At 69.3% G+C, this 55,721-nt stretch carries 53 protein-coding genes (2 of these 53 running past the window's edge); 36 read left to right on the top strand and 17 right to left on the bottom strand.

The window, feature by feature from the left end:
* From AC1RL8_RS26685 to AC1RL8_RS26715, 7 genes are all read left to right on the top strand, one after another.
* Positions 1-48, top strand: partial view of an MHYT domain-containing protein gene (locus AC1RL8_RS26685; RefSeq protein WP_062472795.1) — the 3' portion only. Its footprint begins 729 nt before the window's first position; only the last 48 of its 777 coding nucleotides appear in the window; its start codon lies off the left edge, out of view; its stop codon occupies positions 46-48.
* Between the two features lie 73 nt (positions 49-121).
* Positions 122-1,732, top strand: a complete 1,611-nt coding sequence (locus tag AC1RL8_RS26690; protein WP_492686637.1) for an acyl-CoA carboxylase subunit beta — start codon at positions 122-124, stop codon at positions 1,730-1,732.
* Positions 1,729-3,687 carry an acetyl/propionyl/methylcrotonyl-CoA carboxylase subunit alpha gene (locus tag AC1RL8_RS26695; protein WP_492686636.1) on the top strand — a complete coding sequence of 653 codons (1,959 nt, stop codon included), beginning with the start codon at positions 1,729-1,731 and terminating at the stop codon, positions 3,685-3,687. The genes AC1RL8_RS26690 and AC1RL8_RS26695 overlap by 4 nt, the downstream gene beginning before the upstream one ends.
* Before the next feature lie 31 nt (positions 3,688-3,718).
* On the top strand, positions 3,719-4,615 hold the full coding sequence (locus AC1RL8_RS26700; RefSeq protein WP_492686635.1) for an SDR family NAD(P)-dependent oxidoreductase: 897 nt from the start codon (positions 3,719-3,721) through the stop codon (positions 4,613-4,615).
* 24 nt (positions 4,616-4,639) lie between these two features.
* The gene (locus tag AC1RL8_RS26705; protein WP_492686634.1) at positions 4,640-5,800 is read left to right on the top strand and encodes an acyl-CoA dehydrogenase family protein; all 1,161 of its coding nucleotides are present in this window, start codon (positions 4,640-4,642) and stop codon (positions 5,798-5,800) included.
* A gap of 5 nt (positions 5,801-5,805) precedes the next feature.
* Positions 5,806-6,972 carry an acyl-CoA dehydrogenase family protein gene (locus tag AC1RL8_RS26710; RefSeq protein ID WP_492686633.1) on the top strand — a complete coding sequence of 389 codons (1,167 nt, stop codon included), beginning with the start codon at positions 5,806-5,808 and terminating at the stop codon, positions 6,970-6,972.
* 86 nt (positions 6,973-7,058) lie between these two features.
* Complete coding sequence (locus AC1RL8_RS26715) at positions 7,059-7,820, top strand: slipin family protein (RefSeq protein ID WP_492686632.1); 762 nt, start codon at positions 7,059-7,061, stop codon at positions 7,818-7,820.
* 50 nt (positions 7,821-7,870) lie between these two features.
* On the opposite strand, the gene AC1RL8_RS26720 is transcribed toward AC1RL8_RS26715, so the two are convergent.
* Positions 7,871-8,809 (bottom strand): LysR family transcriptional regulator, encoded by a 939-nt coding sequence (locus tag AC1RL8_RS26720; RefSeq protein WP_492686631.1) that lies wholly within the window; start codon positions 8,807-8,809, stop codon positions 7,871-7,873.
* Between the two features lie 125 nt (positions 8,810-8,934).
* Here AC1RL8_RS26720 and AC1RL8_RS26725 point away from each other — a divergent pair, with 125 nt between their 5' ends.
* Genes AC1RL8_RS26725 through AC1RL8_RS26735 form a run of 3 tightly spaced genes read left to right on the top strand, consistent with a single transcriptional unit; the run spans position 8,935 to position 13,067 of the window.
* A complete protein-coding gene (locus AC1RL8_RS26725) occupies positions 8,935-9,933 on the top strand; it encodes a Bug family tripartite tricarboxylate transporter substrate binding protein (RefSeq protein ID WP_492686630.1) in 999 nt (332 codons plus the stop codon).
* Between the two features lie 34 nt (positions 9,934-9,967).
* Positions 9,968-11,641: a carboxylesterase/lipase family protein gene (locus tag AC1RL8_RS26730; protein ID WP_492686629.1), complete on the top strand. Its 1,674-nt coding sequence runs from the start codon at positions 9,968-9,970 to the stop codon at positions 11,639-11,641.
* Positions 11,642-11,669: 28 nt separating this feature from the next.
* Entirely contained in the window at positions 11,670-13,067 is a 1,398-nt protein-coding gene (locus AC1RL8_RS26735; protein WP_492686628.1) for a dipeptidase, read from the top strand.
* Positions 13,068-13,080: 13 nt separating this feature from the next.
* Here AC1RL8_RS26735 and AC1RL8_RS26740 read toward each other — a convergent pair whose 3' ends face one another.
* Positions 13,081-14,358 (bottom strand): DEAD/DEAH box helicase, encoded by a 1,278-nt coding sequence (locus AC1RL8_RS26740; RefSeq protein WP_492686627.1) that lies wholly within the window; start codon positions 14,356-14,358, stop codon positions 13,081-13,083.
* A gap of 48 nt (positions 14,359-14,406) precedes the next feature.
* Between AC1RL8_RS26740 and AC1RL8_RS26745 the strand changes: the two genes are divergently transcribed.
* From AC1RL8_RS26745 to AC1RL8_RS26765, 5 genes are all read left to right on the top strand, one after another.
* Positions 14,407-14,787 carry a translation initiation factor Sui1 gene (locus AC1RL8_RS26745; protein WP_062472780.1) on the top strand — a complete coding sequence of 127 codons (381 nt, stop codon included), beginning with the start codon at positions 14,407-14,409 and terminating at the stop codon, positions 14,785-14,787.
* 8 nt (positions 14,788-14,795) lie between these two features.
* Entirely contained in the window at positions 14,796-15,032 is a 237-nt protein-coding gene (locus AC1RL8_RS26750; RefSeq protein ID WP_056584018.1) for a DUF3820 family protein, read from the top strand.
* A 182-nt stretch (positions 15,033-15,214) separates the two neighbouring features.
* The gene (gene rbp / locus AC1RL8_RS26755) at positions 15,215-15,622 is read left to right on the top strand and encodes an RNA-binding regulator (protein WP_095950733.1); all 408 of its coding nucleotides are present in this window, start codon (positions 15,215-15,217) and stop codon (positions 15,620-15,622) included.
* 249 nt (positions 15,623-15,871) lie between these two features.
* The gene (locus AC1RL8_RS26760; protein WP_070063464.1) at positions 15,872-16,360 is read left to right on the top strand and encodes a tripartite tricarboxylate transporter TctB family protein; all 489 of its coding nucleotides are present in this window, start codon (positions 15,872-15,874) and stop codon (positions 16,358-16,360) included.
* A gap of 13 nt (positions 16,361-16,373) precedes the next feature.
* On the top strand, positions 16,374-17,885 hold the full coding sequence (locus tag AC1RL8_RS26765; RefSeq protein ID WP_062472774.1) for a tripartite tricarboxylate transporter permease: 1,512 nt from the start codon (positions 16,374-16,376) through the stop codon (positions 17,883-17,885).
* Positions 17,886-17,934: 49 nt separating this feature from the next.
* Here the strand turns inward: AC1RL8_RS26765 and AC1RL8_RS26770 are convergent, their stop codons facing one another.
* Complete coding sequence (locus AC1RL8_RS26770) at positions 17,935-18,693, bottom strand: sulfite exporter TauE/SafE family protein (RefSeq protein WP_070063465.1); 759 nt, start codon at positions 18,691-18,693, stop codon at positions 17,935-17,937.
* Between the two features lie 419 nt (positions 18,694-19,112).
* Between AC1RL8_RS26770 and AC1RL8_RS26775 the strand changes: the two genes are divergently transcribed.
* The gene (locus AC1RL8_RS26775) at positions 19,113-20,351 is read left to right on the top strand and encodes an ammonium transporter (RefSeq protein WP_307589442.1); all 1,239 of its coding nucleotides are present in this window, start codon (positions 19,113-19,115) and stop codon (positions 20,349-20,351) included.
* An 18-nt stretch (positions 20,352-20,369) separates the two neighbouring features.
* Positions 20,370-20,672: a hypothetical protein gene (locus AC1RL8_RS26780; RefSeq protein WP_082818034.1), complete on the top strand. Its 303-nt coding sequence runs from the start codon at positions 20,370-20,372 to the stop codon at positions 20,670-20,672.
* 7 nt (positions 20,673-20,679) lie between these two features.
* On the opposite strand, the gene AC1RL8_RS26785 is transcribed toward AC1RL8_RS26780, so the two are convergent.
* The 4 genes from AC1RL8_RS26785 to amaB all read right to left on the bottom strand — a co-directional run bounded on the left by AC1RL8_RS26785 (position 20,680) and on the right by amaB (position 26,144).
* Positions 20,680-22,353: a thiamine pyrophosphate-binding protein gene (locus AC1RL8_RS26785; RefSeq protein ID WP_492686626.1), complete on the bottom strand. Its 1,674-nt coding sequence runs from the start codon at positions 22,351-22,353 to the stop codon at positions 20,680-20,682.
* Positions 22,354-22,383: 30 nt separating this feature from the next.
* Entirely contained in the window at positions 22,384-23,601 is a 1,218-nt protein-coding gene (locus AC1RL8_RS26790; protein WP_492686625.1) for a pyridoxal phosphate-dependent aminotransferase, read from the bottom strand.
* Positions 23,598-24,506, bottom strand: coding sequence for an amino acid ABC transporter substrate-binding protein (locus AC1RL8_RS26795; protein WP_062472764.1), 909 nt, complete (start codon positions 24,504-24,506; stop codon positions 23,598-23,600). Before AC1RL8_RS26795 ends, AC1RL8_RS26790 begins: the two co-directional genes overlap by 4 nt.
* A gap of 99 nt (positions 24,507-24,605) precedes the next feature.
* Positions 24,606-26,144, bottom strand: coding sequence for an L-piperidine-6-carboxylate dehydrogenase (amaB, locus tag AC1RL8_RS26800; RefSeq protein WP_492686624.1), 1,539 nt, complete (start codon positions 26,142-26,144; stop codon positions 24,606-24,608).
* A gap of 181 nt (positions 26,145-26,325) precedes the next feature.
* Between amaB and AC1RL8_RS26805 the strand changes: the two genes are divergently transcribed.
* Positions 26,326-26,601 (top strand): GIY-YIG nuclease family protein, encoded by a 276-nt coding sequence (locus AC1RL8_RS26805; protein WP_062472759.1) that lies wholly within the window; start codon positions 26,326-26,328, stop codon positions 26,599-26,601.
* 300 nt (positions 26,602-26,901) lie between these two features.
* Here AC1RL8_RS26805 and AC1RL8_RS26810 read toward each other — a convergent pair whose 3' ends face one another.
* Both AC1RL8_RS26810 and AC1RL8_RS26815 read right to left on the bottom strand, forming a co-directional pair.
* Positions 26,902-28,536: a GMC family oxidoreductase gene (locus AC1RL8_RS26810; protein WP_492686623.1), complete on the bottom strand. Its 1,635-nt coding sequence runs from the start codon at positions 28,534-28,536 to the stop codon at positions 26,902-26,904.
* Positions 28,537-28,607: 71 nt separating this feature from the next.
* On the bottom strand, positions 28,608-30,125 hold the full coding sequence (locus tag AC1RL8_RS26815; RefSeq protein ID WP_492686622.1) for a CoA-acylating methylmalonate-semialdehyde dehydrogenase: 1,518 nt from the start codon (positions 30,123-30,125) through the stop codon (positions 28,608-28,610).
* A gap of 86 nt (positions 30,126-30,211) precedes the next feature.
* On the opposite strand from AC1RL8_RS26815, the gene AC1RL8_RS26820 reads away from it, so the two are divergent.
* The 7 genes from AC1RL8_RS26820 (at position 30,212) to AC1RL8_RS26850 (ending at position 35,743) form a co-directional block, all read left to right on the top strand.
* Positions 30,212-31,120, top strand: a complete 909-nt coding sequence (locus AC1RL8_RS26820) for a LysR family transcriptional regulator (RefSeq protein WP_070063473.1) — start codon at positions 30,212-30,214, stop codon at positions 31,118-31,120.
* Positions 31,121-31,253: 133 nt separating this feature from the next.
* Complete coding sequence (locus tag AC1RL8_RS26825) at positions 31,254-32,426, top strand: MlaE family ABC transporter permease (RefSeq protein WP_070063474.1); 1,173 nt, start codon at positions 31,254-31,256, stop codon at positions 32,424-32,426.
* Positions 32,423-33,277, top strand: a complete 855-nt coding sequence (locus AC1RL8_RS26830; RefSeq protein WP_492686621.1) for an ABC transporter ATP-binding protein — start codon at positions 32,423-32,425, stop codon at positions 33,275-33,277. The genes AC1RL8_RS26825 and AC1RL8_RS26830 overlap by 4 nt, the downstream gene beginning before the upstream one ends.
* An 8-nt stretch (positions 33,278-33,285) precedes the next feature.
* Positions 33,286-34,242 (top strand): MlaD family protein, encoded by a 957-nt coding sequence (locus AC1RL8_RS26835; RefSeq protein WP_095743232.1) that lies wholly within the window; start codon positions 33,286-33,288, stop codon positions 34,240-34,242.
* Between the two features lie 23 nt (positions 34,243-34,265).
* A complete protein-coding gene (locus AC1RL8_RS26840) occupies positions 34,266-34,955 on the top strand; it encodes an ABC-type transport auxiliary lipoprotein family protein (protein ID WP_492686620.1) in 690 nt (229 codons plus the stop codon).
* Between the two features lie 55 nt (positions 34,956-35,010).
* Positions 35,011-35,232 carry a hypothetical protein gene (locus AC1RL8_RS26845; protein WP_070063477.1) on the top strand — a complete coding sequence of 74 codons (222 nt, stop codon included), beginning with the start codon at positions 35,011-35,013 and terminating at the stop codon, positions 35,230-35,232.
* Positions 35,233-35,248: 16 nt separating this feature from the next.
* Positions 35,249-35,743 (top strand): GFA family protein, encoded by a 495-nt coding sequence (locus AC1RL8_RS26850; RefSeq protein ID WP_492686619.1) that lies wholly within the window; start codon positions 35,249-35,251, stop codon positions 35,741-35,743.
* A 4-nt stretch (positions 35,744-35,747) separates the two neighbouring features.
* Here the strand turns inward: AC1RL8_RS26850 and AC1RL8_RS26855 are convergent, their stop codons facing one another.
* Entirely contained in the window at positions 35,748-36,530 is a 783-nt protein-coding gene (locus AC1RL8_RS26855; RefSeq protein WP_492686618.1) for an SIR2 family NAD-dependent protein deacylase, read from the bottom strand.
* On the bottom strand, positions 36,527-37,390 hold the full coding sequence (locus AC1RL8_RS26860) for an IclR family transcriptional regulator (protein WP_062472735.1): 864 nt from the start codon (positions 37,388-37,390) through the stop codon (positions 36,527-36,529). Before AC1RL8_RS26860 ends, AC1RL8_RS26855 begins: the two co-directional genes overlap by 4 nt.
* A gap of 149 nt (positions 37,391-37,539) precedes the next feature.
* On the opposite strand from AC1RL8_RS26860, the gene AC1RL8_RS26865 reads away from it, so the two are divergent.
* From AC1RL8_RS26865 to fahA, 6 genes are all read left to right on the top strand, one after another.
* The gene (locus tag AC1RL8_RS26865; RefSeq protein ID WP_062472733.1) at positions 37,540-38,499 is read left to right on the top strand and encodes an MBL fold metallo-hydrolase; all 960 of its coding nucleotides are present in this window, start codon (positions 37,540-37,542) and stop codon (positions 38,497-38,499) included.
* Between the two features lie 64 nt (positions 38,500-38,563).
* Positions 38,564-40,201 (top strand): FAD-dependent oxidoreductase, encoded by a 1,638-nt coding sequence (locus AC1RL8_RS26870; protein WP_492686617.1) that lies wholly within the window; start codon positions 38,564-38,566, stop codon positions 40,199-40,201.
* 5 nt (positions 40,202-40,206) lie between these two features.
* Positions 40,207-40,401 (top strand): DUF2783 domain-containing protein, encoded by a 195-nt coding sequence (locus tag AC1RL8_RS26875; RefSeq protein WP_062472729.1) that lies wholly within the window; start codon positions 40,207-40,209, stop codon positions 40,399-40,401.
* Positions 40,402-40,447: 46 nt separating this feature from the next.
* Complete coding sequence (hmgA, locus tag AC1RL8_RS26880) at positions 40,448-41,758, top strand: homogentisate 1,2-dioxygenase (RefSeq protein WP_492686616.1); 1,311 nt, start codon at positions 40,448-40,450, stop codon at positions 41,756-41,758.
* The gene (locus AC1RL8_RS26885) at positions 41,755-42,738 is read left to right on the top strand and encodes a Bug family tripartite tricarboxylate transporter substrate binding protein (protein WP_492686615.1); all 984 of its coding nucleotides are present in this window, start codon (positions 41,755-41,757) and stop codon (positions 42,736-42,738) included. Before hmgA ends, AC1RL8_RS26885 begins: the two co-directional genes overlap by 4 nt.
* Positions 42,739-42,760: 22 nt before the next feature.
* Complete coding sequence (fahA, locus tag AC1RL8_RS26890) at positions 42,761-44,026, top strand: fumarylacetoacetase (protein WP_492686614.1); 1,266 nt, start codon at positions 42,761-42,763, stop codon at positions 44,024-44,026.
* Positions 44,027-44,066: 40 nt separating this feature from the next.
* Here fahA and mrdA read toward each other — a convergent pair whose 3' ends face one another.
* The 4 genes from mrdA to AC1RL8_RS26910 form a co-directional block, all read right to left on the bottom strand.
* Entirely contained in the window at positions 44,067-46,064 is a 1,998-nt protein-coding gene (mrdA, locus tag AC1RL8_RS26895) for a penicillin-binding protein 2 (RefSeq protein WP_062472723.1), read from the bottom strand.
* A gap of 147 nt (positions 46,065-46,211) precedes the next feature.
* Complete coding sequence (gene mreD, locus AC1RL8_RS26900; RefSeq protein ID WP_062472721.1) at positions 46,212-46,733, bottom strand: rod shape-determining protein MreD; 522 nt, start codon at positions 46,731-46,733, stop codon at positions 46,212-46,214.
* The gene (gene mreC, locus AC1RL8_RS26905; RefSeq protein ID WP_095743224.1) at positions 46,730-47,692 is read right to left on the bottom strand and encodes a rod shape-determining protein MreC; all 963 of its coding nucleotides are present in this window, start codon (positions 47,690-47,692) and stop codon (positions 46,730-46,732) included. The genes mreD and mreC overlap by 4 nt, the downstream gene beginning before the upstream one ends.
* Positions 47,693-47,778: 86 nt before the next feature.
* Positions 47,779-48,822: a rod shape-determining protein gene (locus tag AC1RL8_RS26910; RefSeq protein WP_056583929.1), complete on the bottom strand. Its 1,044-nt coding sequence runs from the start codon at positions 48,820-48,822 to the stop codon at positions 47,779-47,781.
* A 216-nt stretch (positions 48,823-49,038) separates the two neighbouring features.
* Between AC1RL8_RS26910 and gatC the strand changes: the two genes are divergently transcribed.
* From gatC to gatB, 3 genes are read left to right on the top strand one after another with little or no spacing between them, the layout of a single operon-like run.
* Positions 49,039-49,338: an Asp-tRNA(Asn)/Glu-tRNA(Gln) amidotransferase subunit GatC gene (gatC, locus tag AC1RL8_RS26915; RefSeq protein ID WP_056583926.1), complete on the top strand. Its 300-nt coding sequence runs from the start codon at positions 49,039-49,041 to the stop codon at positions 49,336-49,338.
* Positions 49,338-50,828 (top strand): Asp-tRNA(Asn)/Glu-tRNA(Gln) amidotransferase subunit GatA, encoded by a 1,491-nt coding sequence (gene gatA, locus AC1RL8_RS26920; protein WP_492686613.1) that lies wholly within the window; start codon positions 49,338-49,340, stop codon positions 50,826-50,828. The genes gatC and gatA overlap by 1 nt, the downstream gene beginning before the upstream one ends.
* A gap of 1 nt (position 50,829) precedes the next feature.
* Positions 50,830-52,320 (top strand): Asp-tRNA(Asn)/Glu-tRNA(Gln) amidotransferase subunit GatB, encoded by a 1,491-nt coding sequence (gene gatB, locus AC1RL8_RS26925; protein WP_307696485.1) that lies wholly within the window; start codon positions 50,830-50,832, stop codon positions 52,318-52,320.
* A 46-nt stretch (positions 52,321-52,366) separates the two neighbouring features.
* Here gatB and AC1RL8_RS26930 read toward each other — a convergent pair whose 3' ends face one another.
* Together AC1RL8_RS26930 and pyrE are read right to left on the bottom strand one after the other, a co-directional pair.
* Positions 52,367-53,059, bottom strand: a complete 693-nt coding sequence (locus AC1RL8_RS26930; RefSeq protein WP_492686612.1) for a DUF4124 domain-containing protein — start codon at positions 53,057-53,059, stop codon at positions 52,367-52,369.
* 12 nt (positions 53,060-53,071) lie between these two features.
* On the bottom strand, positions 53,072-53,752 hold the full coding sequence (gene pyrE / locus AC1RL8_RS26935) for an orotate phosphoribosyltransferase (protein WP_056583914.1): 681 nt from the start codon (positions 53,750-53,752) through the stop codon (positions 53,072-53,074).
* A 12-nt stretch (positions 53,753-53,764) separates the two neighbouring features.
* Here pyrE and AC1RL8_RS26940 point away from each other — a divergent pair, with 12 nt between their 5' ends.
* Both AC1RL8_RS26940 and AC1RL8_RS26945 read left to right on the top strand, forming a co-directional pair.
* The gene (locus AC1RL8_RS26940) at positions 53,765-54,568 is read left to right on the top strand and encodes an exodeoxyribonuclease III (RefSeq protein WP_062472711.1); all 804 of its coding nucleotides are present in this window, start codon (positions 53,765-53,767) and stop codon (positions 54,566-54,568) included.
* Between the two features lie 15 nt (positions 54,569-54,583).
* A protein-coding gene (locus tag AC1RL8_RS26945) for a hypothetical protein (RefSeq protein ID WP_492686611.1) crosses the window boundary here: on the top strand, positions 54,584-55,721 show its 5' portion. It continues 227 nt past the right edge of the window; 1,138 of the gene's 1,365 nt are visible here — the first part of the coding sequence; the start codon lies at positions 54,584-54,586; the stop codon falls past the right edge of the window.

Below are 55,721 nucleotides of genomic sequence, written 5' to 3' on the forward strand. Positions count from 1 at the left end.
AGCCTGGACGCCGCCCCCGCCGCACAACGGCGCGTGCGCCCCAGCTAGTTGGCGCAAGCGGGCCGGGGGCCCGCCTCCTAAAGTCTGTGCGAAACGACACGCGCGCACCGCACAGACCCCCATGCCCTTCCTCGAATCCCGGCTGCACACCGCCGGAGACGCCTACCAGGCCAACCGCGCCAGCATGCTCTCGCTGCTGGACCAGGTCCGGTCCCACGAAGCCCGCGCCGTGGCCGCCTCCAGCGCCTCGGCCGAGCGCTTCGCCAAGCGCGGCCAGCTGCTGCCGCGCGAACGCCTCGCGCTGCTGCTGGACACCGGCGCGCCCTTCCTGCCGCTGGCCACGCTGGCGGGCCTGGGCCAGGACAACTCCGACCTTTCGAAAAGCGTGCCCGGCGGCGGCCTGATCGCCGGCATCGGGCGCGTGGCGGGCGTGCGCTGCATGATCAGCGCCTCCGACTCCGGCATCGACGCCGGCGCGCTGCAGCCCATGGGCCTGGACAAGCAGCTGCGCCTGCACGAGATCGCGCTGGAGAACAAGCTGCCCTTCATCCAGCTGGTGGAAAGCGCCGGCGCCAACCTCATGCAGTACCGCGTGCAGGACTTCGTGCGCGGCGGCAACATCTTCCGCAACCTCGCGCGGCTCTCGGCCGCGGGGCTGCCGGTGGTGACGGTGACGCACGGCTCGTCGACCGCGGGCGGCGCCTACCAGACGGGCCTGTCGGACTACATCGTGATGGTGCGCGACCGCACGCGGGCCTTCCTGGCCGGGCCGCCGCTGCTGAAGGCCGCCACCGGCGAGATCGCCACCGAGGAAGAACTGGGCGGCGCCGTCATGCACACCCACATCTCGGGCCTGGGCGACTACCTGGCCGAGGACGACCGCGACGCGCTGCGCATCGCGCGCGCCATCCTCGGCGGCATCGACTGGGCGCGCGACGAAACGCCGCGCACCTTCGCACCGCCGCGCCACGACGCCGAAGAGCTGATGGGCCTCATGCCCGCCGACGGCCGACGGCCGGTGGACATGCGCGAGGTCATCGCGCGCATCGCCGACGGCTCGGAGTTCCTGGCCTTCAGCGAGCACTACGGCAGCGCCACGGTCTGCGGCCACATCCGCCTGGAAGGCCACGCGGTGGGCATCATCACCAACAACGGCCCCATCGATTCCGACGGCGCCACCAAGGCTACGCACTTCATCCAGGCTTGCTGCCAGTCGCGCACGCCGATCGTCTACCTGCAGAACATCACGGGCTACATGGTGGGCCGCGCGCACGAGGAGGCCGGCATCATCAAGCACGGCGCCAAGATGATCCAGGCCGTGACCAGCGCCAACGTACCGCAGATCACGCTGCACTGCGGCGCCTCGTACGGCGCGGGCAACTACGGCATGTGCGGTCGCGGCTTCGCGCCGCGCTTCTGCTTCAGCTGGCCCAACGCACGCACCGCCGTGATGGGCGGCGAGCAGGCGGCGCAGACCATGGCCATCGTGATGGAGGCCGGCATGGCGCGCAAGGGTGCTGTCGATCGCGACAAGATCGACGCGATGCAACGCCAGATCGTCGAGCGCTTCGAGCGCCAGATGAGCGTCTTCACCACCAGCGCGCTGCTGCTGGACGACGGCGTGATCGACCCGCGCGACACGCGCGCCGTGCTGGCCGAGGCGCTGTCGATCTGCCGCGACGCCGAGGCGCGTGCGCCGCAACCCATGCAGTTTTCGGTGGCACGGCCATGAGCACCTTTCACAAGATCCTGATCGCCAACCGCGGCGAGATCGCCGTGCGCGTGATGCGCACCGCGCGCGCCATGGGCTACCGCACGGTCGCCGTGTACTCCTGCGCCGACGCAGACGCCGAGCACGTGCGCCAGGCCGACGAGGCCGTGTGCATCGGCGAGCCGCTGCCCGCGCAGAGCTACCTGAACATCGACGCGATCATTGCCGCGGCCCGCGCCAGCGGCGCCGACGCGGTGCACCCGGGCTACGGCTTCCTCGCCGAGAACGCCGCGTTCGCACAGGCCTGCCGCGACGCGGGGCTGGTCTTCATCGGGCCATCGCCCGAAGCCATCGTCGCGATGGGCGACAAGGCCGGCGCCAAGCGGCTCATGCAGGCGGCCGGCGTGCCGTGCATTCCAGGCTACCAGGGCGACGATCAAAGCACCGCCACGCTGGCCGCCGAGGCCGAGCGCATCGGCTGGCCCGTGATGATCAAGGCCACGGCCGGCGGCGGCGGGCGCGGCATGCGGCTCGTGACCGCGGCCGGCGCCTTCGCCGAGCAACTGCAGAGCGCGCAGTCCGAGGCGCTGCATGCCTTCGGCGACGCCACCGTGATTTTGGAGCGCGCCATCGTCGCGCCGCGCCACATCGAGATCCAGGTGTTTGCCGACCGCCACGGCCACGCGATCCACCTCGGCGAGCGCGACTGCTCGGTGCAGCGGCGCCACCAGAAGGTGATCGAGGAAGCGCCCTCCCCGGCCGTCGATGCCGCGCTGCGCGCGCGCATGGGCGCCACCGCCGTGGCCGCCGCCAAGGCCATCGCCTACGAAGGCGCGGGCACGCTCGAGTTTCTGCTCGACGCGCAGGGCCGGTACTGGTTCATGGAAATGAACACGCGGCTGCAGGTGGAGCATCCGGTGACCGAAGCGGTGACGGGGCTGGACCTCGTCGAGCTGCAGCTGCGCGTGGCGGCCGGCGAGCCGCTGCCGCTCACGCAGGACGACGTGCGCATCACCGGCCATGCGATCGAGGTGCGGCTGTGTGCTGAAGACCCGCAGCAGGGCTTCCTGCCACAGAGCGGCGCGCTCACGGCGTGGCGCCCGTCGCCCGCGCTGCGCACCGAACACGCATTGCGCGACGGCGCCGAAGTGCCGCCCTTCTACGACTCGATGATCGCCAAGCTCATCGCGTCAGGCCGCACGCGCGACGAGGCGCGACAGCGGCTGCTCGCCGGCCTGCGCGACACGGTGGCGCTCGGCCTGCCGACCAACCAGGCGCTGCTGCAGCGCGCGCTCGCGCACCCGGTGTTCGCGAGCGGCGGAGCGACCACCGCCTTCATCGGCGACCACCTCGACGCGCTGCTCGCCGCCGACGCGGCAGCCGACACGCGCGCCGCCCTGCTCGCGGCCCTGCTGCTGCAGACCGGCGCACGCGGCTGGCCCTCGCCGCTGGCACACACGCTGCCCAACGCCCTGCGCTTTGCGCTCGACGGTGCCGTGCACACGGCGCGCGTGACGCCGCGCGGCGCCGCGCACTTCGAGGTCGTGCTGGACGACACCGCACCGGCCACGCTGGCGCTGCTGGCGCTGCTGGCGCTGCCGGACGACGGGCCGGTGCGCTTCGCCTGCAACGGCGTGGCCGCACAGGCATGGGTGGTGCGGCGCGGCCAACGCACGGACCTCCACTTCGACGGCCGCGCCCACCGCCTCGACGACCTCACGCACGTGGCCGTTCCGCGCGCCGACGCGGGCGGCGGCGACGGCCTGCTGCGCGCGTCGATGAACGGCCGCGTGGTCGCGCTGCTCGCTGCCGAGGGCGACACCGTCTCGGCAGGCCAGCCGCTGGTCACGCTCGAAGCCATGAAGATGGAACACGTGCACTGCGCACCGCGCGCGGGCCGCGTCGCGGCGCTGCACGTGGCCGTGGGCACGCAGGTGGCCGCGCGCCACATCGTGGCCGAGATCGCCGAGGCCTGAAGGCCCCTCCCCTTTTTCGAGAACCTGTCGAATGAACGCATCCCACTACCGCTCCGTCTTCGCGCCCGGCCTGTTCGCCGGGCAATGCATCGTCGTCACCGGCGGCGGCTCGGGCATCGGCCGCTGCACCGCGCACGAGCTGGCCTCGCTCGGCGCCCACGTGGTGCTGGTCGGGCGCAAGCCCGAGAAGCTCGACGCGGTGCGCGCCGAGATCGAGGCCGCAGGCGGCCAGGCCAGCACGCAGGCCTTCGACATCCGCCAGGAAGACGCCGTGCGCGAGGCCGTGAAAGCCATCGTCGCGGCGCACGGGCGCATCGACGGGCTGGTCAACAACGCGGGCGGCCAGTACATCACGCCGCTGGCCGCCATCTCGGCCAAGGGCTGGGAGGCGGTGATCCACACCAACCTCACGGGCGGCTTCCTGGTGGCGCGCGAGTGCTACCTGCAGAGCATGCAGGCGAACGGCGGCGCCATCGTCAACATCGTGGCCGACATCTGGGGGTCGATGCCGAACATGGGCCACAGCGGCGCCGCGCGCGCCGGCATGGTGAGCTTCACCGAGACCGCCGCCGCCGAATGGGCCGTGAGCGGCGTGCGCGTGAACGCCGTGGCGCCGGGCTACATCGCCTCCAGCGGCATGGACCACTACCCGCCCGAGGCCGGCGACATGCTGCGCGCCATGCGCAAGACCGTGCCGGCCGGCCGCTTCGGCAACGAGGCCGAGACCTCCGCCGCCATCGCCTTCCTGCTGGGCCCGGCCGCCGCCTTCATCAGCGGCACCGTGCTGCGCGTGGACGGCGCGCGCCCGCAGGCGCGCATGGGCTGGCCGATGGCGCTGCCCGACGCGCAGGCGCAGCAGCGCCCCGCGGTGCGGCCCTACGACGGCTTTCACCTCGCGCAGACACCGCGCGTGTTCCAGGACAAGTAACGAGCGAACGAACGGAGACCAGTGATGCAGTACACCCATGAACACCTCGAGATGCAGAACACCCTGCGCCGGTTCATCGACGAGGAGATCAACCCCCGCGTCGACGAATGGGAAGAGGCCGAGATCTTTCCCGCGCACGAGGTCTTCAAGAAGCTCGGCAACCTCGGCCTGCTGGGCCTGAACAAGCCCGAAGCCTTTGGCGGCGCCGGGCTCGACTACTCGTTCGCGATGGCCTTCGCCGAAGGGCTGGGCCACATCAGCTGCGGCGGCGTGCCGATGGCCATCGGCGTGCAGACCGATATGTGCACGCCCGCGCTCGCGCGCTTCGGCAGCGACGAACTGCGCCGCGAGTTCCTGGTGCCCGCCATCGCAGGCGACACGGTCGGCTGCATCGGCGTGAGCGAGCCCGGCGCGGGCAGCGACGTGGCGGGCCTGAAGACCTATGCGAAGAAGGACGGCGACGACTACCTCATCACCGGCCAGAAGATGTGGATCACCAACAGCCTGCAGGCCGACTGGATGTGCATGCTGGTCAACACCAGCGAGGGCCCGGTGCATCGCAACAAGTCGCTCGTGATGGTGCCGATGAACCTGCCCGGCATCGAGAAGGCCAAGAAGATCCGCAAGATCGGCATGGACTCGAGCGACACCGGCCTCATCTACTTCGACAACGTGCGCGTGCCGCAGCGCTACCGCATCGGCGAAGAGGGCCAGGGCTTCGTCTACCAGATGCAGCAGTTCCAGGAAGAGCGCCTGTGGTGCGCGGCCAGCTCGCTCGCGCCGATGGACGACTGCATCTCGCAGACCATCGAATGGGCGCAGCAGCGCCAGATGTTCGGCGCCACGCTGGCCGACCAGCAGTGGGTGCAGTTCAAGCTGGCCGAACTGAAGACCGAGGTGGAGGCGCTGCGCGCCCTCACCTACCGCGCCTGCGACCTGCACGTGAAGGGCGAGGACGTGCTCGAGCTCGCGTCGATGGCCAAGCTCAAGACCGGCCGCCTCACGCGCCAGGTGGCCGACACCTGCCTGCAGTTCTGGGGCGGCATGGGCTTCACGCTGGAGAACCGCGTGGCGCGCCTGTACCGCGACGGCCGCCTGGGCTCGATCGGCGGCGGCGCCGACGAGGTGATGCTCGGCATCCTCGCCAAGACCATGGGCATCGCCAAGCGCCCGCCGCGCGGCTGACCGGCATGGACGCTGAACTGCAGGCCGACCGTGCGGCGCTCGCCGACACGGTGCGCCGCTTCGCCCAGACCGAGATCGCACCGAACGTGCAGGCCTGGGACGAGGCCGGCGAATTTCCGCGCGCGCTGTACACCCGCGCGGCCGAGCTGGGCCTGCTGGGCCTGGGCTACCCGGAAGCACTCGGCGGCACGCCCGCCTCGTATGCGCTCAAGCTGCCGGCCTGGGTCGCGCTCGCGCGCCACGGCCAGAGCGGCGGCGTGCTCGCGAGCCTGTTCTCGCACAATATCGGCCTGCCGCCCGTGGTGCTGCATGCGAGCGACGCGGTACAGCGAGAGGTCGTGCCGGGCGTGCTGCGCGGCGAGCAAATCGCCGCGCTTGCGATCACCGAACCCGGTGGCGGCTCCGACGTGGCCGCAGTGCGCACGACGGCGAAGCGTGATGGCGATCACTACGTGCTCAACGGCGAGAAGACCTTCATCACCTCGGGCATGCGCGCCGACTGGATCACCGTGGCCGTGCGCACCGGCGAAGGCCGCGGCGCGGGCGGGCTCTCGATGCTGCTGGTGCCGGGCGACGCGCCCGGCCTTTCGCACACGCGGCTCGCGAAGATGGGCTGGCTGTGCTCCGACACCGCCACGCTGCACTTCGACAACGTGCGCGTGCCCGCGCGCTACCTGCTGGGCGAAGAAGGCGGCGGGTTCCGCATGGTCATGGGCAACTTCAACGGCGAGCGCGTCGGGCTCGCGGCCGGCGCGCTGGGCTTCGCGCAGGCCTGCCTCGACGAGGCGCTGGCCTGGTCGCGCGAGCGCAAGACCTTCGGCGCCGCGCTCATCGAACACCAGGCCGTGCGCCACAAGCTGGTCGACATGCAGATGCGCATCGCCTCGACCGAGGCCTGGCTCGAGGCCGTGTCCGCCGAGGGCGACGCGCACGAGGCGGCGGGCCGCATCAACGCGCCCGAGTGGGTGGCGCAGGTCTGCCTGCTCAAGAACCACGCCACGCAGACCATGCAGTTCTGCGCCGACCAGGCGGTGCAGATCCTCGGCGGCATGGGCTTCATGCGCGGCACCGTGAGCGAGCGCGTCTACCGCGAGGTCAAGGTGATGATGATCGGCGGCGGGGCCGAGGAGATCATGAAGGAGCTGGCGGCGCGGCAGCTGGGGTGGGTGTAGCGACCTTCATTTCGGCCCGGCAGGAACGCTGCTGCGCAGCGGGGGTCCAACCGTCCAGCACCTTTGCTGGGTCGCGGGAGATCACCATGCTCTCTTTCACTTATGGCATCGGCGCCGTCGCCCTGGTCCTGCTGGCGGCGCTGCTCTTTTCGGCGATTTGGATCTTCCGGGAGTACGAGCGCGGCATCGTGTTCACCCTGGGGCGCTTCTCGAAGGTGGCAGGGCCCGGACTGGTGTTCGTGATCCCGGCCATCCAGCAGGTGGTGCGCGTCGACCTGCGCACCGTGGTGCTCGAAGTGCCGACGCAGGATGTGATCTCGCGCGACAACGTGTCGGTGAAGGTCAGCGCGGTCGTCTACTTCCGCATCGTCGATGCGGCCAAGGCCATCATCGAGGTCAAGGACTTCTTCAACGCGACCAGCCAGCTGGCCCAGACCACGCTGCGCTCGGTGCTCGGCAAGCACCAGCTGGACGACATGCTGGCCGAGCGCGAAAAGCTCAACCTGGATGTGCGCGAATCGCTGGACGTGCAGACGGCCTCATGGGGCATCAAGGTGTCGAACGTCGAGATCAAGCAGATCGACCTCACCGAATCCATGATCCGCGCCATCGCACGGCAGGCCGAGGCGGAACGCGAACGCCGCGCCAAGGTGATCCATGCCGAGGGCGAACTGCAGGCGTCCGAGAAGCTGTTCCAGGCCGCGCGCGTGCTGGCGCAGGAGCCGCAGGCGATCCAGTTGCGCTACCTGGAAACGCTCACGGTGATCGGCGCGGACAAGAACACGACCATCGTGTTTCCGCTGCCGGTGGACCTGATGGCGAACTTGCTCGGCAAGCAGCACGCATAGCCTGCAACGGCGGTGGTCCCGGCGCCGGTTCGAATCGCTGCGCGGGCAGATCAGGTCGATGGCGCCGCGGATGGATCGGCACCGGCCTGCGCGAGCCCGACGCAGAAATCGCGCACCAACCGCAGCGCAGGGGCCTCGGTGCGGCCTTCGAGTGTGACGAAGGCGAGCTGCGCACTGAGCCCCGCCGCGGGCGCCACCTTCAACTCGGCCAGTTCGCCGCTCTCCTGCAGCGCGCGGGTGGCCGCGAGCACGCCCAGGAAGATCGCGTCGGTGTTGCGCACGGCATCGATCAGCGCGCCGATGTCTTCCGACGACACATGCAGCCAGCGCTGCGGGCTCGCGTCGCTGCCGTAACGCTCGACCAGAATGCGCGCCACGTCGTCGCTGACCATCGTCGAGACCACCGGGTAGCGCACGAGGTCGTCGAAGCCCACCGGCGTGCCGCGGCCCTTCGCAAGCAGCGGATGGCCGCGTCGGCAGACGAAGCCGGAGCGCAGCGTGGGCAGCACGTCGATGTGCAGGTCTTCCCGCGGTGACACCGCGCGGTAGGTGAGCACCAGCGCATCGAGCGTGCGCGCGCGCAGTGCCGCCAGTTGCAGGTCGGGCCCGCCGCCGTGCAGCTGCAGGCCCACACGTGGGTGGTGGCGCAGCATGTGGATCAGCAACGGCGATGAGAACAGGGCGCCCGGTGCGGCACCGAGCCCCAGCCGCACCGAACCGGCCTGCCCGTCGGCCAGCAGCGCGGCGGCGCGCTTGAGCTCATGCGTCTCCATCGAGATGCGCTTGGCGCGCGCCAGCACCATGGCGCCGAACGGCGTGAGCTCGTTGCGCTTGCCGATGCGGTCGACGAGCTGCATGCCGAGCTCCTGCTCGAGCATCTGGATGCTGCGGCTGAGCGCCGGCTGCGTCAGGTGCACCTTCTCGGACGCGCGGCTGAAGGAGCCGGTTTCGGCGAGCGCGAGCAGGTGGTCGAGTTGCTGGAGGTTCATGGCGGGCCGCTCTTTGTCATACGCATGAGGCGAGCTCATGGTAATGACAAAAACAATGCATTGGACAGATATTCATGCGATTCCTAGCATCCATCGCGTACTACTTTGGACCAAGGAATTTCCCCATGAAGCGGTTCGGTCAATGGCTTTGCGCGCTGGCTTTTCTAGGCTGCGGCACGGCGGCGATGGCGCAGCCACAAGCGCAGGGGCCCTACCCCTCGAAGGTCGTCACGATGATGGTTCCCTACCCGGCGGGCGCCGCCAGCGACTTCACCGCGCGGGTCCTGAACGACCTGGTCGGCAAGGCGCTCGGCGGGCAGGTGATCGTCGAGAACCTCGGTGGCGCGAGCGGCGCCATCGCCGCGGGCAAGGTGCTGGCGGCGCCGGCCGACGGCCACTTTCTGTTCCAGGGCTCGCCCAACGAGCTGATCCTGTCGGGGCTGGTGAACAAGAGCACGCGCTACAAGCCCGAGGACTTCCAGTGGATCGCGCCGGTGGCCACCTCGCCGCTGGTGCTGATGGTCAACAACCAGCTGCCGGCGCACTCGCTCGATGAGTTCGTGGCGCTGGCGCGCTCGCGCAAGGACGCACCGCTGAGCTACGGCACGCCGGGCGCCGGCACGCTGTATCACCTGCTCGGCGAGCTCTTCACGAAACGCACCGGCGCGCCTGCCACGCACGTGCCCTACAAGGGCGGCGCACCCCTCCTGCAGGACCTGATCGGCGGGCAGATCGACTTCGCGTTCATGCCCTACCAGGCCTTCTATGCCGACTACGTGAAGCAGGGCCGCCTGCGCGTGATCGGTTCGCTGTCGCCCGGCAAGCGGCTGCCCGCGCCGTTCGACACGGTGCAGACCAGCGCGCAGAGCAAAGACATGAAGGACTTCGACTTCAGCATCTGGACCTCGTACGTGGTGCGCAAGGGCACGCCGCGGCCGGTGGCCGAACGGCTCAACGCCGCGATCGCCGCCGCGCTGAAGAACCCGCAGGCGCGCGCACAGCTGGAGTCACAGGCCAAGACCGTCTTCGAGCCGATGAGCCTGGAGGCCGGAGAGCAGTTCTACGCCGCCGAGATCGCGCGCTACCGCGACCTCGTCAAGGCCATCGGCTACGAGTCGCCCTGAGCGCCCGCTCTACGCAAGAACAAGAGGTGCATTCATGAAGACGAGACACATCAACGGCCTGGCGCTGACGATCGCGCTGTCGCTCTCGGCGTGCGGCGGCGGTGGCGGCAGCACCGGTTTCGGCGGCATCGCGCTGCCACCGGCCGCAAGCCCCGCACCGGTGGCACCCGCGCCGGCACCGGACGACCTCACGGTCGCGGTCACCACCGAGGGCAAGGTCGCGGGCAGCGCCGGCGCGGACACGGTGTCGTTCCTCGGCATTCCCTACGCGCAGCCGCCGGTGGGCGCGTTGCGCTGGGCACCGCCGCAACCGCCGGCCGCACACGCGGCCACGCTGCAGGCCAGGGCCTTCGGCAATGCGTGCCCGCAAGCCCCCGGCGCGGTGTCGTCATCGATCGCCGAAGACTGCCTCTATCTCAACGTGTGGAAGCCCGCAGGCACGAAGCCCGGCGACAAGCTGCCGGTGATCTTCTACATCCACGGCGGCGCGTTCACGCTGGGTTCGGGCGAGATGGGCCCGAGCCCGCTGGCGAGCCGCGGCGTGGTCGTCGTCAGCCTCAACTACCGGCTCGGCGCGCTCGGCTACCTCGCGAACAAGGCACTGCGCGCGGCCAACAAGGACGGCAGCCTCGGCAACTTCGCGGTGATGGACCAGCTGGCCGCGCTCGGCTGGGTGCAGAAGAACATCGCGGCCTTCGGCGGCGATGCAGGCAACGTCACGCTATGGGGCACCTCGGCAGGCGCGACGCAGAGCTTCTCGCTGCTGCAGTCGCCGAAGGCCAAGGGGCTGTTCCAGCGCGCGGTGATGCAAAGCGGCGGCGCGGCCGAGTACTCGAACCCGAGCATGGACACCTCGCTCGCTGTCGGCGACACCGCCGTGCAGAACCTCGGATGCAGCGGCGCCGCCGACGTGGTCGCTTGCCTGCGCGCGCTGCCGGTGTCGGCGCTGCTGGCCCAGGGCGGGCTCAAGTGGCGGCCCACCGTGGACGCGCAGGTCCTCACGCAGGTGCCCGCACGCGCCTTCGCGACCGGCAACTTCAACCAGGTGCCCGTGATGATCGGCGGCGTGCACGACGAGGGCACGCTGTTCGTCGACACGAAGCTGAGCGCCACCTACTACCCACTGTACCTGCGCGGGCTCGCGCCGGCCGGCTACGACACCACGGCCATCGAGGCGGCCTACCCGATCGGCAACTACGCCGTGCCGGCGCAAGGCATCGCGCGCGCCATGGGCGACGCGATGTACGCCTGCGGCAACAGCGCGCGGCGCGATGCGCTCGCCGCGTGGGTGCCGGTGTACGGCTGGGAAATGACCGATCCGCAGCTGTCGTTTCCAACGAGCCCCACGGCCTTCTTCTACGGCACCGCGCACGGCATGGACAGCTACTACCTGACCGGCACGGTCGACGCGCTGCCCACGTACCCGTACTTCGACCCGGGCAGCGCCACGCCCGACGCAACCACCACCGCACAGCGCAAGGCGCTGTCGGCGCAGATGGTGGCGTACCTCCTCAACTTCGCGAAGCACGGCGACCCGAACGGCGACGGCCGCAACGTCACGACGCGCTGGCCGCGCTCCATGGGGCCGTCGGGCCGCGCGCTGATGGAGTTCACCTACCCCGCCGTCAAGACATCGAGCAACGCGTTCGAGCACACGCACAAGTGCGACACGCTGTGGGGGCCGGACGTGTTCCCGCCGCTGTACTGACGAACCCACCGCATTCACTCCTCCCTCCATGAACGAACAACACGTCATCGACCACCTCGACGCCCGCCAGCCGCAGATCGTGGCCTGGCTCAAGGACTTCCTGCGCATCCCGAGCGTGAGCGCCGACCCGGCCTTCGCGCCCGGCATGCACGAGGCGCGGCGCTTCCTCGTCGAGCGGCTGCAGCAGATCGGCCTGGCCGGCGTGCGCCTGCTCGACGGCGACGGCGAGCCCGCCGTGTACGGCGAATGGAACGGCGCGCCCGGCCAACCCACGCTGATGGTCTACGGCCACTACGACGTACAGCCGGCCGATCCCGTCGAGCAGTGGCGCACGCCGCCGTTCGAGCCCACGGAAGTGGACGGCCGGCTCTACGGCCGAGGCACCTCCGACGTGAAGGGCTCGACCACCATCGCACTCGAGGTGATCGCCTCGTTCCTCGCGGTGCAGGGCCGGTGCCCGGTGAACATCAAGGTGTTCCTCGAGGGCGAGGAGGAAACAGGCAGCCCCTCGCTGCGAACCCTCGTCGAGCGCCACCGGGCGCTGCTGCAGGCCGATGCGGTGCTGTCAGCCGACGGCGGGCGCGCGAGCGCGCAGGTGCCGACGATCAACACCGGTGCGCGCGGCAACTCGCAGCTCGAGGTGCGGTTACGCACCGCGCACAAGGACTTGCATTCAGGCCGCTACGGCGGCGGCGTGCGCAACGCGCTGCACGAGATGGCGCGGCTGGTCGCATCGCTGCACCACGCGGATGGCGGCGTGGCGGTCGAAGGCTTCTACGAGGGCGTGCTGCCACTCAGCGCCAGGCAGCGTGCCGATACCGCGGCGTTCCCTTACGACGAAGCCGCGTTCTTTTCTGATGTCGGCGCCGGCGCGCACGGCGAGCCCGAATACACCGCCCGCGAGCGCATCACGCTGCGGCCCGCGCTCGACGTGAACGGCCTGTGGGGCGGCTACACGGGCGGCGGCGGCAAGACCATCGTGCCCTGCGAGGCGCAGGCCAAGCTCACCACGCGCGTGGTCGCGGGGCAGGACCCGCGCGCCGTGATCCACGCGGTGCTGCGCCACCTGCAGCGGCACTGCCCGCCCGGCTGCACGCTCGACGTGGTGGCCCTGAACGACGGCTCGCCCGCCTCCACCCTCGCGCCGGACCACCCGCTGGTGCGCGCAGCCGAAGCGGTGCTCGAACGCGAGAGCGGCCGGCGCCCCGTTCACGTGCGGCTCGGCGCGAGCGTGCCGGTCACATCGATCTTCAAGGAGATGCTGGGCATCGACACGCTGATGTTCGGCTTCAACCTGCCCGATGAAGACGTGCATGCGCCGAACGAGTTCTTCCGGCTGGCGTCGATCCAGCAAGGGACACGGGCCTGGACCTTGCTGCTTGCAGAACTGGCAAAGCACCCGCCGGCATCCTTTCATGCCGGCTGACGCCTGACGCGCGTCAGTCCGCGTCCTCCCCACCGCCCGCCTGCGCGGCCAGCGCCGCGGCCGCGCGCAGCTTGTCCTTCTTGCTCGGCCGCGCGCCCTTGATCCCGCCGTTGCCCGAGGTGTCGACCACCACCGGTGCCGCCTCGGTCGGCTCGAAGCCCGCGATGCGCTCGCGCGGCACGCGCTGGCCCTGGCGCTTCTCGATCAGGCGGAAGTGCGCCTCGGTGGCCGGGCTCACGAAGCTGATCGCCAGCCCGCTCGCGCCCGCGCGGCCGGTGCGGCCGATGCGGTGGATGTAGTCGGTGGGCGAACGCGGCAGGTCGTAGTTGATGACCACGGGCAGCTGCGCGATGTCCAGGCCGCGCGCCGCCAGGTCGGTGGCGATCACCACGTCCCAGCGGCTCTGCTTGAACTGCGCCAGGATGTCGCGGCGCGTGCCCTGCGCGATGTCGCCGTGGAAGGGCACGGCGTAGATGCCGTTGCGGTACAGCTTCTCGGCCACGGTCTGCGCGGCGTGCTGCGTGGCGACGAACACCAGCACGCGGTCCCAGGTGCCTTCGTTGTCCTTCAGCAGCTGGCGCAGCAGCTGGGTGCGGCGGGCGGCGTCGACCTCGATGGCGCGCTGCACGATGTCGGGGCGGGTGCCGGGCTCGCCCTGCACGTCGACCAGCGCCGGGTCGTGCAGCATGTCGTCGGCCAGCGCCTGGATGGCGATCGGGAAGGTGGCCGAAAAGAGCAGGTTCTGGCGCCGCGCGGGCAACAGCGCCAGGATGCGCTGGAGCTCCTCGGCAAAGCCCAGGTCGAACAGGCGATCGGCCTCGTCGAGCACGAGCGTCGACACGGCGTCGAGCGCGAGCGCGTTGTGCTCGACCAGGTCGAGCAGCCGGCCGGGCGTGGCGACCACGATGTCGGCGCCGCCGCGCAGCCGCATCATCTGCGGGTTGATCGAGACGCCGCCGACCGCGACGACGATCTTCAGGCGCTCGGGCAGGTGCCGCGCGAAGTCTTCCAGCGTCTCGCCCACTTGGGCCGCGAGTTCGCGCGTGGGCACGAGCACCAGCGCGCGCAGCCGGCGCGACGCCGACGAGGCGGGCTCCGCGGCCAGGCGCTGCAGCAGCGGCAGGGAAAATGCGGCCGTCTTGCCGGAGCCGGTCTGTGCCGAGCCCCGCAGGTCGCGGCCCTGCAAAATGGCAGGGATGGCCGCCGCCTGGATGGCGGTCGGCGCGGCAAAGCCGCTCGCGGCGGCCGCTTGCGCGAGCGCGGGGGTCAGGCCCAGGGTATCGAATGGCATGGAACGGGCACCGGGAAAAAGAGAGAGATCGAAAGAAAGACGGATCGAATGGGAACGATGAAGAACAGCCGCACCGGCAGCACGCTGGTGTACTCCACCGAGGCGGGCGGGCGCATGTGCCCCGACTGCGGCGCCCCGATGGCGCAATGCCGCTGCAAGGAACTCGCGAAGGCCCGCACGGCGGCCACGGACGGCATTGTCCGCGTATCGCACGAGACCAAGGGCCGAAAGGGCAAGGGCGTGACCGTGGTCAAGGGCCTGCCGCTCGACGCGGCGGCGCTGGCGGCCGTGGGCAAGCAGCTGAAAGCGGCCTGCGGCACGGGCGGCACGGTGAAGGATGGCACCGTGGAGATCCAGGGCGATCACCGCGAGGTGGTCATCGCCGCCCTCGTGAAGCAGGGCCACACGGTCAAGCGCGCAGGCGGCTGAAAGCGCGCATGAACCCCGAAGACCTGCAGCGCCTGGTGACGCTCGAAATGCCTTTTGGCAAGCACAAGGGCACGCTGATTGCCGATTTGCCCGGAAATTACCTGACCTGGTTTGCGCGCGAGGGTTTTCCCGCGGGAGAAATTGGCCGGCTGCTCGCTTTGATGCATGAAATAGACCACAACGGCCTGTCCGACCTCCTGAAACCGTTGCGAAACCGCCCGTCGGGTCGGAATGTTTCTCGATAACACAAGATTTCCCCCCTTTTTTCGGAAATCGGGCCGGATAATCCGGCTCACGTGTCTGCGAGCTTCGGCTCCCGTGCACGTAATTTGGTGATCGGTCAGTTTCGCGCCACAGCGCATTAGTTTGTTGTGATTCTGGGACTCCATCGCTTTGTGTTTTTTTGGTTTGAATTAGGAGTCCCTCCATGGGCAAGAAACTTTACGTGGGCAACCTCGCCTACTCCGTGCGTGACAACGACCTGGAACAAGCTTTCGGCGAATTCGGTTCGATCGTCAGCGCCAAGGTCATGATGGAACGTGACACCGGCCGTTCGAAGGGCTTCGGCTTCGTCGAAATGGGCACCGACGCTGAAGCACTCGCTGCAGTCGAAGGCATGAACGGCGCATCGCTGCAGGGCCGCGCCCTGACGGTGAACGAAGCCCGTCCGATGGAAGCACGTCCCCCCCGCACCGGCGGTGGTGGCGGCTACGGCGGTGGTGGCGGCGGCGGCTACGGTGGTGGCGGCGGCGGCGGTTACGGCGGCGGCGGTGGCGGCCGTAGCGGTGGCGGCGGTGGTTACGGCGGCGGCGGCGGTGGCCGCGGCGGCTACTAAGCCCTCCCCCACACACTCATGAGCGCCTCGGCGCTCTGAATGAATGAAAAGCTCCTTCGGGAGCTTTTTTCGTTTCTGGCCCCACAACCCGCCCGCCCCCTTCGGGGAACAGCGACACGAAGCGCGCGAAGCCTGGGGGAGAGCCAGTTCCGTACTTTCCCTGTAAGCATTTGTCCGTACCGCGCTGGTCAGCCGACGGTCAGCCGCTGGCGACGACCCTCGTCCCTTCGAAAACAGAGGGTCGAGACAATGAAAATCAAGAGACAGGCGGACTTCTTCTCAGGAGTCATGTTCGCCGCCGTCGGTGGCGCGTTCGCCATCGGCGCCACCACCTACACCATCGGCGACGGCGCCCGCATGGGGCCGGGGTACTTCCCGCTGATGCTGGGCATCCTGCTGGCGCTGCTGGGCGCGCTGATCATGTTCCAGGCCATGGTGGTCGAGAGCGCCGACGGCGACAAGATCGGCAAATGGGCCTGGAAGCCGCTGGCCTTCGTGCTCGGCGCCAACCTGGCCTTCGGCGTGCTGCTGGGCGGCCTGCCCAGCGTCGGGCTGCCGGCGATGGGCATGATCATCGCGATCTACGCGCTGACGATCATCTCGAGCATGGCCGGCGAGCACTTCAAGCTGCGCGACGTGCTGGTGCTCTCCACCATCCTGGCGGCCGGCAGCTATGTGGCCTTCATCTGGGCGCTCAAGCTCCAGATCCAGGTCTGGCCCACCTTCATTTCGGGCTGAGGAGCACACCGCCATGGAACTGTTCCACAACCTGGCGACCGGCTTCGGCGTCGCCTTCACCTTCACCAACCTGCTGTACTGCCTGGTCGGCTGCATCCTGGGCACGCTGATCGGCGTGCTGCCAGGCATCGGCCCCGTCGCGACCATCGCGATGCTGCTGCCCGCCACCTACGCGCTGCCGCCCGTGTCGGCGCTGATCATGCTGGCCGGCATCTACTACGGCGCCCAGTACGGCGGCTCGACCACGGCCATCCTGGTGAACCTGCCCGGGGAGTCGTCCTCGGTGGTCACCTGCATCGACGGCTACCAGATGGCAAGGCAGGGCCGCGCAGGCCCTGCGCTCGCTGCCGCGGGCCTGGGCTCGTTCTTCGCGGGCTGCGTCGGCACGCTGATCCTGGCGGCCTTCGCGCCCCCGCTGACCGAGCTCGCCTTCAAGTTCGGCCCGGCCGAGTACTTCTCGCTGATGGTGCTGGGCCTGATCGGCGCGGTGGTGCTGGCCTCGGGCTCGCTGCTCAAGGCGGTGGCGATGATCGTGCTGGGCCTGCTGCTGGGCATCGTGGGCACCGACGTGAATTCGGGCGTCGCACGATTCAGCTTCGACATTCCCGAGCTCACCGACGGCATCGGCTTCGTGGTGATCGCCATGGGCGTGTTCGGCTACGGCGAAATCATCGGCAACCTCTCGCAGCCCGATGACGAGCGCGAGGTGTTCACGCACAAGGTCAAGGGCCTGTGGCCCACCAAGGACGACTTCAAGCGCATGACGCCCGCCGTGCTGCGCGGTACGGCGCTGGGTTCGGCGCTGGGCATCCTGCCGGGCGGCGGTGCACTGCTGGCGGCCTTCGCGGCCTACGCGCTGGAGAAGAAGATCAAGATGCGCCCCGGCGAAGTGCCCTTCGGCAAGGGCAACATCCGCGGCGTGGCCTCGCCCGAGTCGGCCAACAACGCCGGCGCGCAGACCTCCTTCATTCCGCTGTTGACGCTGGGCATTCCGCCCAACGCCGTGATGGCGCTGATGGTGGGCGCGATGACGATCCACAACATCCAGCCCGGCCCGCAGGTGATGACCAGCAACCCCGAGCTGTTCTGGGGCCTGATCGCCTCGATGTGGATCGGCAACGCGATGCTGATCATCCTGAACCTGCCGCTGATCGGCATGTGGATCAAGCTGCTGACGGTGCCCTACAAGTTCCTGTTCCCGGCGATCGTGCTGTTCTGCGCGATCGGCGTGTACTCGACCAACAACAACACCTTCGACGTGTGGATGGTGGCGATCTTCGGCTTCATCGGCTACCTGTTCCTGAAGCTGCGCACCGAGCCGGCCCCGCTGCTGCTGGGCTTCATCCTCGGGCCGATGATGGAAGAGAACCTGCGGCGCGCGCTGCTGCTGTCGCGCGGCGCGTGGAGCGTGTTCGTCACGCGGCCGCTGTCGGCGGGCCTGCTGATCGCTGCAGCCTTGCTGCTGGCCATCGTGCTGCTGCCGGCGATCAAGGCGAAGCGCGAAGAGGCCTTTGTCGAGGACTGACCTCGGCGCCCCGAAAAAAAGCCCCTGGCCAGACGCCAGGGGCTTTTTTTTATTTCAGGAACGCGTCGTAAGCCGTCTTCAGGATCAGCGCACTCACCACCACGATGAACACGATCCGCACGAAGCCCGCCCCGTGCTTCAGCGCCACGCGCGTGCCGACCAGGCTGCCGGCCACGTTGGCCACGGCCATCACCAGCCCGTAGTGCCACCAGACGTGGCCCTTGGCGGCCAGCAGGATCAGCGCGGCGGCGTTGGTCAGCGTGTTGATGACCTTGGCCGAGGCCGAGGCGTTGAGGAAGTCGTAGCCCATCCAGCGCACGAACAGGAACACCAGGAAGCTGCCCGTGCCCGGCCCGAAGAAGCCGTCGTAGAAACCGATGGTCAGGCCGATGGTGCTGGCCGCCAGCGTCTCGGCGCGGCCGCTGAAGCGCGGCGCGTGCAGCCGGCCCATGTCCTTGCGCGCCAGCGTGTAGACCAGCACGCCCAGCAGGATGACGGGCAGCGCCCGGCGCAGGAAATCGCCCGGGAAGACCGTGACGGTCCAGGCGCCGAGCATCGAGCCGCCGAAGCCCAGCAGCGCGGCCGGCCACATCGCGCCCCAGCGCATCTGCACCCGCTGGCTGAACTGGGCCGCCGACGCCGCCGTGCCCCAGATGGACGCGCTCTTGTTGGTGCCCAGCAGCGTGGCGGGCGGCGCGCCCGGAAACACCGCAAAGAGGGCCGGCACCAGGATCAACCCGCCGCCGCCCACGATCGCATCGATAAAACCCGCGAGCAGTGAGGCGCCCGTGACCACCAGCATTTCCATGCGCGCGATTGTCTCACCGGAATCGCTATCAAAACGATAGCTGTGGTGACCGGTACCGGCTGGCCAGGAGGCTTGTTTGGCTTGGAGGAAAGCGCCTGCATTCGCGCTGCGAACAGGCAAAAAAAAGCGCCGACCAGCGGCGCTTTTCAAATATCAGACAGGCATCTCGTACGGAGCCTTTGAAGAATGTTCTTGTTGATCGATCGGAAGCTTGTCTCCTCGGACCCTCGGCAGTACGAGCAGGGCCCGTCGCGAGTGCGCAGATTGTGCAAGCGCGCACCCGCCCGGTGCATTAGGAATTACCCGCTTCGTGTTACTTCGACCTCCCGGTTGGGAAACCAAAGTGTTTCAGTCAGTTAACAAGATGGCATGACTCGTGCACACAGGCCTCTTGTCCACCACTCCAAGAAGAAACGGTCATGGCCCTGCTGGCACCCCAAGCCTCCCTGAACGCGGCCGACACCGCCTGGATGATGACCTCGACCGCGCTGGTGCTGCTGATGACGCTGCCCGGCATCGCGCTCTTCTATGCCGGCATGGTGCGGCGCAAGAACGTGCTGGCCACCATGGCCGGGGTGGTGGCGATCGCCGCCGTGGTCTCTCTGACCTGGTTCGCGCTCGGCTACTCGCTGGCCTTCACGCCCGGCTGGCCCTGGCTGGGCAAGCTCTCGCGCATCGGTTTTTCGGGCTTCGAGTACCTGAAGGAGGCCGGCCAGGTGGCCGTGAGCCACGTGGCGCCGAACGTGCCGGAATCGGTCTACGCGATGTTCCAGCTGAGCTTCGCGATCATCACGACCGCGCTGGTGCTCGGCGCCTTTGTCGAGCGCATGCGCTTCTCGGCGCTGCTGTGGTTCGCGCTGCTGTGGAGCGTGCTCGTGTACGCCCCCGTGGCGCACTGGGTGTGGGAGCCGGGCGGCTGGCTCGCGCAGATGGGTGCGCTCGACTTCGCGGGCGGCTCGGTGGTGCACGTCAACGCGGGCATCGCGGGGCTGGTGTGCGCCTATGCGCTCGGGCCGCGCCGGGGCTACGGGCGCGAGGCCTTCGAGCCCTACAGCCTGGCGCTCACCATGACCGGCGCGGGCCTGCTGTGGGTGGGCTGGTTCGGCTTCAATGCCGGCTCGGCGGTGGCGGCCGACGGGCGCGCCGGCCTGGCCATGCTGGTGACGCACATCGCGGCGGCGGCCGGCGCCATGAGCTGGATGGTCGGCGAATGGATCGTGCGCCGCAGCCCCTCGCTCTTGGGCCTGTGCTCCGGCCTCGTGGCCGGGCTGGTGGCGATCACGCCGGCGGCCGGCTTCGTCACGCCGCTGTCGGCGCTGGCCATCGGCGCCATCGCCGGGCTGGCCTGCTACTGGGGCGCCACGGGCCTGAAGCACCTGCTCGGTGCGGACGACTCGCTCGACGTGTTCGGCGTGCACGGCATCGGCGGCATCGTGGGTGCGCTGCTCACTGGCGTCTTCGCCGACCCGCGCATCTCGGGCGCGGCGGGCAATGTGCTGACGCAGGCGATCGCGGTCGCCAGCGTGGCGATCTACAGCGCGGCGGGCACGGCCATCGTGCTGTTCCTGGTGCATGTGCTGGTCGGATTGCGCGTCGACCCCGAGAGTGAACTGGTGGGCCTCGATCTTGCTCAGCATCGTGAACACCTGGGAGCCTGACCACCCGAGGGAGACGCCATGCCATCCATGTCCGAAAGCGAACGCATCGCGCTTGCAGCACGCCTTCACGTGGCACTGCGGCGAAAGCACGGGCGCGTGACCGACACCGAATGGATGGCCACCAACGCCGAGTACGCCGCCGAGATCGTGCGCATGACGCGCCAGCACGCCGCCGAGACCAAGGACGACGAACTCGACCAGCTCGCCACGCGGCTCGAGCAGGCCATGGAACCGCTGGCCCGCGCCGCGCGGCTGGCGGCGCGCCAGCCCGACGGCCTGCCGCCCACGCCGCCGCCGCGCTACGTCGGCGGGCTGCGCTGACGAGGCCTCAGTTCGCGGCCAGTGCCGCCTTGCGGATCGACGCCAGCGTGCTCGCGGGCGTGATCGCCTCCGGGTCCAGCAGGCAATGCAGGATCGCAGGCTTGCCGCTGGCACGCGCACGCGCGAGTGCGGGGCCGAATTCTTCCGTCGTGGTCACGCGTTCGCCGTGGCCGCCGAACACCTCGGCGTAGCCGCGGAAGTCGGGGTTCTTCAGCTGCGTGGCGCTGATGCGGCCAGGGTAGTGCTTTTCCTGGTGCATGCGGATCGTGCCGTACATGCCGTTGTCCAGCAGCACCACGAGGATCGGCAGGCCGTACTGCACGGCGGTCGCGAACTCCTGGCCGTGCATCATGAAGTCGCCGTCGCCCGCGAACACGACCACCTCGCGTTCGGGCCACAGCCGCTTGGCACCGACGCCGGCCGGCAGGCCGTAGCCCATCGAACCGCTGGTCGGCGCGAGCTGGCTCGCGAACGCGCGGAACGGCCAGAAGCGATGCACCCAGGTCGCGAAGTTGCCCGCGCCGTTGCAGAAGATGGTGTCGACCGGCAGCACCTCGCGCAGGTGCTGCATGACCTCGCCCATCTGCAGCGGGCCGGGAATGCGGATCGCGGCCGGGTCGCTCCAGCGCAGAAAGTCTTCGCGCGCGGTCTTCGTCTCGGCCTGCCACGCGGGCGATGAAGTCGGACGCAACGTGGACACCGCTTCGGCGAACGCCTGCGGCGTGGCGTGGATGCCCTGCGTCGGGCGGTAGAGCTTGCCGAGCTCGTCGGCATCGGCGTGCACATGCACCAGCGCCTGCGTCGGCTGCGGGATCGCGAACAGCTCATAGCCCTGCGACGGCACTTCCGACAGACGCCCGCCGACCAGCAGCACCAAGTCCGCATTGCGGATGCGCTCCAACATACGCGGGTTCGCGCCGAGCCCCAAGTCGCCCGCATAGCAGGGATGCTCGGCGGACATCAGCATCTGGCGACGGAACGAGCAGTACACCGGCAGCGCGTAGGCCTCGGCGAACTGCGCGAACTGCTGCGTCGCGGCTTCGGACCAGCGGCTGCCGCCCAGGATGACGACGGGCCGCTGCGCCTGCGACAGGCGCTGCTGCAACTCGGCGATCTGCGCCGCGCCCGGATGCGTTTCGGTGACGGCATACGGCAGCGCATCGGCCACCGCGGCGGCTTCGGTCAGCATGTCTTCGGGCAGCGCGATCACCACCGGACCGGGCCGGCCCGAGGTCGCGACATGGAAGGCGCGCGACACCAGCTCGGGCACGCGCGCCGGGTCGTCGATCTGCACGACCCACTTGGCCATCGTGCCGAAGACCGCGCCGTAGTCCAGCTCCTGGAAGGCTTCGCGGCCCATCGCGTCGCGCGCGACCTGGCCGACGAACAGCAGGAGCGGCGTCGAGTCCTGGTGCGCGATGTGCACGCCCGCCGCCGCATTGGTGGCGCCGGGGCCGCGCGTGACGAAGCAGATGCCGGGCTGGCCCGTGAGCTTGCCCTGCGCCTCGGCCATCATCGTGGCGCCGCCTTCCTGCCGGCACACCGTCACGTCGATCGATGCGTCGTGCAGCGCGTCGAGCACGGCCAGGAAGCTTTCGCCGGGCACGCAGAAAAGCTGCCGGACGCCGTGGGTGATGAGCTGGTCGACCAGGATCTGGCCGCCGGTGCGGGAGGAAGTCATGAGGGTTCCAGTGGAATGAAGAGAAGATGTTCAGGAAAGCGCGGCGCAGGCGGCGGCGATGCGCGCACAGGCCTCTTCGAGCTGCGCCATCGACGTCGCATACGAGATGCGGAAATACGGTCCGAGCCCGAACACGCTGCCCGGCACCACCGCCACCTCGAAGTCCTGCAGCAGGTAGCGGCAGAAGTCGCTGTCGGTCTGCAGCAGCGCGCCGCTGGCGGTGCGTTTGCCGAGCACGCCGGCGCAACTTGCGAAGGTGTAGAAGGCGCCCCCGGGCACGCGGCAGTGCAGGCCAGCCGTGCGGTTGAGCGCGGCCACGACGAAGTCGCGGCGCTGTTGAAACGACGCGCAGCGCTCGGCCACGATGCCCTGCGGTCCGGTGAGCGCCTCGATCGCCGCGGCCTGGCTCACCGACGACGGGCACGAGGTCGACTGGCTCTGCACCACGGCCATCGCCGCGATCAGCGCGCGCGGTCCCGCGCCGTAGCCGACGCGCCAGCCGGTCATCGCATAGGCCTTCGACACGCCGTTCACCGTGAGCGTGCGTTCGCGCAAGCGCGGCTCCACCGCCACCGGCGTTGCGAACGCGAGGCCGTCATAGAGGATGTGCTCGTAGATGTCGTCCGCCAGCACCCAGACGTGGGGATGGTCGAGCAGCACGTCGGTGATCGGCTTCAGTTGCGCCGCGCTGTAGGCCGCACCGCTCGGGTTCGACGGCGAGTTGAGAAACAGCCAGCGCGTGCGCGGCGTGATGGCGGCCTGCAGTTGCGCTGCTGTCAGCCGAAAGCCGTTCTCCTCGCCACACGCCACCGACACCGGCACGCCGCCGCAGATCTGCACGATGTCCGCGTACGAGGTCCAGTACGGTGCGGGCAGGATCACCTCGTCGCCCGGGTTCAGGCTCGCCATCAGCGCGTTGAAGATCACCTGCTTGGCGCCCGCGCTCACGCTGACCTCGTCGAGCGCGAAGTCCAGCGCGTTGTCGCGCTTGAACTTCAGCTGCACCGCCGCCTTCATCGCCGGGCTGCCGTCGAGCACCGTGTAGCGCGTGTCGCCGCGCGCAATGGCCTGCGAGGCCGCATGCCGGATGTTCTCGGGCGTGTCGAAGTCGGGCTCGCCCGCGCCCAGCACGATCACCGGGCGGCCGGCGCGCTTGAGCGCCTGCGCGTGGTCGGTGATGCGCAGGATCTCCGAGACCTGGATGGCGCGCACGCGTTGCGCCGGCGAGAACACGGCGGCGTCTGTCACTTGGCGTAGGCTTCCAGCGGCTTGTCGTTGGGTTCGAGCACGAGCTGCTTGAGCGCCGGGCTCATCGGCAGGTTGAGGCTGGTGTTCTTCGGCGGGATCGCGGCCACGAACCACTTGGTGTAGATCTTCTCGAGCTCGCCGCTCTTCATGAGCTTGCGCAGCGAATCGTCCACCGCGGCCTTGAAGGCCGGGTCGTCCTTGCGGAACAGCAGCGCGATCGGCTCCGAGCCCAGCGCCTCGCCGGTGATGCGGTAGGCCGTCGGGTTCTTCGAGTTCGCGATGATGCCGGCGAGCAGGTTGTCGTCGAGCACGAAGGCGTCGGCGCGGCCCGACTCCATGAGCAGGAAGCTCTCCAGGTGGTCCTTGCCGAGCATCGTGTTGTACGAGACGTTCTGCGCGCGCTCGCGCTTGCGCAGCAGCTGCACGGCGGTGGTGCCGGTCGAGGCCGACACGTTGCGGCCCGCGAGCTGGTCGAGCGTGGTGATGCCCGAGTCGACCTTGGTCGCCATGCGCACTTCGCTCACGTACGTGGTGAGCGCGAAGGCCACCTGCTGCTGGCGCGCGGTGTTGTTGGTGGTGGGACCGCAGCCGATGTCCAGCGTGCCGTTCTGCACCAGCGGGATGGTGTTCTGCGCGGTCACGGCCATGTACTCGAGCTTGGCGTTGGGCGTGATGTCCTTCAGCACGCGCTCGCAGAGCTCAACGTGGTAGCCCACGTACTTCTCGCCCGCGCCCAGCATGTAGGCCATGGGCGGCGAGGCTTCGCGCACGCCGAGCACGACCTTGCCGCTCGCCTTGATCTTGTCGAGCGTGCCGCCCGTGGGCGCCTGCTGCGCGGTAGCGGTGGTGCCGAAGGCGAGCGCAAGCAGTGCGGCGGTGGCGAGGGTCTTCAGTTGCATCTTCATCTTTGCTGTCTCCTGGTGGTTTTTCTGGGGGATAGGTGCGGCCGCTGCCTGGCCGCCGCGGCGAAACGCCGCGCGGCAGGCACCACGGGCCGGGGTTGTTCAGTCGCCGATGTCGAAGGTCACGCCCTGCGCAAGGGGAAGTGCCGTCGAGTAGTTGATGGTGTTGGTCGCGCGGCGCATGTAGGCCTTCCAGCTGTCCGAGCCCGCTTCGCGCCCGCCGCCGGTTTCCTTCTCGCCACCGAAGGCGCCGCCGATCTCGGCGCCGCTCGGGCCGATGTTGACGTTGGCGATGCCGCAGTCCGAGCCCGCGCTGGACATGAAGCACTCGGCCTCGCGCACGTTGAGCGTGAAGATCGACGACGACAGGCCCGCGCCCACCGCGTTGTGCCATTCGATCGCTTCGTCGAGCGTGCGGTAGCGCACCACGTAGAGAATGGGCGCGAAGGTCTCGCGCAGCACCGGGCCGGCGTGCGACTTCAGCTCGACCAGCGCGGGGCGCACATAGAACGCGTCCTGCGTGCCGATGCCCTCGACGCGCTGGCCGCCGTGCACCGTGGCGCCGGTCTCGCGGCTTTCGTTCAGGGCCTTCTGCATGCCGTCGAAGGCGGCGCGGTCGATCAGCGGACCGACCAGCGTGCCGGCCTCGCGCGGGTCGCCCACCTGCACGTTGCCGTAGACCTTCACGAGCTTGGGCACCAGCTGGTCGTACACGCTCTCGTGCACGAACAGGCGCCGCAGCGTGGTGCAGCGCTGGCCGGCCGTGCCCATGGCCGCGAAGGCGATGCCGCGCAGCGTGAGATCGAGGTCGGCCGAGGGCGTGACGATGGCGGCGTTGTTGCCGCCCAGTTCGAGGATCGCGCGGGCGAAGCGCGCCGCCAGTTTCGGACCGACCTGCCGGCCCATCGCCGTGGAGCCGGTGGCCGAGAGGATCGGCACGCGGGGGTCATCGACCAGCACCTCGCCGATGTCGCGCGGGCCCAGCAGCAGGCCGAGCAGGCCTTCGGGCGCGTCGCCGAAGCGTTCGATGGCGCGTTGCGCGATGGCGTGCACGGCCAGCGCGGTGAGCGGCGTCTTCTCGGACGGCTTCCACACCACCGGATCGCCGCACACCAGCGCGAGCGCCGCGTTCCACGACCACACGGCCACAGGAAAGTTGAAGGCAGAGATCACGCCGCACACGCCCAGCGGATGCCAGGTTTCCATCATCCGGTGCTCGGCGCGCTCGGTGGCCAGCGTGAGGCCGTAGAGCTGGCGCGAGAGGCCGACCGCGAAGTCGCAGATGTCGATCATTTCCTGCACTTCGCCCGCGCCTTCGGACGGGATCTTGCCGGCCTCCAGCGTGACGAGGCGGCCCAGGTCGCGCTTGGCGGCGCGCAGCTCTTCGCCGAGCAGGCGCACCAGCTCGCCGCGACGCGGCGCCGGCACCAGGCGCCAGGCCTTGAAGGCCTCGTGGGCGCGGCCGATGGCACCGGTGGCTTCCACGGCCGTGGTCTGCGGCACCTGCGCGATCACCTCGCCGCTGACCGGCGAGCGCACCGTGAGTTCGCCACGGGTGTGGGCGGTGCGGGGCACGCCCAGGCGATGCAGCAGTTGGTCGACCTCGGCGGGGAGGGACACGGGGGTCTGGGCTTCTGGCATGGACGCTCCAGGGAGAAGGAAGAACAGAAGAAGAAATGCGACAGCAGGAACGGGCCAATATGTGCGAAACCCGCGCCCTTGCCTAGCGAAAAATTGGAAGGACTTGGTGCGTTTTGCGAATGAACTTCGTGGTGACACCTTCGTTCGACGCACGATAAGCGCCTGCCCGCACAATGCGCGCGTGCCCCGAAAACCGCCCGATCCCTCGCCGCCCCCACCCTATTGGCTCTACCTGCTGGAATGCGAAGGCGGCGTGTACTACGCGGGCATCGCGCTCGACGTGGAGCAGCGCTTCTTCCAGCATGTCTTCGGGCTGGGCGCCAAGTTCACGCGCGCGCGTCCGCCGCAGCGCGTGCTGGCGGCGCGCCAGTACCCCGACAAGGGCGCCGCGCTGCGGGCGGAGATCGCGCTCAAGGCGCTGCCGCGGGCACGCAAGCTGGCGTTCTTCGACAGTTAGCCTCCCCCGCAGGCGACCTGCGCAGCATCACCGGCAGGCACAGCAGATAAAGCACGGCGCCGGCCAGCCCTGCGCCGTGGGCTGGAGGAGCAGGCGGCACCGCCCGATGCGGAAATCCGGCAGCAGGCACTCGATGCCGCCGCGGCCTCGCGCCCGCTGCTGGCCGAGGCCTTCGCCAGCTACCGCAAGGCCGGCCCCGATGCGATGTTCGAGGTCGGCGTGGACCTCATGCTCGAAGGCGCGAAGGCGCGCCTGGCGGCTGACACCCAGCGCGGCACCAAGCCGCGCCGCTGAGCCGCCTCAGCGGTTGCGGTTGTCTTCCAGGATCCAGCCCGCCGCCTTCTCCGCCATCATCAGCGTCGGGCTGTTGGTGTTGCCGCTCGTGATGGTGGGCATCGCGCCCGCATCGACCACGCGCAGGCCGCGCACGCCGCGCACACGCAGGCGCGCATCGAGCACCGCCATCGGGTCGCCGTCGGCGCCCATCTTGGTGGTGCCGACCGGGTGGAAGATGGTGGTGGCGATGTCGCCGGCCAGCCGCGCGAGGTCGTCGTCGGTCTGGTACTGCACGCCGGGCTTCCACTCCTGCGGCTTGTACTTCGCGAGCGCGGGCTGCTGCGCGATGCGGCGCGTCACGCGCAGCGAATCGGCCGCGACCTTGCGGTCTTCCTCGGTGCTCAGGTAGTTGGGCGCGATGGCGGGCGCATCTTCGAAACGCGCGCTCTTGATGCGCACCGAGCCCCGGCTCGTCGGGTTCAGGTTGCACACGCTCGCGGTGAAGGCCGGGAAGCTGTGCAGCGGCTCGCCGAAGGCGTCGAGCGACAGCGGCTGCACGTGGTACTGGATGTTGGGCCAAGCGCGGTCGGGCGAGCTGCGCGTGAAGGCGCCGAGCTGCGACGGCGCCATGCTCATCGGGCCGCTGCGTTTCAGCAGGTATTCGAGGCCGATCTTCGCCTTGCCGACCAGCGACGAGGCCAGCACGTTGAGCGTGGGCGCGCCCTCGATCTTGTAGACCGCGCGGATCTGCAGATGGTCCTGCAGGTTGGCGCCGACGCCGGGCGCGTCCAGCGCCACCTCGATGCCGTGCTGGCGCAGCAGCTCGGCCGGGCCGACGCCCGACAGCTGCAGGATCTGCGGCGAGCCGATGGCGCCCGCGCTGAGGATCACTTCGCACTCGGCGTGCGCCGTGGTCATTTCGGTGCCGTCCCACACCTGCGCGCCAGTGCAGCGTTTGGTGCCGTCGGGCAGCGTCTCGAACAGCAGGCGCGACACCTGCGCGCCGGTCCACAGCTCGAAGTTGGGGCGGCCGTAGCAGGTCGGCCGCAGGAAGGCCTTGGCGGTGTTCCAGCGCCAGCCATTCTTCTGGTTGACCTGGAAGTAGCCCACGCCTTCGTTGCTGCCGCGGTTGAAGTCGGCGGTGTGCGGCACGCCGGCCTGCACGGCCGCGTCGGCGAAGGCGTCGAGGATGTCCCAGCGCAGCCGCTGTTTCTCGACGCGCCACTCGCCGCCCGCGCCGTGCATCTCGTCGGCGCCGAGGTAGAAGTCTTCGTGCTTGCGAAAGGCCGGCAGCACGTTCTCCCAGCGCCAGCCTTCGTCGCCCGTGAGTTCAGCCCAGTGTTCGTAGTCGCGCGACTGGCCGCGCATGTAGATCATGCCGTTGATGCTCGAGCAGCCGCCCAGCGTCTTGCCACGCGGATAGCGCAGCGTGCGGCCGTTCAGGCCCGCATCGGGCTCGGTGTTGTAGAGCCAGTCGGTGCGCGGGTTGCCGATGCAGTACAGGTAGCCCACCGGAATGTGAATCCAGTGGTAGTCGTCCTTGCGGCCGGCCTCGATGAGCAGCACGCGCTTGGTCTTGTCGGCGCTCAGGCGGTTGGCGATGAGCGAGCCGGCGGTGCCGGCGCCGATGATGATGTAGTCGAAGGTGGTGTCGCTCATGGCGGCTGGCTTTTTGTCTCTCGTTGTTCTTCGGATGCGAAGCGCCGCGCGTGCGGCGCCCCCTTTTACCTTTACTTCGCCGTCGGCATCACGAACTCGGCGCCCTTGCCGATGCTCTCGGGCCAGCGCTGCATGATCGACTTCTGCTTCGTATAGAAGCGCACGCCCTCTTCGCCGTACGCGTGCATGTCGCCGAACAGGCTCTTCTTCCAGCCGCCGAAGCCGTGCCAGGCCATCGGCACCGGGATCGGCACGTTGATGCCGACCATGCCGACCTGGATGCGACGGCCGAACTCGCGCGCCACGTTGCCGTCGCGCGTGAAGCAGCTCACGCCGTTGCCGAACTCGTGCGCGTTGATGAGGTCGACGGCTTCCTTGAAGGTCGCGACGCGCACACAGCCCAGCACGGGGCCGAAGATCTCTTCCTTGTAGATGCGCATCTCGGGCGTGACGTGGTCGAACAGCGTGCCGCCCATCCAGAAGCCGTCGCCGCAGCCTTCGCCAGCCTTGTTGCCGTCGAAGCTGCGGCCGTCGACCAACAGCTTCGCGCCTTCCTTCTCGCCCTGCGCGATATAGCCGGTGATGCGCTCGTGCGCGGCGCGCGTGACGATCGGGCCCATCTCGGCCGCGAGGTTCTCGCCATTGAGCACCTTCAGCGTCTTCGTGCGCTCGATGAGCTTGGGCAGCAGGCGGTCGGCCACGTCGCCCACCAGCACCGCCACGCTGATCGCCATGCAGCGCTCGCCGGCCGAGCCGTAGCCGGCGCCGATCAGCGCATCGACCGCCTGGTCGATGTCGGCGTCGGGCATGACGACCATGTGGTTCTTCGCACCGCCCAGCGCCTGCACGCGCTTGCCGTGGCGTGCGCCGGTTTCGTAGATGTAGTTGGCGATGGGCGTGGAGCCCACGAAGCTGATCGCCTTGACGTCGGGGTGCTCCAGCAGCGCGTCGACCGCGGCCTTGTCGCCCTGCACCACGTTGAACACGCCGTCGGGCAGGCCGGCCTTCTTGAGCAGCTCGGCCATCAGCAGCGACGGGCTCGGGTCGGTCGGGCTGGGCTTGAGCACGAAGGTGTTGCCCGCGGCGATGGCCACCGGGAACATCCACATCGGCACCATCACCGGGAAGTTGAAAGGCGTGATGCCGGCCACAACGCCCAGCGGCTGGCGCAGCGTCCAGTTGTCGATGCCGGTGCTCACCTGGTCGGTGAAGTCGCCCTTGAGCAGTTGCGGAATGCCGCAGGCGAACTCGACGATGTCGATGCCGCGGCTGACCTCGCCCTGTGCGTCGGTGAACACCTTGCCGTGCTCGGCGGTGATGAGGTGGGCGAGTTCGTCCTTGTGCTGGTTGAGCAGCTCCAGGAACTTGAACATCACGCGCGCCCGGCGGATCGGCGGCGTGTCGGCCCAGGCCGGGAACGCGGCTTGGGCGGCGGCCACGGCGGCCCCCACCTGCGCGGCGTCGGCCAGGCCGACCTTGCCGGTGACGGCGCCGGTGGCGGGGTTGGTCACGTCCTGCGTGCGGCCGGAGGTGTTGGCGGCGGGGGCGCCGGCGATGTGGTGGTCGATATTTCGGGTGCTGATGGACATGTGCGGGTCTCCTGAAGGCAATTTGGCCCAATCCACGAAGAGAAAGCCAATGAATTCGCGTCGATGGCGCTATAAATCAGTCTTATATGACTACGTCATCGATGGACCTCCAGATTCTGCGCGCCTTCATCCTGGCGGCGCGCGAGGGCAACGTCTCGCGCGCCGCCGAGAAGCTGCACCTGACGCAGCCTGCGGTGAGCCTGCAGCTCAAGCGTTTCGCAGAAGAAACCGGGCTGGTGCTGTTCACCCGCACGCCGCACGGGCTGGCGCTCACGGCCGACGGCGCGGCCATGCTGCCGCAGGCCGAGCGCGTGCTGGCGGCCGTGGGCGACCTGCAGCAGGCCGCGCGCAACCTGCAGGTCACGGTGCGCGGGGCGCTGCGCATCGGCACCATCCTCGACCCCGAGTTCACGCGGCTCGGTGTGTTCCTGCGCGAGCTGGTCGAGGCCGCGCCGCAGATCGAGACCGAGCTGCGCCACGGCATGAGCGGCAGCGTGCTGGCGCAGGTGCTGCGCGGCGAGCTCGACGTGGGCTTTCACCTCGACCCCGGCGATGAATCCGACGACGCCGCGCCGGCGCCGCTCGCGGTGCGCACGCTCACCCGCTTCAGCTATCGCGTGGTCGCGCCGGCCGGCTGGGGCCCGCAGGTGCTGGGGCGCGACTGGAAGGCGCTGGCCGCCCTGCCCTGGCTCGCCACGCCGCCCGAGTCGGCGCACCACCGTTTGCTGGAGCGCGTGTTCGGCCCGCTCGGCCTGGCGCCCCGGCGCGTGGCGCTGGTCGACCAGGAGGCCTCGATGCTCGACCTGCTGAAGTCGGGCGTGGGCCTGAGCCTGGTGCGCGACTCGATCGCCATCCGCGAAAGCCAGGCCCACGGCCTCGTGCTGGCCGACCGCGTGCGGCTGGATTGCGCGCTGCGTTTCGTCTCGCTGGCCGCGCGGCGCGACGAGCCCGTGATCGCCAGCGCCTGGGATGCGCTGGCCCGGGCCTGGAGCTGAAGATTGGCTGAAAAAAACGGCGTCTGGCCCTACGCAAACGAAGGGCCAGACGCACACAAGCCCCGGATGCACGCGGTTACGATGCGCGCTCTCGCTTGGACCTTTGTTTACGTTTTGTCCCGCACCTTTGCCCATGTCGCCCACCCCGTCGCCCGCTGACGCCCCCGCCACCGACGACGCCTTCGCGCCGCCGCGCGCGCAGACGCAGGACGTGGACGGCCGCACCTGGGCCGTGGCCAGCGGTTGCTGGACCACGCTGGCGATGTCGACGCGCCCGGCCTGGGAGGCGTTGGCCAAGGACCTCGCGGCGCTGCCGCCCGCGGACGACCGGGCCTGGGACCTGCGCCCCATCGGCCAGCTCGACCACATCGGCGCCCAGCTGCTGTGGGAGCACTGGCGCCAGGCCTGGCCGGCCACGATCGAGCTGTCGCCGCAGCACCAGGCGGTGCTCGACCAGGTGGCGAAGTTCACGGTGGCCACGCCCGACGAGCCGCCCAAATCGCTGAGCGACCGGCTGCACGCACTGGCCCACCACGGCCCGCGCGCGATGGTCGTGCTGCGCGACTTCGTGGGCCTCATCGGCCAGCTCGCGCTCGACCTGTGCACGCTGGCGCGCGCGCCGCACCGCGCGCCGTGGCGCGACTTCTCGGGCCACCTCTATCAGTTCGGCGCCACGGCGCTGCACATCACGGCGCTGGTCGGCCTGCTCATCGGCGTGGTGCTGGCGTACCTGATCTCCCAGCAGCTGCGCAACTACGGCGCCGAGGCCTTCGTGGTGAACATCCTCGGGCTGTCGCTGATCCGCGAGCTCGGGCCGGTGCTGGCCGCCGTGCTGATCGCGGGCCGCTCGGGCTCGGCGATCACGGCGCAGATCGGCGTGATGCGCGTCACCGAGGAGCTCGACGCGATGCGCGTGATGGGCATCCCGCACGGCTTCCGTCTCGTGATGCCGCGCGTGCTGGCACTGGCCATCGCGATGCCGCTGATCAGCCTGTGGACCTCGATGGCAGCGCTGGCCGGCGGCATGCTCGCGGCCGATGCGGCGCTGGGCATCTCGCCGTCGTATTTCCTGTCGGCATTGCCGCGCGCGGTGCCCATCTCCAACCTCTGGCTGGCCCTGGCCAAGTCGGCGGTGTTCGGCGTGCTGATCGCGCTGATCGGCTGCTACTTCGGCATGAAGGTCAAACCCAACACCGAGAGCCTGGGGCGCGGCACCACGTCGTCGGTCGTGACCTCGATCACCGCGGTGATCCTGGTCGACGCGCTCTTCGCAGTGCTCTTCAAGGGCATAGGATTCCGCGGATGAACGCCGCCACGACGTCCCCGTCGAACACCGTGGTCGACATCCGCAAGCTCTGGACGGTGTTCAAGAGCCCCGATGGCGAACAGGTGGTGCACCGCGACCTCGACCTGCACCTTGACCGCGGCGAGGTGCTGTCGCTGGTCGGCGGCTCGGGCACCGGCAAGACGGTGCTGCTGCGGCAGATCCTCGGGCTGCAGAAACCCACGAAGGGCGCAGTCGAGGTGCTGGGCCGGGCGCCGGGCGAACTCAGCGCGGCCGGTGCGGCCAACGTGGGCATGCTGTTCCAGCACGGTGCGCTGTTCTCGGCCTTCAGCGTGCTGGAGAACATCGCCTTTCCGCTGCGCGAACTCAAGCTGCTGCCCGACGAGCTGATCCGCAACGCCGCGCTCGTGAAGCTGCAGATGGTGGGGCTGGAGCCGCAGCATGCGAACAAGAGCCCGTCGGACCTGTCGGGCGGCATGATCAAGCGCGTGGCGCTGGCGCGCGCGCTCATCATGGACCCGCCGCTGCTGCTGCTGGACGAGCCCACGGCCGGCCTCGACCCCGAAGCCTCCGACAGTTTCTGCGACCTGCTGCGCGGCCTGCACCGCGAGCTGGGCCTGACGGTCGTGATGGTCACGCACGACCTGGACACCCTGTTCGACCTGAGCACCCGCATCGCGGTGCTGGCCGACCAGAAGGTGATCGTGAGCGGCACGGCGCGCGAAGTCATCGCCTACCCGCATCCCTTCATCCACGAATACTTTCTCGGCGGGCGCGGCCAGCGCGCCCTGGAGGCGCTGCACGACAAGCCCGCCGCCGGCAAAGCACCACCCGCGCCGCAGCCCGAGGCCGCGCGCGCTGACGAAAGGTAGGTCCCCTCATGGAAAACAAGGCCCATGCCCTCGCCGCCGGCGCCTTCGTGCTCGGCCTGATCGCCGCGCTCGTCGCGCTGGTGGTCTGGTTCACGCGCGACAACACCGTGCGCAACGTGTACGAACTCTCCACCCGCGACGCCGTGAGCGGCCTGCAGCCGCAGGCCCAGGTGCGCTACCGCGGCATCTCGGTCGGCAAGGTGACCTCGATCGACTTCGACCCGAAGACCAAGGGCAACGTGCGCGTGCGCATCACGGTCGACGAGCGCGTGCCGCTCACCACCTCCAGCTTTGCCACGCTGAGCTACCAGGGCGTGACCGGCCTGGCCTTCATCGCGCTGGACGACGAGGGCGAATCGACCGTCGCGCTCAAGCCGAACAACAACAACCCGCCGCGCATTCCGCTCAAGCCCTCGATGCTCGCGAAGCTGCAGGACCGCGGCGAGGAAATCATCGACCAGGTGGAAGAAGTGACCAAGCGCGCCAACGCGCTGCTGGCCGACGCCAACCAGAAGCGCGTGGCCGACGCGCTGGAGAACATCGCGGCCGCCTCGGCCAGCGCCAACACGCTGCTCAAGCAGCTCGACAACACCGTCAAGACCGGCCTGAACCCGACGCTGGCCGCCATGCCCGAGACGCTGTCGACGGTGAAGAAGGCGGCCGGCGACGTCTCGCGCGTGGCCAACAACTTCAACTCCACCGTGGGCCGGCTCAACGCACCCGACGGCCCGGTCGAGCGCCTGAGCGAGGGCACCAAGGCGCTGGCGCAGGCGGTCGACTCGTTCAACGCCGCCACCCTGCCGCGCGTGAACCGCGTGGCCGACGACACCGCCCACGCGGTGCGCCGCCTGGGCCGCGCGGCCGACAGCATCAACGACAACCCGCAATCGCTGCTGTTCGGCAACGGCGGCGCGGCCGCGGGCCCGGGCGAGCCCGGCTTCGTCGCGCCCGCCGCACGCCACTGACCGGGAGCAGACCAACCATGCGCATGAAGAACACCCTCCCCGCCCTCGCCAGCCTCGGCTGCGTGCTGCTGGTCGCCGGCTGCGGCATGCTGCCCGACAAGCCGGCGCGCGCCACGCTGTACGACTTCGGCCCCGGCCTTTCGGCCGCCGCACCTGCCACCGCTGCCGCGCCGGCCACCGCGCTGCCGGCACTGTCCCTCGCGGAGTTCGACAGCAACACGCGCCTGGACGGCACGCAGATCCTGTACCGCATGGGCTACGCCGACGCCAACGAGCTGCGCCCCTACGGCCAGTCGCGCTGGAGCCTGCCGCCCGCGCAGCTGCTGCGCCAGCGGCTGCGCGACACCCTGGCCGAGCGCCGCACCGTGCTCGGCCCCGAGGAAAGCGCGACGCTCGCGCGCACCGAGGGCATCGTGCCCGACACGCTGCGCATCTCGCTCGACGAGTTCAGCCACTACTTCGACGCGCCCGCGAGCGGCACGGGCCTGGTGCGCCTGCGCGCCACGCTGGTCCGCACCGCCACGGGCGGCGACCGCGTGATGGGCCAGCGGACCTTCACCGTGCGCCGCCCCGCCGCCAGCGCCGACGCGCCCGGCGGCGTGAAGGCGCTCATCGCGGCGAGCGACGCGGCCATGGCCGAGGTCGTGCAATGGGTGGACCAGCTGCAACAGCAAGAGCCGCCGCAGCCGCGCACGGCGGCGCCGCGGCGCTGAACGGCCGGCGACTTGCTCTCTCTTCCTTCCAACCAACCCTGAGGAGACCCGTCCCATGAACGCAACGCGCATCGTCGGCATCCTGCTGGTCGTGGCCGGCATCGCCGGGCTCGGCCTGGGCGGCTTCAGCTTCACCAAGGAAACCCACCAGGCCAAGCTGGGCCCGCTGGAGTTCTCGGTGAAGGAAAAACAGACCATCAACATCCCGGCCTGGGCCGGCGTGGCGGCGATCGTGGTGGGCGGCGCGCTGGTGCTGCTGGGTGGCAAGAAGGGCTGAGCGCCCGACCACCGCCATGGCCGACGCCTTCGTGCCGCTGGAAGGCGGCTGCACCTGTCGGCAGGTGCGCTACCGCCTGAACGCCCCGCCGCTCTTCGTGCACTGCTGCCACTGCCGCTGGTGCCAGCGCGAGACGGGCTCGTCCTTCGCGCTCAATGCGCTCATCGAACCCGAGCACGTGCAGGTGCTGCAGGACGCGGTCGATCTGGTGCTCACGCCCTCGGCCAGCGGGCGCGGCCAGAAATACGCGCGCTGCCCGGCCTGCCACGTCGCGCTGTGGAGCCACTACGCGGGCGCCGGCGACGCCGTGAGCTTCATCCGCGTGGGCACGCTCGACACGCCCGACCGGCTGCCGCCGGACCTGCACATCTTCACGATGTCCAAGCAGCCGTGGGTGGTGCTGCCGCCTGGCGCGCCGGCGGTGCACGAGTATTACGACCGCAAGGACTACTGGCCCGCCGAAAGCCTCGCGCGCTGGCGCGTGCTGCGCGAGAAGATGCGGGCCGGCTAGCGCTTCAGTCGCCGGCCATCCCGGCAACCAACTTCGGCAGCAGGTCTTCCGACGCCCCCCGCAACACCACCGCCGCCGCATCGTCCAGGTGCGGCAGCGGCTCGATGTTCAGCGTGACCAGCCGCGCCCCCCGTGCCATCGCCAGCTTGGGCAGTTCGGCCGCCGGGTAGACGATGGTGGTGCTGCCGACCACCAGGAACAGGTCGGACTCCTGCGCCGCCACCTGGGCGTCGAGCAGCACGCCGGCGTTCAGCATCTCGCCGAACATGACCACGTCGGGCCGCGCGTGCGAACCGCAGCGCAGGCAGCGGTGGAAGGGCCACGGGCCGCTGCGGTTGCCGCAGTGGTCGCAGCGCCAGCGGCGCAGCGAGCCGTGCAGCTCCAGCACATCCTGGCCGCCGGCCTTGCCGAGCAGGCCGTCGACGTTCTGCGTGATGAGCCGGGTCGCGGGGCGCAGCCGCTGCAGCTGTGCGAGCGCGAGGTGGCCGGGGTTGGGCGATGCGGTCTCGATCAGCGCCAGGCGCTGGGCCCAGAACTTCGTGAAGCCGCCCGGGTCGCGCGCGAGGTCCTCGGCATGCGAGAACTTGAGCGCGTTCTGGCTCATCCACAGGCCGTCGGCGTCGCGGTAGGTCGGGATGCCCGAGGCCTTGGACAGCCCCGCGCCCGAAAAAACCACGATGCGTCGCGCGCCGCGCAGCAGCGCCACGGTGCGGTCGATGCGCAGTGCGAGGTCGTCGGAGGAGGAAGAAGAAGACGTGGAAGACAAGGCGGAAGAAAACAGGGTCATCGATCGGAAACGGAGGGCACCACGGCGCCGGTGGCGCTCGCCCCCAGGCGCTGCGACACCGTGCCCGCGCAGGCCTTGAGCGCGCGCGCGATCTCGCCGTCCCAGGCGGTGTGGAAGATGCCGGCCGGGCCGATGGCGGTCACGGCCAGCACGATGGCGCCGGTGTGGTCGAACACCGGCGCGGCCATGGCGCTCACGCCCTCGATCACCTCGCCGTCGGAGCGGCTGATGCCGTGGTCGCGCACTTCCTGGCACTGGCGCTCGAAGTCGCTCCACGAGGGCAGCGGCTGCACCGGCGGCATGCCGGCCGGCGGCGCGGGCTCGGCGGCGCCCTTGCGCTGCTTCTGGCGCTGGCGCTCGTCCTCGAGCTGCGCGCGCACCACCGCCGGGTCGAGGTAGGCGGCAAAGACGCGGCCCGAGGCCGTGTTGGTGAGCGAGAACACCGTGCCGTGGCGCATGTTCACGTGCACCGGCGAAGGCGACTCGGCCGTGCGCACGATGGTCGCGCCGCGCGCGCCCCACACGGCCAGCGCCACGGTGTGGCCGATCTGCTGCGCGAGCTGGCCGATCAGCGGCGTGGCGATGTGCACCGGGTCGGCCTGCTGCAGGCTGATCAGCCCCAGTTGCAAGGCCAGCGGGCCGAGCAGATAGTGGCCGCTGGCGCGGTCCTGCTCGATGAGGCCCAGCCGGCCGAAGCTCACCATGTACGGGTGGGCCTTGGCGGCCGTCATGTCCGCTTCGCGGGCAAGGTCTTTGAGCGCCATCGGGCGGCCGTGGTGCACCAGCGCGCGCAGCAGCTGCCCGCCGACTTCGATGCTCTGGATGCCGCGCTGGGCGCGGTCGGTGTCAGTCGCTGCCATGGCCGCCTTGCCGTCTGGTTGTTCGTTCATGAAGAAGGCATTAGACATGAACTGATCTCGGGCTTACACTCCGCGCATTCGTTATCTGCAAACTCGTTCGCCTTAAACGAATCAGGCGAATCCCAAAACCACCCCACCGGAGACACACGATGAGCCAAGCCAAGAAATTCGCCAGCCAGGCCGACCTGGAAGAAAAGAAGATCACCTTCAGCCAGATCTCGGAGCACGCCTGGGCCTACACGGCCGAAGGCGACCCCAACACCGGGATCATCATCGGCGACGACTGCGTGCTGGTGGCCGACACCCAGGCCACGCCCGCCATGGCCGCCGACGTGGTGCGCCGCATCCGCGAAGTGACCGACAAGCCCATCAAGTACGTGGTGCTCACCCACTACCACGCGGTGCGCGTGCTGGGCGCGGCGGGCTACGGCGCCGAACACATCCTGGCCAGCCAGGACACGCGCGACCTGATCGTCGAGCGCGGCGAGGAAGACAAGGCCAGCGAAATCGGCCGCTTCCCGCGCCTGTTCCAGAACGTCGAGACCGTGCCCCCGGGCCTGACCTGGCCCACCATGACCTTCACCGGCAAGATGACGCTGTGGCTGGGCAAGCTCGAAGTGCAGCTGCTGCAGCTGGGCCGCGGCCACACCAAGGGCGACACGGTCGTCTGGCTGCCCCAGGAGCGCGCGCTGCTGTCGGGCGACCTGGTCGAGTTCGGCGCCACGCCGTACGCCGGCGACGCCTACTTCCAGGACTGGCCACAGACGCTGGACAACATCGCCGCCCTGAAGCCCCTGGCCCTGGTGCCGGGCCGCGGCGCCGCGCTGACCACGCCCGAAGCCGTGGCCGAGGGCCTGAACGGCACGCGCGCCTTCATTTCCGACGTGTACGCCAGCGTGCAGGAAGGCGTGAAGGCCGGCCGCGACCTGAACGCGGTCTACAAGGAAACCTACGCGAAGCTGCAGCCCAAGTACCAGCAGTGGGTCATCTTCGACCACTGCATGCCCTTCGACGTGAGCCGCGCCTACGACGAGGCCTCGGGCCACGCCGACCCGCGCGTGTGGACGGCCCAGCGCGACATCGACATGTGGAAGGCCCTGGAAGGCTGATCGCGCCGCGACCTTCCCCCGCGCGGGGAAGGCGACGGAAACGACAAGGACACGGAGACATCACGTGATCGACTATCAAAGCCTGCGCTTCGACTACACCCGCCACGCCGACCAGGACGCCGCCGCGCCCGCCCGCCACCCCGTGGTGGTCGTGGGCGCCGGCCCGGTGGGCCTCACGCTCGCCATCGACCTCGCCCTGCGCCAGGTGCCCGTGGTGCTGCTCGACAACGACAACAGCCTGTCCAGCGGATCGCGCGCGATCTGCTTCGCCAAGCGCACGCTCGAGGTGTTCGACCGCCTCGGCTGCGGCGACCGCATGGTGGACAAGGGCGTGTCGTGGAACGTCGGCAAGGTGTTCTTCCATGACGAGCAGGTCTACCGCTTCGACCTGCTGCCCGAGCCCGGCCACGAGCGCCCGGCCTTCATCAACCTGCAGCAGTACTACGTCGAGGGCTACCTCGTCGAACGCGCCGCGGCCTTGCCGCTGATCGACCTGCGCTGGAACAACAAGGTCACCGGCATCGCGCAAGGCGACGACGGCGCGGTGCTGACCGTGGAGACGCCCGAGGGCGAGTACCGCCTGCAGGCCGGCTACGTGGCCGCCTGCGACGGCTCGCGCTCCAACCTGCGCCAGATGCTGGGGCAGGAAGCCAAGGGCCGCGTGTTCCGCGACCGCTTCCTGATCGCCGACATCACGATGGACGCGCAGCTGCCGACCGAGCGCCGCTTCTGGTTCGACCCGTCGTTCCACCCCGGCCAGAGCGTGCTGCTGCACAAGCAGGCCGACGGCATGTGGCGCGTCGACTTCCAGCTCGGCTGGGACGCCGACCCGGTGGAAGAGCGCAAGCCCGAGCGCATCACGCCGCGCGTGCGCGCGCTGCTGGACAGCATCGGCTTCGAAGGCGTGCAGTTCCAGATCGGCTGGGCCAGCGTCTACACCTTCGCCTGCCAGCGCATGGAGCGCTTCCGCCACGGCCGCGTGCTGTTCGCGGGCGACTCGGCGCACGGCGTGTCGCCCTTCGGTGCGCGCGGTGCCAACTCGGGCGTGCAGGACGCCGACAACCTCGCCTGGAAACTCGCGGCCGTGCTGGCCGGCGACGCACCCGATGCGCTGCTCGACAGCTATGCCAGCGAACGCGAATTCGCGGCCGACGAGAACATCCGCAATTCGACGCGCGCCACCGACTTCATCACGCCCAAGAGCGAGGTGAGCCGCCTCTTCCGCGACGCGGTGCTCGAGCTGACCAAGCGCCACGCCTTCGCGCGCTCGCTGGTCAACAGCGGGCGGCTGTCGGTGGCCACGGTGCTGCGCGACTCGCCGCTCAACACGCCCGACGCCGACACCTTCGCGGGCGCGATGGTGCCCGGCGCCGCCGCGGCCGACGCGCCCGTGCGGCGCGCCGACGGCAGCACCGGCTGGCTGCTGCGCGAATGCCACGTGGCGCGCTTCACCGCGCTGGTGTTCGGCACCGGCGACGCCGCCGAGCGCAGCCTGCAGGCGCTGAAGAGCAGCGACCTCGCGCTGCACGTCGTGCGCGTGGAAGGCACCGGCGCCGACGCCGAACTCGCCACGCAGCGCTACGACGCGCAGCCCGGTACCGTCTACCTGCTGCGGCCCGACCAGCACGTGTGCGCGCGCTGGCGGCAGCCCACGGCAGCGAACCTTCGCGCGGCCCTCGACCACGCACTGGCAAAGGCATGACCCCGATGCAACCGCAACTGATCACCACGCCGAACCTCGAAGCGCCCGACGATTTCTACGAGGCGCTCATCGAGGCCCACCAGGGGCTTTCCACCGAAGAAAGCCACGCCTTCAACGCACGGCTCGTGCTCGTGCTGGCCAACCACGTCGGCTCGCTGGCCGTGCTGCGCGAAGCCTTCGACGCGGCGCGCGCCGGCTGAACGGCCGCACGTTCCCACCTCATCGCGACTTTCGAAAGACAAGCCCATGACCCAAGCAACACCCGCCACCGAACGGCGCTACCAGAGCGGCTTCGGCAACGAGTACGCCTCCGAGGCCGTGCCCGGTGCACTGCCGCAAGGCCGCAACAACCCGCAGCGCGGCCCCTTCGACCTGTACACCGAGCTGCTCTCGGGCACCGCCTTCACGGCGCCGCGCCACGAGAACCGCCGCACCTGGCTGTACCGCCGCCAGCCCTCGGTGGTGTCGGGCCGCTACCAGCCCTACGCGCAGGCGCACTGGACCACCGGCGCCGACCGCGAGATCGCGCTGCCGCCCGAGCCGATGCGCTGGGGCCCGCTGCCGCTGGACGGCGCGGCCGACGTCGACTTCATCGACGGCATGCACACGCTGGCCGCCAACGGCGATGCCGAATCGCAGGTCGGCATCGGCTCGCTGATGTACCTGGCGGGCCGCTCGATGGAGCAGCGCGCCTTCGTCAACGCCGACGGCGAGATGCTGGTGATGCCCCAACAGGGCCGCCTCGTCATCACGACCGAACTCGGCGTGCTCGACGTCAAGCCCGGCGAAATCGTGGTGCTGCCGCGCGGCATGGCCTTCAAGGTCGCATTGCCCGACGGGCTCTCGCGCGGCTACGTGTGCGAGAACTACGGCGCGCACTTCCGCCTGCCCGAACTCGGCCCGATCGGCTCGAACGGCCTGGCCAACGCGCGCGACTTCCAGGCGCCCGTGGCGGCCTTCGAGGCAGACGGCGGCGCCTACGAGCTGGTGAAGAAATTCGGCGGCCGCTTCTGGACCGCGCCGACGAAACAGTCGCCCTTCAACGTGGTCGCCTGGCACGGCAACCTCGCACCGGTGAAGTACGACACGGCCAACTTCATGGTCATCGGCTCGATCAGCTTCGACCATCCCGATCCGTCGATCTTCACCGTGCTGACCTCGCCCAGCGACACGCCCGGCACGGCCAACTGCGACTTTGTGATCTTCCCGCCGCGCTGGATGGTGATGGAAAACACCTTCCGTCCGCCATGGTTCCACCGCAACCTCATGAGCGAGTTCATGGGCCTGGTGCTGGGCGAGTACGACGCCAAGCCGGGCGGCTTCAAGCCCGGCGGTGCGAGCCTGCACAACTGCATGGTGCCGCACGGCCCGGACGAGGAAGCCTTCGACAAGGCGACGCACGCCGACCTCAAGCCGCACAAGCTGGACAACACGCTGGCCTTCATGTTCGAGAGCCGCTACCGTTTCATCCCGACGAACTTCGCGCTGCAAAGCCCGGCGTTCGACACCGACTACACCGACTGCTGGGCCGGTCTGAAGGACCAATTCAAGGCATGACGCACGCTCTCACCCTCACCCTCACCCGCCGCGCCGCGGCCGTCGCACTGCTCGCGGCGCCGTTCCTGCTGGCGCACGCGGCCGACTTTCCGTCCAAGCCCATCAAGTTCATCGTGCCCTACACGGCCGGCGGCACCACCGACCTCGTGGCGCGCACCGTGGGCCAGAAGGTGTCGGAGAAGCTAGGCCAGCCCGTGCTCATCGACAACCGCGGCGGCGCGGGCGGCAACATCGGCATGGACGCCGTGGCCAAGGCCGCGCCCGACGGCTACACGATCGGCTTCGGCGCCATCTCGACCAACGCGCTGAACCCGCACATCTACAAGTCGATGGCCTTCGATCCGCGCAAGGACTTCACGGCCATCAGCCTGCTGGGCATGTCGACCATCGTGCTCGAAGTGCCCGCAAGTTCGGCCATCAAGACCGTGCCCGAGCTCATCGCCGCCGCGAAGAAGAACCCCGGCCTGCCCTACGCCACCGCGGGCGCCGGCACCTCGATGAACCTGGCCGGCGTGATGTTCGCGCAGATGACCGGCACCGAGCTCACGCACGTGGCCTACAAGGGCAGCGGCCCGGCCATCACCGACATGCTGGGCAACACCATCGGCGTGATGTTCGACAACCTGCCGGCGTCGCTGCCGCACATCCAGGCCGGCAAGCTGCGCGCGCTGGCGGTGGCGGGCTCCACGCGCTCGCCCTCGCTGCCCGACGTGCCGACGATGGCCGAGGCGGGCCTCAAGGGCTATGCGCTGGAGCCGTGGTTCGGCGTGTACGGGCCGGCGAAGCTGCCGGCGCCGATCGTGAAGGCGCTGAACGAAGCCTTCGTCGAAGCGCTCGCGATGCCTGACGTGAAAGCCAAGCTGCAGCAGGCCGGTTTCTCGCCGCGCGGCTCGAGCGCGCAGGAGCTCACCACGCTCACCGACACCGAATACAAGCGCCTGGGCGACGTCGCCAAAAAAGCGGGCATGACCGCAGACTGATCCGATTCAACGAAAGACCTCCATGACCGCACTCAACGCCACCCACGACCCGAAGCTGCGCAGCTGGGTCGCCGCCGCCAACGTGGCCGGCACCGACTTCCCGATCCAGAACCTGCCCTTCGGCCGCTTCCGCGCCGCCGGCAGCAGCGAGGCCTTCCGCATCGGCGTGGCCATCGGTGACCAGATCCTCGACCTGCGCGCCACTGGCCTCATCGACACCGACGACATGAACGTGCTGATGAACGCCTCGGTGAAAGACCGCCAGGCGCTGCGCGCCGCGATCTCTGCGGGCCTGGCCGAAGGCAGCGGCCAGCAGGCTGCATGGTCGAAGGCCTTGCTGGCGCAAGCCCAGGCCGAGATGACCGTGCCTTGCCGCATCGGCGACTACACCGACTTCTACACGGGCATCCACCACGCCACCACCATCGGCAAGCTGTTCCGTCCCGACCAGCCGCTGATGCCCAACTACAAGTGGGTGCCCATCGGCTACCACGGCCGCGCCTCGTCGATCGGCGTGAGCGGCCAGGTCTTCAAGCGCCCGCAAGGCCAGACCAAGGCACCCGATGCGGTCGCGCCGAGCTTCGGCCCCTCGAAGCGGCTGGACTACGAACTGGAGCTGGGCTTCCTCGTGGGCCGCGGCAATGCGCTGGGCGAACCCATCGCCATCGCCGACGCCGAAGACCACCTGTTCGGCGTGACCCTGCTCAACGACTGGTCGGCGCGCGACCTGCAGGCCTGGGAATACCAGCCGCTGGGTCCGTTCCTGGCCAAGAACTTCGCCAGCACGCTGTCGCCCTGGATCGTGACGACCGAAGCGCTGGCGCCGTTCCGCGCCAAGTTCGAGCGCCCCGCCGAAGACCCGCAGCCGCTGCCCTACCTCGATGCGCCGTCGAACCGCGACAGCGGCGCGCTCGATATCACGCTCGAAGTGCTGCTGCAGACCGCGAAGATGCGCGCCGACGGCGTGGCGCCCGTGCGCCTCACGCTGGGCAACACCACCGAGGCCGCCTACTGGACCGCCGCGCAGCTCATCACGCACCACACGGTGAACGGCTGCAACCTGCAGCCCGGCGACCTGCTGGGCTCGGGCACGCTGTCGGGCCCGCAGCCCGACCAGGCCGGCTCGCTGATGGAACTCACGCTGGGCGGCAAGCAGCCGGTCACGCTGCCGAACGGCGAGAAGCGCACCTTCCTGGAAGACGGCGACACGCTGGTGATGCGCGGCTGGTGCGAGCGCGAAGGCGCGGTGCGCATCGGCCTGGGTGAAGTCACCGGGACGGTGGTCTGACCCTGGCCTGAACTGCGGTGCGCCCCGCGGGGCGCGCCTGTCAGGGCGTCGGCGCCGCCGACGATGCCGCGCCCGCCGGTGCAGGCACCGCGGCCGCCGCGGGCCAGGCCACTTCGCTGGCCACGCGCGGCTTGCCCATCGGCGCGCCCGCGCGGCCGATGCGCACGGCGGCCATGTCGGCCTCGCTCGGGTACTGGTCCATGAGCCAGTAGTCGAACACGCGGCGCGCAAGCGGCGCCGCGGCACCCGCGCCCCATCCGGCGTTCTCGACGATGACGGCGAGCGCGATCTTCGGGTTGTTGGCCGGTGCGTAGGCCATGAACAGCGCGTGGTCGCGCTGGTGCTCTTCGAGCGCACGCGCGTTGTACTTGGTGTTCTTGGCCTGCGTCACGGCCTGCGCCGTGCCGGTCTTGCCGGCCGCCTGGTAGCCCGCGCCCGCGAACACGCCGCGCGCCGTGCCGCTGGTGACCACGCTGGTCAGGCCCTCGCGGATCACCGCCACGTTGGCCGCCGTGTAGCCCAGGTTCTCGGCCGGCGGCTGCGGCAGCGGCACGACCTGCCCGCTGACCGTGTTGCGCATCGCCAGCGCCAGGTGCGGCCGGTGCTTCATGCCGCCGTCGGCCACGATGGCCGTGGCCTGCGCGAGCTGCAGCATGGTGAAGGCGTTGTAGCCCTGGCCGATGCCCAGCGAGATGGTCTCGCCCGCGTACCACTTCTTCTGCTCGGGCCGCTTGTAGGCGTTGCGCTTCCACTCGGTGCTGGGCAGCACGCCGCGCACCTCGCCGCCCAGGTCGATGCCGGTGATCTGGCCGAAGCCCATCGGCTTCATGAAGTCGTGGATCAGGTCCACGCCCATCTCGTTGGCCAGCGAGTAGTAGTAGATGTTGCTCGACACCTGGATCGAGCGGCGCATGTCGACGCCGCCCAGGTAGCCCTCGGGGCTGCCGAAGCGGTGGCCGCCGAAGTTGAAGTAGCCGGGGTCGTTCACCACCACGCTCGCGGCGCGCTTGCCGGTCTGCAGCGCCGCCAGCGCCATGAAGGGCTTGTAGGTGGAGCCCGGCGGGTAGGTGCCGCGCAGCGCGCGGTTGAGCAGCGGCTTGTCGATCGATTCGGTGAGCGCCTGCCAGCTCTCGGTGTCGATGCCTTCGACGAAAAGGTTGGGGTCGAAGGTGGGCTTGCTCACGAAGGCCAGCACCTCGCCGGTCTTGGGGTCGATGGCCACGAGCGCGCCGCGCCGGTCGCCGTACATGTCTTCCACCAGCTTCTGCAGCTTGATGTCCAGCGACAGCATGACGGTGTTGCCCGGCGTGGCCGGGTGGCTCGCGAGCCGGCGCACGGCGCGCCCGCCGGCCGAGGTTTCCATCTGCTCGACGCCGGTCTGGCCGTGCAGCATCTTCTCGTAGCTCTGCTCGATGCCCAGCTTGCCGATGTAGTCGGTGCCTTTGTAGTTGGCCTGGTCTTCCTCGTCCCAGTCTTCCATCGCGGTCTTCTCGCGCTGGTTGATGCGGCCGATGTAGCCCAGCACGTGCGAGGCCAGCTCGCCCTGCGGGTAGTTGCGGAACAGGCGCGCCTTGATCTCCACGCCCGGGAAGCGGTAGCGCTGCGCCGCGAAGCGTGCCACTTCCTCGTCGCTCAGGCGGGTGCGGATCGGAATGGAGTCGAAGCTGCGCGAGTCTTCGCGCAGGCGCTTGAAGCGGCGGCGGTCGCGCGGCGACACCTCGAGCACGCTGGTCAGGCTGTTGATGGTCTCCTCGACGTCGCCGACCTTCGAGGGCGTGATCTCCAGCGTGTAGGCCGAGTAGTTGGAGGCCAGCACGATGCCGTTGCGATCGAGGATGAGCCCCCGGTTCGGCACAACCGGCACCACGGCCGTGCGGTTGCTCTCGGCCTGCTCGGCCAGGTCGGCATGGCGCACGACCTGCAGGTAGACCAGCCGCGAGCCCAGCAGGCTGAAGGCGAACAGCACCGCCAGGCCGATGACGATCACGCGGCGCTTGAAGCGCGCCAGGTCGGCGGCAACGTTGCGGATTTCGGTCATGGCGTCAGGAAGCTTAGGCGTGCGCAGGTGCGATGGCAAATGCGACGGGCGGCCGCCGCCGGGCCGCCCCAAGGCGGGCCGCGCCTCCCCCTCGGGGGGTGGAGTTACACGCAGCGAAGCGAAGTGAAAAGCCGGGGGGCACCATGACTAGAGGGGGCGGTTCTCGTCGGGTTCGGGCGTGCGGCGCTGGGGCGCCAGCAGCAGCGCGGTGGCCAGCGGCCACAGCGCCGCCTCGAGGGCCGGCGAGACCAGCACGCCCCAACCCGGGAACACGCCGCCGCCGATCATGCGCGTGATCACCTCGATGAACTGCGACAACGCAAACAGCGGCAGCACCTGCAGCGCCTGCGAGAGCACCGGGTACCACAGCAGGCGCCGGTGGATCATGATCGCGAAGAAGCCCAGCGTGGTGTAGGACAGCGCATGCTGGCCCAGCATCGACGACTGGTGCACGTCCATGAGCAGGCCGAACATGAAGGCCGCGCCGATGCCCACGCGCGCAGGCTGGTGCACGCCCCAGAACACGATCACCAGCGCCAGCAGGTCGGGCATCCAGGCGGCGCGGCCGATGGGGATCATGTTGACCAGCAGCGCCACGAGCAGGCTGGTCCACATGAAGACGGGGCTGACGGGCAGCAAGAGCTGCTGCTGGCCGGGGCGCTTGATCATCGCGTGGCTCCCGCCGGTTTCTTCTCGTTCTTGCCGGCGCCGGGCTTGCCTTCGGGGCGCTTGCGCTGGGTGGACGCGGCCTCGACGTGCGGCGGCGCCACCGGGGCGCCCGAGGGCTCGAGCACCAGCACGTAGCGCGCCGCGGTCACGCGGGCCAGCGGCACGCAGTAGATGCGCGCAAAGGCCGAATCGGCGCGGCGCTCGATGCGTTCGATCTTGGCCACCGGCAGGCCGGCCGGGTAGATGCCGTCGACGCCGCTGGTAGAGAGCAGGTCGCCCTCCTGCAGGTCGGCATTGGCCGCCATGAAGCGCAGCTCCATGCCGCCGCCGTGCGCCGAGGCGTCGCCGAAGGCCACGCTGCGCACGCCGGTGCGGGTGTTCTGCACGGGAATGGCCAGGTCGCGGTCGATCACCAGCGTGACCTCGCTCGTGAAGGGCAGCACCTGCGTCACCTGGCCCAGCACGCCGCGCGCGTCGATCACCGGCGAGCCGGCCGCCACGCCCTGCGCGAGGCCCTGGTCGATGACGATCTTGCGCGTGTAGGGGTCGGCCGCGTCGTACAGCACCTCGGCCGGGCGGCCCGGCGTGGTGGTGGTCTGGCGCAGCTCGAGCAGCTCGCGCAGGCGGGCGTTGTCTTGCGCGAGCGTGTCGGCGCGGCTGGCGGTCTCGGCCTGCAGCATCAGGGCCTTGCGGGCCTCGTCTTCGTTGCGCTGCGCGGTCTGCAGCTCTTCGAAGTAGCGGCTGCCGCCCATCACCAGCATGACCGGCTTGAGCGCCGCCATCTGCACCGGGTAGAGCACCGCGCCGATGGCCGAGCGGATCGGCTTCACGAGGTGAAAGCGGGCGTCGGCGACCATGAGGAAGAGCGAGAGCGCGCCGAAGAAGATCAGCTTGCTGAGTGCCGATTGCCCCTGGTTGAACAGGGGTGGCGCTGTGCGATCGAGCGTGCCCAGAGGCATGTAGTCAGACCCGGCGGTGGTGCGGCATCAAATAACAAAAAGCCGGCCTGCGCAAGCAGAGGCCGGCCGATGATGGCTTTCGCCTTTTACTCGCTCGTGAAGATGCTGCCCAGACGGTCCATGCGCTCCAGGGCGATGCCGCAGCCGCGCACCACGCAGGTCAGCGGATCTTCGGCCACGAGCACCGGCAGGCCGGTTTCCTCGGCGAGCAGGCGGTCGAGGTCGCGCAGCAGCGCGCCGCCGCCGGTGAGCATCATGCCGCGCTCGGCGATGTCGGCGCCCAGTTCGGGAGGCGTCTGTTCCAGCGCGTTCTTCACGGCCGAGACGATGTTGTTCAGGGGGTCGGTCAGGGCTTCCAGCACTTCGTTGCTGCTGATGGTGAAGCTGCGCGGCACGCCTTCGGAAAGGTTGCGGCCCTTGACTTCCATTTCCTTGACTTCGGAGCCGGGGAAGGCCGAGCCGATGTTCTTCTTGATGACTTCGGCCGTCGGCTCGCCGATCAGCATGCCGTAGTTGCGGCGGATGTAGTTGATGATGGCTTCGTCGAAGCGGTCGCCGCCCACACGGACCGAGCCCTTGTAGACCATACCGCCCAGCGAGATCACGCCCACTTCGGTGGTGCCGCCGCCGATGTCCACCACCATCGAGCCCGAGGCTTCGCTGACGGGCAGGCCGGCGCCGATGGCCGCGGCCATGGGTTCTTCGATGAGGTAGACGGCGGTGGCGCCGGCGGCTTCGGCCGCGTCCTTGATGGCGCGGCGCTCGACCTGGGTCGAGCCGCAGGGCACGCAGATGATGATGCGCGGGCTCGGCGTGAGCAGCGTGCGCGGGTGCACCATCTTGATGAACTGCTTGATCATCTGCTCGGTGATCACGAAGTCGGCAATGACGCCGTCCTTCATCGGGCGGATGGCCTCGATGTTGCCGGGCACCTTGCCCAGCATGGCCTTGGCTTCGCGGCCGACGGCCTGGATCACCTTCTTGCCATGGGGGCCGCCTTCGTGGCGGATCGCGACCACGGAGGGCTCGTCCAGCACGATGCCCTTGTTGCGGGCGAAGATCAGGGTGTTGGCGGTGCCGAGGTCGATCGCCAGGTCGGTGGAGAAGTACCGACGGAAAGCTCCAAACATGTGCGGAATCCTCTGAGCACGGCCTGCGCATCGGCAGGTCGTCGCTCTATTTTTGGGTCGTTTGACGGGGTGAATTGATCGTTTTTGGCGCAAAAGCCGGCGCGTTCGCGGGGGTTGCGGCAAAGGCGGGATAATAACCGAATCCCCTCTGAATCCCGTGTCGGCACCCTCTTCGGCGTGCGATTGCCTCTGGTTTTTTCGACCCGTCAGCCATCTATGTCTCTTTCCGCTTCCGATATTGCACGCATCGCCTCCCTGGCGCGGCTGCAGCTTGCCCCAGATGAAAGCGAGCGCATGCTCACTCAAATCAACGGCTTCTTCGATCTGGTCGAACGCATGCGCGCGGTCGACACCACCGGCGTCGAGCCGCTGGCGCACCCCGTGGCCGCGCTCGAAGACGTGACGCTGCGCCTGCGCGACGACGTCGTGAGCGAGCCGAACAACCGCGAAGCCAACCAGAAGAGCGCCCCGGCCGTCGAAGCCGGCCTGTTCCTCGTGCCCAAGGTGATCGAATGATGAGCAGCGGTGAACTGCACCAATTGAGCGTGGTCGCGCTGGCCAAGGCCCTGGCCGAGCGCAAGGTTTCGGCCGTCGAAGCCTCGCAGGCGTTTCTGGGCCGCATGAAGGCCCACGAGTCGCTCGGCACCTTCGTCGACGTCAACGAAGAAGTCACGCTGGCCCAGGCCCGCGCGGCCGATGCGCTCCTCGCCAAGGGCAACGCGCCCGCGCTGGCCGGCGTGCCGATCGCACACAAGGACATCTTCGTCACCACCGATTTCGCCACCACCGCCGGCTCGAAGATGCTCGCGGGCTACCGCTCGCCCTTCGACGCGACCGTGGTGCGCCGCCTGGCCGAAGCCGGCGCGGTCACGCTCGGCAAGCTCAGCTGCGACGAGTTCGCGATGGGCTCGGCCAACGAGAACGTCGCCGTGCCCGCCGTGGGCCACGACACCGCCGTGCCGGTGCGCAACCCCTGGAACCTCGAGCGCATTCCGGGCGGCTCGTCGGGCGCCAGCGCGGCGGCCGTCGCGGCACGCCTGGCCCCCGCAGCCACCGGCACCGACACCGGCGGCTCGATCCGCCAACCGGCCTCGTTCTGCGGCGTGACCGGCATCAAGCCCACGTATGGCCGCGCCTCGCGCTACGGCATGGTGGCCTTCGCATCGAGCCTCGACCAGGCCGGCCCGATGGCCCACTCGGCCGAAGACTGCGCGCTGCTGCTGTCGGCCTTCTGCGGCCCTGATCTCGACCGCGACTCGACCTCGCTCGACAAGCCCGCCGAAGACTTCGGCCGCTCGCTGAACGACTCGCTCGAGGGCCTGCGCATCGGCGTGCCGAAGGAGTTCTTCGGCGACGGCGTGGCGCCCGGCGTGCGCGCGGCCATCGACGCGGCGCTCGCGCAGTACGAGAAGCTCGGCGCCAAGCGCGTCGAGGTCTCGCTGCCGCGCACCGAGCTGTCGATTCCCGTGTACTACATCCTGGCCGCGGCCGAGGCCTCGAGCAACCTGAGCCGCTTCGACGGCGTCAAGTTCGGCCACCGCGCCAAGCAGTACAAGGACCTGGCCGAGATGTACGAACGCACGCGCGCCGAAGGCTTTGGCGACGAAGTGAAGCGCCGCATCATGATCGGCACCTACGTGCTCTCGCACGGCTACTACGACGCCTACTACCTGCAGGCGCAGAAGGTGCGCCGCATGATCGCCGACGACTTCCAGCAGGCGCTGACGCAATGCGACGTGATCGCCGGCCCCGCCGCGCCGACCACCGCCTGGAAGATCGGCGAACACGGCGACGACCCCGTGGCCGATTACCTCGCCGACATCTTCACGCTGCCCGCCTCGCTCGCCGGCCTGCCCGGCATGAGCGTGCCTGCGGGCTTCGATGCGGGCATGCCCGTGGGCCTGCAGCTGATCGGCAACTACTTCGGCGAAGCGAAGCTGCTCAACGCAGCGCACCGCTTCCAGCAAGCCACCGACTGGCACACGCGCACGCCGGAGGGCTTCTGACATGAGCGAGACCGTGAACACATTCGAAGCACAACAACAAGGCCGCCCGACCGGCCCGCTGGTGCGCGGCTATGAAGTCATCATAGGCTTCGAGACGCACGCCCAACTGTCGACCGCGAGCAAGATCTTCAGCCGCGCCTCCACCGCCTTCGGCGCCGAGCCCAACACGCAGGCCTGCGCGGTCGACCTGGCGCTGCCCGGCACGCTGCCCGTGATGAACAAGGGCGCGGTCGAACGCGCCATCAAGCTGGGCCTGGCACTGGGCTCGCACATCGCGCCGCGCAGCGTGTTCGCGCGCAAGAACTACTTCTATCCCGACCTGCCCAAGGGCTACCAGATCAGCCAGTTCGAGATCCCGGTGGTGCAAGGCGGCGCGGTGTCGTTCTTCCTCGGCGAAGAAAAGAAGACCGTGCGCCTGGTGCGCGCCCACCTCGAGGAAGACGCGGGCAAGTCGCTGCACGAAGACTTCATCGGCCAGAGCGGCATCGACCTGAACCGCGCCGGCACGCCGCTGCTGGAAATCGTGACCGAGCCCGACATGCGCTCCACCGCCGAGGCCGTGGCCTATGCGAAGGAACTGCACAAGATCGTCACGTGGATCGGCATCTGCGACGGCAACATGCAGGAAGGGAGCTTCCGCTGCGACGCCAACGTGTCGGTGCGCAAGCCCGGCGACAAGCTCGGCACGCGCCGCGAGATCAAGAACCTGAACAGCTTCAAGTTCATGCAGCAGGCGATCGACTACGAGATCAACTCGCAGATCGACGAGCTCGAAGAAGGCCGCGCCATCGAGCAGGCCACCGTGCTGTTCGACCCTGCCACCGGCGAGACGCGCACCATGCGCACCAAGGAAGACGCGGCCGACTACCGCTACTTCCCCGATCCGGACCTGCCGCCCCTGGTGGTGGCCGCCGAGTGGATCGAGCGCGTGCGCGCCACCATGCCTGAACTGCCGCGTGCCACGGCCGAGCGCTATGTGCGCGACCACGGCCTGTCGGAATACGACGCCGCGCAGCTCACGCAAGGCGCGGCGCTGGCCCGCTACTTCGACGACGCGGTGAACGCCGGCGCGGCGCCCAAGCTGGCCAGCAACTGGATCACCGGCGAGATGGCACGCCGCCTGAACGCCGCCGAGATCGGCATCGAGGCCGCGCCCGTGAAGGCCGCGCAGCTCGCGCAGCTGGTGACGCGCATCGCCGACGGCACGCTGCCCAACAACGCCGCGCGCCAGGTGTTCGAGGCGCTGTGGAGCGGCGAAGGCAGCGATGTCGACGCGATCATCGAAGCCAAGGACCTGAAGCCGATGAACGACGCCGGCGCGCTCGACAAGATCCTCGACGAGGTGATTGCCAAGAACGCGAAGAACGTCGAGGAATACCGCGGCGGCAAGGAAAAGGCGCTCAATGGCCTCGTGGGGCAGGTCATGAAGGCCAGCGGGGGCAAGGCCAACCCTGCACAGGTCACCGAGCTGCTGAAAGCCAAGCTGGGCTGATCACGAACGAGCCCCGGGGCCTGGCGCCAGGCCCCGGCGGGTTCGTTCAGCGCGGGTTGCCGCCGTTCTGCGGCGACCAGAGCGTCTTCAGGCGCCCGCGCTCTTCGTCGAAGCGCGCATTCACGCGCTTCTTCTCGTCTTCCTGCTCCGTGATGAAGCGGTTCTGCACGGCCACGCTCTGCGTGTTGTCCTCGATGCGGCGGCGCACGGCGCCGGGCGCCTTGCTCGTGTCCTGCTTGTAGAACTCGAGCTCCTCGTCGATCTTCTTGCGGTCGTCGGCGAGCTCGACGAGGCGCTTCTTCGCGGCCTGGATCACGGCGTCGATCTGCGACAGGGCCTCGACGCGCTCGCGGTCGTGCGTGGTGGCGTTGGGGTAGCGCACCAGCAGCGCGCGCTCGCGGCGGCGCTCGTCGATGAGCCGTGCGGCCTGGATGGCGGCTTCGCGCGCGCGGTCCTCGCGCTCCTGCTGCTCGCGCGCCGTGTAGGTCGGCTCCAACTTGCGGCGCACCGTGCCGCTCGGGCTCAGTTCGCGCTGCTCGCGGTCGCTGCACTCGGCGATCGGCCGGTCGGCCGTGAGCGTGCGCCCGCGCGCGTCGACGCAGGTGTAGATGCCGACGCCGGGCCCGTCCGTCCTGGCGGGCTGGGCCAGCGCCGTTGCGCACGACGACAGGGCCGCCAGGCCCAGCCACAGCGACGCCACGGCGGCGGCGGAAGAGGGATCGCGCGCGGGGCGTCGCATCGGCGCTGCGTCTCAGGCGCCGTAGCGCGTGCGGTAGGCCAGCACGCGCTCGCGGTGCGCGCCGAGGTCGGCGGCGGCGTTGCCCGAGAGGTAGCTCAGCAGGTCGTCCAGCGTGGCGATGGGCACCACCGCGAGGCCGAGCTGGTTGCGCACGTACTGCACGGCGCTGTGGTCCACATCGACGCCGTTCTCGGTGGCTTTTTCCTGCCGGTCCAGGGCAATGGCCACGGCATGCGGCGTGGCGCCCGCGGCCTGGATCGCGGCGATGGATTCGCGCACCGCGGTGCCGGCCGACATCACGTCGTCGACGATGAGCACGCGGCCCTTCAGCGGCGCGCCCACGAGGTTGCCGCCTTCGCCGTGCGCCTTGGCTTCCTTGCGGTTGTAGGCAAAGGGGTAGTTGCGCCCGCGCCGGGCCAGCTCGGCGGCCACGGTGGCGCCCAGCGGAATGCCCTTGTAGGCGGGGCCGAAGATCATGTCGAACTCGAGGCCGCTTTCGACCAGGCGGTCTGCATAGAATCCGGCGAGCCGCGCGATCTTGGCGCCGTCGTCGAAGAGGCCCGAATTGAAGAAATACGGGCTCATGCGACCGGCCTTGGTCTTGAATTCGCCGAAGCGAAGCACGCCGGCGTCGAGCGCGAACTGGACGAAGTCCTGTGCCACCGCGCTGCTTGTCTGACCGTCTACAGCCATTGGAAATTCCTTGTGTTCAAACTGACCAGTCTCAATCTCAATGGCCTGCGCTCGGCGGCCACCAAGGGCGTCGCCGACTGGGTGGCCGAACTCGCGCCGGATTGTATTTGCATGCAGGAGATCCGCGTCCAGGCCAGCGATGTCGAAGGCCGCTTCGAGCAGATGGCGGGCCTGCAGGGCCACTTCCACTTTGCCGAGAAAAAAGGCTACGCGGGCACCGCCATCTACACGAAGCATGCGCCCAGCGCCGTGGTGGTGGGCTGGGGTGATCCCGAATTCGACGCCGAAGGCCGCTACCTCGAGCTGCGCTTCGACACGCCCAAGCGCAAGTTCTCGGTGATCAGCTGCTACTTCCCGAGCGGCAGCTCGGGCGAGGAGCGCCAGGCCGCCAAGTTCCGCTTCCTGAAGGGCTTCTTCCCGCACCTGCTGGCGCTGAAGAAGGAGCGCGAGTTCATCCTGTGCGGCGACATCAACATCGCGCACCAGGAAATCGACCTGAAGAACTGGCGCGGCAACCAGAAGAACAGCGGCTTCCTGCCCGAAGAACGCGCCTGGATGACGCGCCTGCTCGACGCCGGCACCGAAGGCGCCGGCCTGGTGGACGTGTACCGCCGCCTCAAGCCCGACACCACAGGCGACGCCTACACCTGGTGGAGCAACCGCGGCCAGGCCTACGCGAACAACGTGGGATGGCGGCTGGACTACCACCTGGCCACGCCGGCGATGGGCGCGCTGGCGCGCACCGAGGCGATCTACAAGACGGTCAAGTTCAGCGACCACGCGCCGATCACGGTGGAGTACGACTTCACGCTGTAAGTCGTCCGCCCGTCGATGCCGATCCCGACTCCGTCTCCGTCCACGAACCCGTCCTCGCCGCCCACGGCCGCGGCGACGGCGGTGTACCTGCCGCGCGACGTGGTGAATGCGCCCGAGGTGAAGGCCGCGATCGCGCGCCGCAGCGCCGAGCGCGGCGACGACGCCGACATGGCGGCCTGGCTGCTGAACCACTTCTTCCGCTGGGCCATCGGCAGCTTCGGCAACGTGCTGCCGGTGCAGTCGCCCGCCGACTACCTGGCCGCGGCCGGGCCCGACAAGCCGCTGCCCGAGTGGCTGGCCAAGCAGCTGCAGCCGCGCGCCCCTGTCGCGGTGAACGCGGCGTCCGCGCAGGACAAGGAAAAGTCCAAGGGCCACAAGGGCAACACGGCCGAATCGCCCGCCGCCGAAGCCGCTCCGAAGACTTTCTACTACCTCGATCCCGATCACCTGCTGCTGGTCGACCGCGAACGCATGCTGGTCGAGTTTTTGCGTTCACGGCGCGGCACGCGGCTCGAACAGAAGCTGCAGCGCATCACCTGCTTCATGGCCATGGCCCTGTGGGAGCAGGAGCACCAGCGCATGCAGGCCAAGCGCAACAAGGGCTGGGTGCCCAGCAGCGGCCTGGCGCTGAAGGAGGTGCTGCGCACGCCCAACGGCGTGATCTTCGAGTTCATCGGCAGCCATGCGGCCTTGCGCGAGGAGATGGCCTACGAGTCGTTCCACATGCAGCACTGCCTGGGCCAGTTCGCCAACATCAAGAAGCTGAACGGCGGCTACGGCGAGCAGTACGCCAGCGCCGCGCAGAGCGGCCGGCTGCGCCTGTTCACGCTGCGCAGCGCGGGCAACCTGCCGCACGTGACCATCAGCCTCGAAGTGCATCCCGACGGGCTGCGCGTCGACCAGATCAAGGGCAAGCAGAACCGCCACCCGATCCGCAAGTACGCGGACGACGTGCTGCAGTTCCTGCGCACGCTGCCGCCGCGCGGCGAGCGCCACAGCGACTGCGAGGGCATGGGCCTAGTGTTCGAGCCCGAGGCCTCGGACGCCGCCCGGGGCGAATGGAAGTTCGTCACCGACGTGCAAAGCCCCGACTTCCTGCTCAGCGTGATGAGCGGCAACTTCCACCTGATCGAGCACTTCGAGCAGCCGCCGC

This window comes from Variovorax sp. GW822-FHT04E09 (genome assembly GCF_058800845.1).

Coding starts and splice junctions, on each gene's coding strand:
- AC1RL8_RS26690 (WP_492686637.1), top strand. CDS start 122: ATGCCCTTCCTCGAATCCCGGCTGCACACCGCCGGAGACGCCTACCAG.
- AC1RL8_RS26695 (WP_492686636.1), top strand. CDS start 1,729: ATGAGCACCTTTCACAAGATCCTGATCGCCAACCGCGGCGAGATCGCC.
- AC1RL8_RS26700 (WP_492686635.1), top strand. CDS start 3,719: ATGAACGCATCCCACTACCGCTCCGTCTTCGCGCCCGGCCTGTTCGCC.
- AC1RL8_RS26705 (WP_492686634.1), top strand. CDS start 4,640: ATGCAGTACACCCATGAACACCTCGAGATGCAGAACACCCTGCGCCGG.
- AC1RL8_RS26710 (WP_492686633.1), top strand. CDS start 5,806: ATGGACGCTGAACTGCAGGCCGACCGTGCGGCGCTCGCCGACACGGTG.
- AC1RL8_RS26715 (WP_492686632.1), top strand. CDS start 7,059: ATGCTCTCTTTCACTTATGGCATCGGCGCCGTCGCCCTGGTCCTGCTG.
- AC1RL8_RS26720 (WP_492686631.1), bottom strand. CDS start 8,809: ATGAACCTCCAGCAACTCGACCACCTGCTCGCGCTCGCCGAAACCGGC.
- AC1RL8_RS26725 (WP_492686630.1), top strand. CDS start 8,935: ATGAAGCGGTTCGGTCAATGGCTTTGCGCGCTGGCTTTTCTAGGCTGC.
- AC1RL8_RS26730 (WP_492686629.1), top strand. CDS start 9,968: ATGAAGACGAGACACATCAACGGCCTGGCGCTGACGATCGCGCTGTCG.
- AC1RL8_RS26735 (WP_492686628.1), top strand. CDS start 11,670: ATGAACGAACAACACGTCATCGACCACCTCGACGCCCGCCAGCCGCAG.
- AC1RL8_RS26740 (WP_492686627.1), bottom strand. CDS start 14,358: ATGCCATTCGATACCCTGGGCCTGACCCCCGCGCTCGCGCAAGCGGCC.
- AC1RL8_RS26745 (WP_062472780.1), top strand. CDS start 14,407: ATGGGAACGATGAAGAACAGCCGCACCGGCAGCACGCTGGTGTACTCC.
- AC1RL8_RS26750 (WP_056584018.1), top strand. CDS start 14,796: ATGAACCCCGAAGACCTGCAGCGCCTGGTGACGCTCGAAATGCCTTTT.
- rbp (WP_095950733.1), top strand. CDS start 15,215: ATGGGCAAGAAACTTTACGTGGGCAACCTCGCCTACTCCGTGCGTGAC.
- AC1RL8_RS26760 (WP_070063464.1), top strand. CDS start 15,872: ATGAAAATCAAGAGACAGGCGGACTTCTTCTCAGGAGTCATGTTCGCC.
- AC1RL8_RS26765 (WP_062472774.1), top strand. CDS start 16,374: ATGGAACTGTTCCACAACCTGGCGACCGGCTTCGGCGTCGCCTTCACC.
- AC1RL8_RS26770 (WP_070063465.1), bottom strand. CDS start 18,693: ATGGAAATGCTGGTGGTCACGGGCGCCTCACTGCTCGCGGGTTTTATC.
- AC1RL8_RS26775 (WP_307589442.1), top strand. CDS start 19,113: ATGGCCCTGCTGGCACCCCAAGCCTCCCTGAACGCGGCCGACACCGCC.
- AC1RL8_RS26780 (WP_082818034.1), top strand. CDS start 20,370: ATGCCATCCATGTCCGAAAGCGAACGCATCGCGCTTGCAGCACGCCTT.
- AC1RL8_RS26785 (WP_492686626.1), bottom strand. CDS start 22,353: ATGACTTCCTCCCGCACCGGCGGCCAGATCCTGGTCGACCAGCTCATC.
- AC1RL8_RS26795 (WP_062472764.1), bottom strand. CDS start 24,506: ATGAAGATGCAACTGAAGACCCTCGCCACCGCCGCACTGCTTGCGCTC.
- amaB (WP_492686624.1), bottom strand. CDS start 26,144: ATGCCAGAAGCCCAGACCCCCGTGTCCCTCCCCGCCGAGGTCGACCAA.
- AC1RL8_RS26810 (WP_492686623.1), bottom strand. CDS start 28,536: ATGAGCGACACCACCTTCGACTACATCATCATCGGCGCCGGCACCGCC.
- AC1RL8_RS26815 (WP_492686622.1), bottom strand. CDS start 30,125: ATGTCCATCAGCACCCGAAATATCGACCACCACATCGCCGGCGCCCCC.
- AC1RL8_RS26820 (WP_070063473.1), top strand. CDS start 30,212: ATGACTACGTCATCGATGGACCTCCAGATTCTGCGCGCCTTCATCCTG.
- AC1RL8_RS26825 (WP_070063474.1), top strand. CDS start 31,254: ATGTCGCCCACCCCGTCGCCCGCTGACGCCCCCGCCACCGACGACGCC.
- AC1RL8_RS26830 (WP_492686621.1), top strand. CDS start 32,423: ATGAACGCCGCCACGACGTCCCCGTCGAACACCGTGGTCGACATCCGC.
- AC1RL8_RS26835 (WP_095743232.1), top strand. CDS start 33,286: ATGGAAAACAAGGCCCATGCCCTCGCCGCCGGCGCCTTCGTGCTCGGC.
- AC1RL8_RS26840 (WP_492686620.1), top strand. CDS start 34,266: ATGAAGAACACCCTCCCCGCCCTCGCCAGCCTCGGCTGCGTGCTGCTG.
- AC1RL8_RS26845 (WP_070063477.1), top strand. CDS start 35,011: ATGAACGCAACGCGCATCGTCGGCATCCTGCTGGTCGTGGCCGGCATC.
- AC1RL8_RS26850 (WP_492686619.1), top strand. CDS start 35,249: ATGGCCGACGCCTTCGTGCCGCTGGAAGGCGGCTGCACCTGTCGGCAG.
- AC1RL8_RS26855 (WP_492686618.1), bottom strand. CDS start 36,530: ATGACCCTGTTTTCTTCCGCCTTGTCTTCCACGTCTTCTTCTTCCTCC.
- AC1RL8_RS26860 (WP_062472735.1), bottom strand. CDS start 37,390: ATGGCAGCGACTGACACCGACCGCGCCCAGCGCGGCATCCAGAGCATC.
- AC1RL8_RS26865 (WP_062472733.1), top strand. CDS start 37,540: ATGAGCCAAGCCAAGAAATTCGCCAGCCAGGCCGACCTGGAAGAAAAG.
- AC1RL8_RS26875 (WP_062472729.1), top strand. CDS start 40,207: ATGCAACCGCAACTGATCACCACGCCGAACCTCGAAGCGCCCGACGAT.
- hmgA (WP_492686616.1), top strand. CDS start 40,448: ATGACCCAAGCAACACCCGCCACCGAACGGCGCTACCAGAGCGGCTTC.
- AC1RL8_RS26885 (WP_492686615.1), top strand. CDS start 41,755: ATGACGCACGCTCTCACCCTCACCCTCACCCGCCGCGCCGCGGCCGTC.
- fahA (WP_492686614.1), top strand. CDS start 42,761: ATGACCGCACTCAACGCCACCCACGACCCGAAGCTGCGCAGCTGGGTC.
- mrdA (WP_062472723.1), bottom strand. CDS start 46,064: ATGACCGAAATCCGCAACGTTGCCGCCGACCTGGCGCGCTTCAAGCGC.
- mreD (WP_062472721.1), bottom strand. CDS start 46,733: ATGATCAAGCGCCCCGGCCAGCAGCAGCTCTTGCTGCCCGTCAGCCCC.
- mreC (WP_095743224.1), bottom strand. CDS start 47,692: ATGCCTCTGGGCACGCTCGATCGCACAGCGCCACCCCTGTTCAACCAG.
- AC1RL8_RS26910 (WP_056583929.1), bottom strand. CDS start 48,822: ATGTTTGGAGCTTTCCGTCGGTACTTCTCCACCGACCTGGCGATCGAC.
- gatC (WP_056583926.1), top strand. CDS start 49,039: ATGTCTCTTTCCGCTTCCGATATTGCACGCATCGCCTCCCTGGCGCGG.
- gatA (WP_492686613.1), top strand. CDS start 49,338: ATGAGCAGCGGTGAACTGCACCAATTGAGCGTGGTCGCGCTGGCCAAG.
- gatB (WP_307696485.1), top strand. CDS start 50,830: ATGAGCGAGACCGTGAACACATTCGAAGCACAACAACAAGGCCGCCCG.
- AC1RL8_RS26930 (WP_492686612.1), bottom strand. CDS start 53,059: ATGCGACGCCCCGCGCGCGATCCCTCTTCCGCCGCCGCCGTGGCGTCG.
- pyrE (WP_056583914.1), bottom strand. CDS start 53,752: ATGGCTGTAGACGGTCAGACAAGCAGCGCGGTGGCACAGGACTTCGTC.